We start from the raw sequence: 57671 nt of genomic DNA, 5'->3' as shown, positions 1-57671 counted from the left end.
TCGGCGGCGTGATCGCCGGCACGATTTCGCCCTCTGCCCAACGCCTCGGCTCGCCGGGCAGTCACCAAGCCGGTACGCAGCCTCTCTATGGGATGCTCGGCGGCCGGCCACCGGAGCAACGTCAAGCGGAGGCCCGCCGCGCCCACTACCAGGACCCAGACCCGTGGAAAGTGGCCGAGGGTGGTCCGCCGGTCATCGTGCCGCCGCCTCAGGTCCATCACTTTGATCCCGGACCGGCCATGGGGCTAGACCGATGAGTTCAACGCATCTGCGCGTCGCGGCTGCCGCCTGCATCAGCGCGATCGCGGCACCCGGTTTCTTGCATGCGGATCAGATCCGTGACGACCAATGGCATCTACGCTTTCTCAACGCTGCAGAAGCACATAGGTACAGCCGGGGAAACGGGGTGGTCGTCGCGGTCATCGACACTGGCGTCGATCCGCACCCTGATCTAAAGGACAATCTGCTACCTGGCACCGACGCGGTGTCGGGTTCCGGCGACGGCCGCCTGGACATGGATTCTCACGGCACCGGAATGGCCGGCCTCATCGCAGCTCATGGGAGCGGACCAGAGGCCGGTGCGCTCGGGATCGCCCCAGAAGCAAAAATCCTTCCGGTGCGCAACCAAGGATCGTCCGGGCAAGATAATAGCGACACCCTAGCGGCAGGCATCGAATGGGCCGTGAACCATGGAGCAACCATCATCAATGTGTCTTCTGGTGGTAGCCCTTCGCCACGGTTGCGGAGTGCGGTAGCAGCCGCCGTAGCGGCAGATGTGGTGATCGTGGCGGCCGCCGGCAATCGGCCAACTGATCTCGTGGTGACATTCCCGGCGGCACTTGACGGGACGCTTGCTGTTGGGGCTACCGACGGGAACGGTAATCACGCCGACGTCTCGGTGACCAGCAGGCAGATCGCGATCTCCGCACCCGGCGTGGACATCTACAGCACAAGCTACAAGGGTCAGTACAGCAAGGGCACCGGCACCTCCAACGCGACCGCTATTGTGGCCGGCGCTGTGGCACTCGTAAGGAGCAAGTATCCCGATCTTTCGGCACAAGAAGTCATACATCGTCTCACCGCCACCGCGACCGACAAGGGTCCGCCCGGCCGGGACGAGCAGTACGGCTACGGCGTACTCAACTTGGTCGCCGCGCTGACCGCGGACGTACCGCCACTCGGCGCGCCAGCAACCCCAGTCACTACGCCACCGGAACCCGAGCCCGATCGGGGCAACGGTGTCGCCGCCCTCGTCGCGCTGTCCGCATTCGTGGTCGCCGCCATCGTCGTCACCATCCTGCTCGTTCGCTCCCGACGCCGTTCCCACAACGCGCCCGGGACCGTGGAACAGTAGATCCCTTTCACCAGAACAGCATCTCGGCGACCGGAACCATGCACGGCACCGCGTAGATGATCTTCGCATAGAAGATATGCGCACTTGCGCGACCATCTTGGTGGATCTTGGTAGTTTAGCGTCGTTGGGGCAACGCTAAACTACCAAGATCTATGCGTATGCCTATTGGTGAGCCCTCTACAAGAGGGCAAAAGCGGCATATATCGTCCTCGTTGACAAACTCGTGGTACGCGACACCGCATCGCCATGCCCCCTCCGGCATATTTGCGATAGTCGAGCCGTCGCTGGAGCAACACCCATTCACCAAGATCTACGCGTTGGTCGATTGGCGCCCTCCCAGAAGGAGTAAAGAGGGCATATCGCCCTGCTCGACAAGCATATGGCACACGACGGCCGCGTCCGCTCGGCATGTCTGCGGCCTTAACCACCCCACACCACATCGATCATGGAAAGTCCGTCGATCAGGGGCAAACGGTCGTGGATGGGAGATCAAAGCACGACCGTATGCCCTTGATCGACGCGGAAGCCCTTGATCGACGGAGGAGCGCGGAGAAGAGCGGCGGAGAGGGGCACACACGGCGGTGCGGTGATGAGGAGCGGAGCGCGGTCGTGAGTCGGTCGCCCCGTAGCCGTCAGGAGGGGAACTCACGGCGGGCACCCCACCCAACGAACGCGCCGGCCGTGGCCTGCACCCTGCTGTCGTCCACCGAGCGCCCCGGGCCGCCCGCGCAGGCCCTGCGCCCAGTCGCGTCGATCAAGGGAAAGCCCGTCGATCAAGGGCAAACGGCCGTGGATCGGAGATCAAAGCACGACCGTTCGCCCTTGATCGACGAGAAGAGCGCGCCGCGGCCAGCGCGACGCGAGAAAAAGAGCGCCGCGAAGAGAGCACGACGCGGACAGCAAGACGCGCGACGCGAAGAGCGCGACGCGGAGGGCGGGACGCGGAGGGCGGGACGCACGTGGACGGGGAAGAGGGGGACGAACAGGAGGGAGGGCAAGGGGAAGTAACGTCGACGCGTGACTAGGTTCGTCCTTGCCTCGGCCAGTCCGGCCCGGCGCAAACTCCTCCAGGCCGCCGGCATCGAGCCGGACGTACTGGTCAGCGGCGTTGACGAGACCGCCGTCGAGGCGGACAGCGCCGAGGAGCTGTCTCTGACGCTCGCCCGGCTCAAGGCGGAGGCTGTCGCCCATAGATTTCCACCCGGCACGCTCGTGCTCGGCTGCGATTCGGTGCTGGCCTTCGAGGGCGAGATCTTCGGCAAGCCGGCCGACGCGGACGAGGCCGTCAAGCGGTGGAGCAGGATGCGGGGGCAGCGGGGCGTACTGCACACCGGCCACTACCTGATCAAAACCGGCGCGGGAGCCACCGGGCGTACGGCCGAAACCACCGTCCACTTCGCCGACGTCAGCGACGAGGAGATCGCCGCGTACGTCGCGACGGGTGAGCCGCTCAACGTCGCCGGGGCGTTCACGATCGACGGGATCGGCGGAGTGTTCGTGGAGCGGATCGAGGGCGACCACGGCACGGTGATCGGGCTTTCGCTGCCGTTGCTACGTAAGCTGCTGGCCGAGTTGGGCCACCCCATCACCGAGTTCTGGAGCGCATCATGACGATCAAGACGCTGCCGCTGACCGCCGAGCTGCACTCGTACGTGGTCGCGCACGGGACGCCGCCCGACCCGATCGTCGAGGATCTGATCGAGGAGACCCAGCGTTCCCTGCCCGGCAACGCCCAGATGCAGGTGGCTCCCGAGCAGGGTGCCTTCCTCACGCTGTTGGCCAAGCTCGTCGAAACACGAAACGCCGTCGAGGTCGGCACGTTCACCGGGCTGTCCTCGCTGTCCATCGCGAGGGGGATGCCCAGCGACGGCAAGCTCGTCTGCTTCGACATCTCCGACGAGTGGACGAGCGTGGCCCGGCGCTACTGGGCTCGGGCCGGCGTGGACGACCGCATCGAGCTGCGCATCGGCCCGGCCGCGGAGCGCCTCCGCGAGCTGCCCGACGAGCCGCACCTCGACCTGGCGTTCATCGACGCGGACAAGACCGGCTACCTGACGTACTGGGCGGAGATCGTGCCGCGGATGCGGCCCGGTGGGCTGATCGTGGTCGACAACGTGCTGCGGGACGGGCGGGTGCTGGCACCGCAGGAGGCGGGCGACGTGGCGATCGCCGAGTTCAACGACTTCGTGGTGAACGACGACCGGGTCGACGTCGTCATGCTGCCGATAGCGGACGGCCTGACTCTTGCGAGGAAAATATAAGAGCCAGCACCGCTGCTGCCACGATGAAGCCTGGCAGCAGCAGGAAGGCCAGGTGCGGACCGACGCCGTCGGCGACCCAGCCGAGCAGCACCGGCGAGATGCCGAAGGCGATCGCGATGGAGTACGCGGTGTACGCCGACGCGCGGTCCGCTTGGCCGCCCGCGGCGAGGATCGCCATCGACACCACGAGCGGGTAGTGCATGGCGTTGCCGACGCCGAGCACAACAAGGCCGGCCGCGGCGATCCAGGGCACCGAGGACGACCAGAAGATCGCGAACCCGGCGAGGCTGACGCCGAGCGCGACGAGCAGGAGCGTCACGGGCGCTACCCGGCGGGCGACCTGCGAGCCGACCAGGCGTCCGGCGAACATCCCGCCGACGACCGCCGCGACCGTCGCCGACGCGGCGGCCGGGGACATGCCCACGTTGCTGCGCAGCACGTCGGCGGCCCACAGCGACAGGCACACCTCGATCGAGCCGGTCGCCGCGAGCATGGTCCACGCGATCCAGTAGGGCCTCGGCAATGGCAGCCGCTGCGACGCGACGGCGCCGGCGGAGCGAACCAAAGGCGGCCGCACGCGGAAGCCAACCACCATCACGAGTCCAATCAGGACGATCACCGCGGCGATCCCTGGGCGCCATCCCAAGCCGGCACCCACCGCGGCGCCGATCACGATGGGGGCAACCACGCCCGTCCCGGCGGCCACCGCGTTGGCCTCGCTGATGGCGGCGGTCGCCGCGGGGCCGTGGTGGTCGGCGAGGGCCGCGTTGACGCCGGACACCAGCATCGTGCCGAAGATGGACGCGCCCACCACGGCCGCGAGCGTCGCCGGCAGCGGACGGAACGCGCACAGCGCCACCACCGTGACGGCGACCCCGGCCAGCGCGCCCCACAGGACGCGGGCGCGGCCGTACCGCCGGACCAGCCACGGAAACGCGGGAGCGCCGATGAGCGCGCCCACCGCGAGACTCGTGCTGTGCAGGCTGGCGACCGCGGCGCTGGTGCCCTGCTCGTCGCGCAGCAGGGGCACGACTGGCCCGAACCCGTACAGGAAGAAGCCCCACACACTGAGCTGCGCATAGATGAGTAGCGTTGTACGGTCATGGGACAGACGGGGCACGCTCCTTACGCTAAGGCGTCCGGACCGTACCCCGTCTCTGTGAACTAGCGCACACCCCGCGCGAACGAGCGGGCCGACCACATGAGCGCGGCGACGGTGAGCCCGCCGATGATCAGGAGCGCCTGCCAGACGCTGCTGTTGCCCGGGTCGCCGGCGAAGAGCGCCCGGCTGGCGTCGACCGCCCACGCGAACGGGTTGAAGTTCGCCACCGTCGCGACCCAGCCGGACAGCGGCAGCAGGATGCCGGACAGCAGCAGGAGCGGCTGCGCCACGCCGTTCATCAGCGGTGCCAGCGCGTCCTCGGTCTTCAGCTTGAGCGCGAGCGCGTTGGACACCGCGGACATCATCACGCCGATCAGCCCGAGCAGCAGGTACGCCAGCAGCACGTCGCCCAGCCGCACCGTCAACCCGAACGGGATCGCCAGCACGGTGATGAGCACCGCCTGGAAGAGCAGCGTCGCCACGTCGCGCAGGGCCCGGCCGAGCATCAGCGCGAGCCGGCTGATCGGCGTGACCCGGCTCCGCTCGATCACGCCGGCGCGCAGCTCGGCGATGAGGCCGAACCCGGTGAACATCGCCCCGAACATCGCCAGCATCACCAGCAGGCCCGGCACGAAGATGCGGTACGCGTCGGCGGCGCTGTCGACCTGCAGCGCGTCCTTGAGCAGCGGGCCGAAGAGCAGCAGGAAGTACAGCGGTTGCAGGACCCCGATGATCAACCACACCGGGTTGCGCAGCACGAGCAGCATCTGGCGCTGGAAGATCAGCCAGGTGTCACGAAGGAACTTCATCGGTCAGCTCTCCCGAAGAGATCGGCCGGTCTTCTCCAGGAAGACGTCGTCAAGGCTGGGGCGGTGCAGCTCGATCGTGCCGAGCGCGAGACCGGCCGCGTCGAGCCGGCGCAGGATGTGCGGGATGGCGATGGCGCCCTCGTCGACGTAGAGCCGCAGGCCGCCGTCGACCGTCTCGAGCTTGTTCACGTACGGCTCGGCGTCGAGCACCTGCGCCGCTTCCGGGGTCGAGCCGTTGAGGCCCACGGTGACCACGTCACCGGAGATCTCCCGCTTGAGCTCGGCCGGCGTGCCCTCGGCCACGATCTCGCCGTTGTCCATGATGGCCAGCCGGTCACACAGGGCGTCGGCCTCTTCGAGGTAGTGCGTGGTGACGAAGACCGTCACGCCCTCGGCGCGCAGCCGCCGGATCTCGTCCCACATGTGGGCGCGGCTCTGCGGGTCGAGCCCGGTCGTCGGCTCGTCGAGGAAGAGGACCTTCGGGTCGTGGATGATGCCCAGCGCGATGTCGACCCGGCGCCGCTGGCCACCCGAGTACGTCTTGCACTTGCGATCGGCGTACTCGATCAGCTGGAACGCCTCAAGCGCGCGCGTCGCGCGGCGGTTGGCCTCCGCCTTGCCGATGCCATACATCCGCGCGTGGAGCACGAGCTCCTCGCGGGCGCTGACCTCGTCCCACGTGGTGCCGCCCTGGGCGACGTAGCCGATGCGCCGGCGCACCTCGCCCGGGTCCTTGCGCAGATCGGCTCCGGCGATCGTGGCCTCGCCGCCGTCCGGCTCGATGAGGGTGGCCAGCATGCGCAGCGTGGTCGTCTTGCCCGCGCCGTTGGGCCCAAGGAACCCGAAGATCTCGCCCTCGGCCACGAACAGGTCAACGCCGCGCACCGCGTCAACGGTCCCCTGTCGGGACCGGAACGATTTCCGCAGGTCCTTTGTCTCGATCATGTTCGCTCCCCGTCGGACATGGTTCAATGCCACGTCACGCTAACGCGATATAACGTCTCTAGTCAAGGTTGATTATTGCTCGACCTGCTTGCGCCACCGCTGCCAGCCGGGGTGCTTCGGCATCGTCTCGGACACGTATGACACTCCTGACTCGATCAGCCCGGCCACCCAGTCGCACCAGGCGATCTCGCCCTCGTTCCGGGCCACCATCAGCTCGAACATCCAGGTCACGTGCGGCGGCTTCTCCCGCAGCCAGCCCTTCTCCGCGGCCACCTCCACCCCGTCGTTCGCGACCCGCAACTGGGCCGCGCGGTTGCGCAGCGCGGCCGCCGCCTCCTCGCGCGGCAGCGCCGGCAGAAAGGCCAGCGCCGCGAAGAACGGGTCGTTTCCCGGCTTGATCTCCCACCAGTAGCCCCGCAGCAGGTCGTTGAACTCCTCCTGCCCGGCCGGCGTGATCTCGTACGTCGTCCGCGCCGGCCGGCTGCCCACCTGCTCGGTCGTGACCTCGCGGAGCAGCCCGTCGTCGGTCAGCTTGCGCAGGGCATGGTAGATGGATCCGGGCTGGATGTTCGCCCATTTATCGGCGCTCCAGCTCAGCAGCTCACGCCGGACGTCGTAGCCGTGCACGGGCTGCATCCAGCTGACCAGCCCGAGAATCATCATGCGGTTCGTCGACACGCCATCAAGCGTAATAGACAAATTTGACTAACCGACAAGTAACATCGCGGCGACAGGGCCGCTATACACTCCCGGCATGCGCAAGGTCCTCATCGCCAACCGTGGCGAGATCGCCGTACGTGTCATCCGCGCGTGCCGCGACGCCGGCCTGGCCAGCGTCGCCGTCTACGCCGACTCGGATCGCAACGCGCTGCACGCCACACTGGCCGACGAGGCGTACGCCCTCGGTGGCGACACCGCCCCGGAGACGTACCTGCGCATCGACAAGCTTATCGACGTGGCCCGCAAGGCGGGGGCCGACGCGGTGCACCCCGGCTACGGCTTCCTGGCGGAAAACGCGGACTTCGCGCAAGCCGTACTCGATGAGGGTCTGACCTGGATCGGGCCGACCCCGCAGGCGATCCGTGACCTGGGCGACAAGGTGACCGCGCGGCACATCGCGCAGCGGGCCGGCGCCCCTCTCGTACCCGGAACGCCGGACCCCGTCGCCGGCCCGGACGAGGTCGTGGCGTTCGCCACGGCGCACGGCCTGCCCGTCGCGATCAAGGCCGCGTTCGGCGGCGGCGGCCGCGGCCTGAAGGTGGCCCGCACGCTGGACGAGATCCCCGCGCTCTTCGAGTCGGCGACGCGCGAGGCGGTGGCCGCGTTCGGCCGGGGTGAGTGCTTCGTCGAGCGCTACCTGGACCAGCCCCGGCACGTCGAGGCGCAGGTGCTGGCCGACCAGCACGGCAACGTGATCGTGGTCGGCACGCGCGACTGCTCGCTGCAGCGCCGGCACCAGAAGCTGGTCGAGGAGGCGCCCGCCCCCTTCCTGACCGACGATCAGCGCAAGCAGATCCACGAGTCCGCCAAGGCGATCTGCCGCGAGGCCGGCTACCACGGCGCGGGCACCGTCGAATACCTGGTCGGGCGGGACGGCACCATCTCGTTCCTGGAGGTCAACACGCGGCTCCAGGTCGAGCACCCGGTCACCGAGGAGACGGCCGGGATCGACCTCGTGCGGGAGCAGTTCCGCGTCGCGGCGGGCGAAAAGCTGCGCCTGCTCGCCGACCCGACGTCGCGCGGGCACTCCATCGAGTTCCGGATCAACGGCGAGGACCCCGGCCGCAACTTCCTGCCCGCCCCCGGCACGGTCACCCGGCTGCGCCTGCCCGAAGGCCCCGGCGTCCGCGTCGACACCGGTGTCGAGAGCGGCAGCGTGATCGGCGGCAACTTCGACTCGCTGCTCGCCAAGGTCATCATCACCGGCGAGACCCGTACCGAAGCCCTCGAACGCGCCCGGCGCGCCCTCGACGAGATGGTCGTCGACGGCATGGCCACCGCGCTGCCGTTCCACCGGCTGATCGTGCGCGACCCCGCCTTCACCGCCGAACCCTTCACCATCCACACCCGCTGGATCGAGACCGAGTGGTCCAACACGGTCGCCCCCTTCGCCGGCGGCCCCGTCGCGGGCGAGGCCGAAGACCGAGAGACCGTCGTGGTCGAGGTCGGCGGCAAAAGGCTCGAGGTCAGCCTCCCCGCCGGCTCCTTCGGGGGTACGCCGGCAGTGGCCCCCGCCAAGGGCGGCGCTCCGCGCCGGGGACGTGGCCGGACCGCTGCCGCGGCTGCCGGTGGCGACGCGCTCACCTCACCCATGCAGGGCACCATCGTCAAGATCGCGGTGGCCGAGGGCGACGAGGTGGCCGAGGGCGACACCGTCGTGGTCCTGGAGGCCATGAAGATGGAGCAGCCCTTGACCGCGCACAAGGGCGGCGTGGTGACCGGCCTCACGGCTGCGGTCGGTGATGTGGTAACCGCCGGCGCGACCATATGCGAGCTCAAATAAGCTGCTCAGAGTGCGGTTTCTCAACGGCGCGGTCCCCGCGCACGACCTGACGTACAGCGATGTCTTCATGGCACCGGTCCGGTCGGAGGTCGGGTCCCGGCTCGACGTCGACCTGACCACCGGCGACGGCACCGGCACGACGATCCCGATCGTCGTGGCGAACATGACGGCCGTGGCCGGGCGCCGGATGGCCGAGACGGTGGCCCGGCGGGGCGCGATCGCGGTCATCCCGCAGGACATCCCGATCGACGTGGTGGCCGACGTCGTCTCCTGGGTGAAGCAACGCCACCTCGTACACGACACCGCGATCACGCTCGGCCCGACCGACACCGTCGGCGACGCCATCCACCTGCTGCCCAAGCGCTCGCATGGCGCGGTCGTCGTCGTGGACGCGGATGGGCGCCCGGTCGGCGTGGTCACCGAGGCCGACTGCGAGGGGGTGGACCGGTTCGCCCAGGTGCGGCACGTCATGTCGACCGAGCTGCTGACCGTACGGGCCGAGGCGGACCCGCGGGAGGGCTTCGACCGGCTGTCCGGCGGGCGGCGCCGCTTCGCGCCGGTGGTCGACATCGAGGGGCGCCTGGTCGGCGTACTCACGAAGCAGGGCGCCCTGCGCGCCACGCTGTACCGCCCGGCGCTCGACGGCAAGGGACGGCTGCGGGTGTCGGCCGCGATCGGCATCAACGGCGACGTGGCGGGCAAGGCGGCCGCCCTGTTGGAGGCGGGCGCCGACACGCTCGTCGTGGACACCGCGCACGGCCACCAGGAGCGCATGCTTTCCGTGCTCCGGGCCGTACGCGCGCTCGACCCGGGGTGCCGATCGCGGCCGGCAACGTGGTGACCGCCGAGGGCACCCGGGAGCTGATCGAGGCGGGCGCCGACATCGTGAAGGTGGGCGTCGGTCCCGGTGCGATGTGCACCACGCGGATGATGACGGGCGTCGGGCGGCCGCAGTTCTCCGCCGTGCTGGACTGCGCCGCGGCCGCCCGCGAGCTGGGCAAGCACGTGTGGGCCGACGGCGGCGTACGGCACCCGCGCGACGTGGCGCTGGCCCTCGCGGCGGGCGCGTCCAACGTGATGATCGGCTCCTGGTTCGCCGGCACGTACGAGTCCCCCGGCGACCTCTACACCGATGTGGACGGCCGGCGCTACAAGGAGAACTTCGGGATGGCCTCGGCCCGCGCCGTGAGCGCCCGTACGGCCGAGGACACGCCGTTCGACCGGGCCCGCAAGGCGGTCTTCGAGGAGGGCATCTCCACCGCCCGGATGTACCTGGATCCGGCCCGCCCCGGCGTCGAGGACGTGATCGACGAGATCGTGGCGGGCGTACGGAGCGCCTGCACGTACGCCGGCGCCTCGACGCTGGCCGAACTGCACGAGCGCGCGGTCGTGGGCGTACAGAGCGCCGCCGGCTACACCGAAGGCATGCCCCTACCCACCAGCTGGTAGCCGCAAGGAAGGGCACCTTGTTAACGCTTTTTGCATAGCAAGGGACCCCTCCTAACACGTGGGGTCAGTTGAAGAGGCGGCGGATTACCAGGCGGGCGGCTTCGCCGGCGTCGTCGCCGACGACGGGGGGCAGCGCGCCGGCGAGCCAGAGCGTGGCGAAGCCGTGGACGATCGACCACGCGGACAGGCCGGCGAGGCGCGCGTCGTGGCCGGCCGGCGGCTCGGGCAGCGCGGCCACCCCGTGGCTCAGCGCGGCGCCGGCTCGCTCCTGCGCGGCAGCCAGCTCCGGGTCGTCCTCGTTGTACAGGCTGGGCTGAAACATCACCTCGAAGTGCGCCCGGTGCTCCACCGCGAACCGCACGTACGCCACGCCGGCTTCGAGCAGGCTCCCGGTGCGTTCCCGCGCCTGGTTCAGCGCGTCGGCGAGCAGGTCGAAGCCCTCGACTGCGAGCGCGGTCAGCAGCCCGGCCTTGTCGCCGAAGTGATGGGCCGGGGCCGCGTGCGAGACGCCCGCGCGCCGGGCCAGCTCGCGCAGGCTGAGCGCGGCCGGCCCGGACTCGCTGATCGCGTCGACCGCGGCCGCCAGCAGCGTGCGGCGCAGGTCGCCATGGTGGTACGGGCGCCTCTCTGTCATGTCCCTCACTCTAACTTGCCATTGACAAGATGCCACCCCGGGGAGCTATCTTGTCAGCGACAAGTTACGCACCCGAGACGGAGGCCCCTCTCATGGCACCGCTGATCGCCCTCATCGCCGGCTTCGTCGTCGCCCGCGTGGCCGGTCTCACCGGGGTCGACGCCGTCGACGGCTGGCAGCCCGCCTTGCGCGTCGGGCTCGCCCTGATGTTCGTGCTCACGGGGCTGGCGCACTTCGCCGGGAAGCGCCGCGCCGACCTCGTCGCCATGGTCCCGCCGAGACTGCCCCGGCCGGACCTGCTGGTCGCCGTGACCGGCGTGCTCGAACTGGCCGGCGCGGTCGGGCTGCTCATCCCGGTCACCGCGCCGTGGGCCGCCGCCGGGCTGGCGCTGTTGATGCTGGCGATGTTTCCGGCGAACGTCTCCGCGGCCCGCCGCAAGCTCACCCTCGGCGGCAAGGCGGTGACCCCGCTCGGCCCGCGTACGGCCCTGCAGGTCGTGTTCGTCGGCGCGGCGGTGGCAATTCTGTTTGGCACCTAAATATCAGGGGGCTAACATGTCCTCGTGGAATCGAAGCTGGCGATGCTGCACGAGGCACCGCTGGGGCGTCTGATCGCTGTCGCTGGACAGCTGACGTCCCAGCGGTGGAACCGTGTGCTGGCCGAGAAGTTCGGACTCACCCAGGCCGGCATGGCGGTGCTCCTCACGCTCCGGCATCGCGGCGGGTCGAGCCACGGTGAGTTGGCCGAGCTGTGCTACGTACGTCCGGCCACGCTCACCGGCATCGTGGACACGCTGGAAAAGGCCGGACTGGTCGAGCGCAAGCGCGACGCCGCCGACCGGCGGGCCGTACGGCTCGCGCTGACCCTGGACGGCGGCGTCCTGGCTCAGTCGCTGCTCAGCATCTTGCGCAACCCGCGCCCGCTGACCTCGGTCGACGCCGACCCGGCCAAGGCGGCCGTCATCCGCGAGTTCCTGCTGGAGCTGATCGGCACGCTGGCCGCCGAAGCCGGCACACCACATCCCATCGTCATGTCCAACGGGGAGGACAGCCCATGACACCCGCGGTAGAAGTCCGCGACCTGGTCAAGCGATACCCGAAACGCGACGTCAACGCCGTGGACGGGCTGACGTTCACGGTCGAGCCGGGCGAGATCTTCGGCCTGCTCGGGCCGAACGGCGCCGGCAAGTCGACCACGATCGGCGTGCTGACGACCCGCGTCAAGGCGACCTCCGGCGCGGCGAGCGTCGCCGGGATCGACGTCATCCGCGACCCGGTCGGGGGAAAGCGCCACTTCGCCGTCGTACCCCAGCAGAGCAACCTGGACCGGTCACTCACGCCGCGGCAGAATCTGGCCTTTCACGCGGCGTACCACGGTGTGCCGCGCGCGGAGCGCAACGCCAAGGCGGCGGCCATGCTGGAGGAGTTCGGCCTGCTTGAGCAGGCCGACGTCAAGGTCGACTGGTACTCGGGCGGGATGGCCCAGCGGCTGATGATCGCGCGAGCCATGATGCACGAGCCGAAGGTGCTCTTCCTCGACGAGCCGACGACCGGCCTCGACCCGCAGTCGCGGCTGTTCATGTGGGAGCGGGTGCGCGACCTGCGATCGCGGGGCGTCACGGTGGTGCTGACCACGCACGACATGGACGAGGCCGCCGAGATGGCCGACCGGGTGGGCATCGTCGACCACGGCCGGCTGCTCGCGCTGGACACGCCGGCCGAGCTGACCCGCCGGCTGGCGGGGCAGGCGGTGCTCGACCTGTCGGTCACGCCGGCGGACGGAGACGACACCGACAAGCTGATCGTCGCGCTGGGCGACGTCGCCGGCGTCGAGCGCGGCGAATCAGTGGCGCCGGGACCGGGCGGCTCGATCCGGCTCTACCTGACCGTCGAGCCGGCGGCCGTCCTCGGGCCGGCCATCACCGTACTGAGTGGACGGTCGGCCATCGTGACGAATGTCCACATGGGAACGGCGAGCCTGGAAGACGTCTTCATCGACCTCACCGGAAGGGGACTGCGATGACGGTTCTCGACGCACAGCCGACCCCGGGCCGGGCCTTCCGCGCCATCCTGTGGCGGGACGTCTTCGTCACCGGCAAGGAGTTCTGGGTCTTCCTGGCCCAGGTGGCGCTCCAGCCGCTGTTCATGCTGTTCGTCTTCGCCAAGGTGCTCAACGCCGGCGGGTACGTCAGCGACGACTACGCCCACCTGCTGCTGCCCGGCATCGTGGCGCTGACCGCGTTCCTCACCGCGCTGCAGACGGTCTCGTTCCCCTTGATCATGGAGTTCAGCTTCACCAAGGAGATCGAGGACCGGCTGCTCGCGCCGCTGCCGACGTACCTGGTGGCGGTGGAGAAGCTGCTGCTCGCCGTGCTGCGGGCGCTCGCCGCGGCGGTGGTGATGTTTCCGGTCGGCGCGCTCGTGCTCGGTTCGGCGCCGTGGCACTCCGACGGAGTGTGGCTGCTGGTGGTCAGCCTCATCCTGGGCAGCTGGGTCGGGGCCGGCATCGGGCTGGCCCTCGGCACGATGGTCCCGCCATCGAAGATCAGCGTCATCTTCGCGGTCATCCTGACTCCGCTGATGTTCACCGGCGCGACCCAGTACCCGTGGCAGTCGCTGGACTCGATGCGGTGGTTCCAGGTGGTCACCGCGCTGAACCCGCTGACGTACCTGTCCGAGGCGGTACGCGCCGCCGTGGTGCCCGACGTGCCGCACATGCCGCCGTGGCTGTGCATCGTCGTACTGCTCGGCTCCGGCGCGCTCTTCACGGCGATCGGGATCCGCGGCTTCATGCGCCGCGCCATCAACTGATCTTGCAAGGAAGGGCCCCTTGTTATGCAAAAAGCGATAACAAGGGGCCCTTCCTTGCACTAAGGCCGCGCGTCCGACACGAGCAACTCCAGCGCCTCCGGCGCTGGCATCGCATCCAGCGCCCGCCCATCCCGCAGCCGCAGCGACACCCGGCCGTCGGCCGCCTCGCGCGCCCCGATGACGGCGGCGTACGGCACCCGGCGGTGGGCCGCGTCGCGTACCCGGGATCCCAGGGAGCCCTCGGCGGCGACCTGCGCGCGGAGCCCCGCCTCGACGGCGGCCCGGAAGAACCCGTCCACGGCGACGTCGCCGACCGGCAGGATCTCCAGCTGCACCGGGGCGTACCACATCGGAAAGGCGCCCTCGTGCACCTCGATGAGGTACGCGAAGAGGCGTTCCATGCTGCCCACGATGCTGCGGTGCACGATGACCGGCCGGCGGCGCATACCACCGCTATCCACATAGGACAGATCGAACCGCTCGGGTTGGTGGAAGTCGAGTTGCACGGTGGAGAGGGTCATTTCGCGGCCGGCCGCGTCGACCACCTGTACGTCGATCTTCGGCCCGTAGAAGGCCGCCTCGTCCGCAGCCTCCACATAGGAAACTCCTTGCGCGCGGAGCACATCGCGCAGCACCGCCTCGGCGCGGTCCCACATCGGCGGGTTGTCGACGTACTTGCCACCGGTGCCGCGCAGTGACAGGCGGAAGCCAGCCGGCCGTACGCCCAGCGCCGCGTGCGCCCGCCGGATCATCTCCAGGATCGCGGCGATCTCCTCACCAGCCTGGTCGAGGGCGCAGAAGTTGTGCGCGTCGTTGAGCCAGATGGACCGCACCCGGCTCAGCCCGCCGAGTACGCCCGAACGCTCGGCGCGGTACATGCCGCCGAGCTCCGCGATCCGAAGTGGAAGGTCGCGATAGGACCGTCCCCGGGATCGGAAAACCAAGGCGTGGTACGGACAGAGCGCGGGCCGCAGCGCGAACTCGTCGTCCGCCGACACCCGCATGATCGGAAACATGTCGTCGGCGAAGTGCGGCAGATGGCCGGACAGCTCGAAGAGCTGGCGTTTGGCCAGCGGCGGCGAGTACACGTGCTGATACCCGGCCCGCCGCTCCAGCTCGCGGACGTACTCCTCGACGGCGTGCCGGGCGGCCGCCCCGGCCGGCAGCCAGATCGGCAGACCGGCACCGGCGAGCGGGTCGGAGTGGAAGAGGTCGAGCTCGCGGCCGAGCTTGCGATGGTCAATCATCGTCGTCTCCTTTTGAGGGGCAACCCACCCGGAGACACACGAAGGCCCCGGGCGGAGTCGCCCGGGGCCTGTCGGATCAGCGCATCACGAAGGCATGCCGGGACTTCCCGGCGTCGTAGTGACAAGCGCGCTTCGCATAACGACAGAGGATAGCCGCTACCGCAGCCGCGTCACAGTGACTTCTACGCCCTGCCCACTGTTCTTCGGGCCGGAGTACACGCCCTTGAGCGGCGGCACGTCGCCGTACTCGCGGCCGCGCCCGACCACGACGTGCCGCTCCCCCACCGGGATGCCGTTGGTGGGGTCGAAGGCCGTCCACCGGCCGACCCACCACTCCACCCAGGCGTGGCTCTGCCCGACGACGGCCTCGCCGATCCCGGCGGCCGGCGACGGATGCAGGTAACCCGAGACGTACCGGGCGGGCGTGCCCATCGCCCGCAGCAGGCCGACCGTGAGGTGGCTGATGTCCTGGCAGACGCCCTTGCGCTGCCGCCACGCCTGTACGGCGTCCGTCTGCACCCCGGTCGCACCGGCCTGGTACTCGACCTCCTCGCGGACCAGCGTGCAGGTGGCCAGCGCGGCGGCGTGCGGGGTCGGGTGCTCGCCGCGCAGCCGCTCGGACAGCTCGGTCAGCTCCTCGTCCAGGGCGGTACGCGGGGTCGGCAGCAGCAGCTCGTGCCAGCGGTCGATGTTCTCCGGCACCGCCAGCGCGGCCCAGTCCGCGCCGCCGTCCGCGCCGAGCAGGTCGCCGGGCGGCAGGGTCTCCACCGTCGCGGTCGCGGTGACCTGCAGCGCCTCGTGCGTGGCTTGCACGTCGAACGCGGTGACGATCGTGCCCCAGTAGTCCTCGTACCGGTAGGTGCGCGCCGGCGGCCACACCTCCACCCGCGCGTCGAGCACGGCCTGCCGGGCCTCGTTGCGCGGCGACATCCGGGCCTCGTTGTACGACGCGCCAACCTTGCCCGCGTACGTGAACCCGGTCTTGTGCTGCAACCGCAGCCGCCAACTGGAAGGACTCACGTCAGGCCACCGCCTCGGAGAGCCACAGCACCGCTGACGTCTGGCGGAAGTACCGGCGGGACACCGCGTCGTTCACCTGCGAGCAGGTGCGCTCCAGCCCGGCGAGCACGGTACCCAGGTCGGCCATCAGCTCGTCGGCGCCGCGAAACTCCAGGTTGGTGCGGGACCGGCCGACGATCCGCTGCGCGTCGGTGGCGACGCCCGCGCGGCTGGGGTCGGGCTCCAGCTCGGCCAGGCACGACTCCGCGGTCGACAGCGCCGCGAAGACCGAGCGCGGGAAGAGCCGGTCCAGCAGCAGGAACTCGGCCGCGTGCCGGTCGTCCAGCGACCCCCGGTACGTCCGCAGGTACGTCTCCCAGGCGCCGCACGAGCGCAGCAGGGTCAGCCAGGACGGGATGCTGCCGCCGGCGCGTACGTGGGTGGACAGCAGCCGGGCGGTCATGTCGACCCGCTCGACGCTGCGCCCGAGCACCAGGAAGAGCCAGCCCTCGTCGCGGCTCATCGTGGCGTCGGTCAGCCCGGCGAGCACCGAGCAGCGTTCCCGTACCCACCGGAAGAACGCGTGCACGCCCTGCTGCTCGACCCGCCGCCGGGCGTCGGGCAGGCCGTGCCAGGTCGCGTTGAGCGTCTCCCACATCTCCGACGAGACGGTCTCGCGGGCGCCGCGGGCGTTTTCCCGGGCGGCCGCCAGCGCGCCCACCACCGAGCTGGGGTTGTGCTCGTCCAGGCCGAGCAGCCCCACCACCCGGGCCGCGGACACCGGTTGCTCGATCGGGGACACGCCCATCACGCCGAGCAGCGACCGGCACGCGGTCTCCTCGTCGACCCAGGGGTCCGCGAGCATCCGGTGCAGGTGTACGTCGAGGATGCGCGCGGTGTCCTCGGCGCGCTCGACGTACCGCCCGATCCAGTAGAGGGACTCCGCGATCCGGCTCAGCATGGGGGCGCTCCAGACGAACGGGCCGACTGCTGCTGTTGTTGCTGCTGCACCGCCACCGGGCCACCCGCCGGGCCCGGATCGGGGCTGTGCGGGCTCGGCACGACCACGATGGGCGGATCCACCGCCGAGGGTTCGTCCGCCAGCGTGGCCGACTCGGTCAGCACCCAGGTGTCCTTGGAGCCGCCACCCTGGCTGGAGTTGACGACCAGCGCCCCCTCCGGCAGCGCCACCCGGGTCAGCCCGCCCGGCAGCACCCACACCTTCTCGCCGTCGTTCACCGCGAACGGGCGCAGGTCGACGTGCCGGGCGCGCAGCCGGTTGCCCACCAGCGTCGGCACCATCGACAGCGCCACCTCGCGCTGCGCGATCCACCCGCGCGGGTCGACCTCGATCCGCTCGCGTACGGCCGCCAACTGCTCGTCGGTGGCCTGGGAGCCGATGACGATGCCGGCGCCGCCCGAGCCGTCGACCGGCTTGAGCACCAGCTCGTCCAGGCGGTCGAGCACGTGGGCCAGCACGTCCGGGTCCTCGTCGAGGCGGTAGGTCTCCACGTTGGGCAGGATCGGCTCCTCGTTCAGGTAGTACCGGATCAGGTCTGGCACGTACGTGTAGAGCAGCTTGTCGTCGGCGACCCCGTTGCCGACCGCGTTCGCGATGGTGACCCGGCCGGCGCGGGCGGCGTTGATCAGCCCTGCGCAGCCGAGCACCGAGTCGGCCCGGAAGTGCACCGGGTCGAGGAACTCGTCGTCGACCCGCCGGTAGATGACGTCGACCCGCTGCTCGCCCGCGGTGGTCCGCATCGCCACCTCGTTGCCCACGCAGACCAGGTCGCGCCCCTCCACCAGCTCGACGCCCATCTCACGGGCCAGCAGGGCGTGCTCGAAATAGGCGGAGTTGTGTACGCCGGGGGTAAGGACCACCACCGTGGGCTCGCTGATCCCGACCGGCGCCGCGGCGCGCAGCGCCCGCAACAGCTGCCCGGGGTACGACTCGACCGGCTGGATCCGGGTGGCGGCGAACACCTCGGGCAGCACGTGCGCCATGGCCCGCCGGTTTTCCATCACGTAGCTGACCCCGGAGGGGACCCGGACGTTGTCTTCGAGCACCCGAAACGTGCCCTGCTCGTCGCGGATCAGGTCGACGCCCGCCACGTGGATCCGTACCCCGTTGTGGGGATTGATCCCGGCGGCCTCGCGGTGAAAGTGCGCGCTGGTGACGACGATGCGCCGGGGTACGACGCCGTCGGCGAGCACCTGGCCGGCCCCGTACACGTCGTCGAGGAACGCCTCCAGGGCCTTGACCCGCTGCCCTACGCCGGCCTCGACCACCCGCCACTCGTCGGCGGCGATGATGCGCGGCACGATGTCGAGCGGAAAGGGCCGCTCGACACCCTTGAGCGCGAACGTGATGCCCTGGTCGAGGAACGCCCGCGCCAGCACCTCCGCGCGGATGCCCAGCTCAGCACTGGACAGAGGCTGAAGGGTGGCATGCAACGCCTCGTACGTGGGGCGGGGCATGCTCGGCTCGCCGAACATCTCGTCCCATCCCGGGCCGAGGCGGTAATCCTCGAACAAGTCCGCCATGGCCTGACGCTACGCCGATCTCGTTGCGCGCCGGTAACGCGATCTACATGGTGGACCGGCGGCACGGGACCTGCCGCCGGTCCACGAGCGCGGCGCACGCCGAGAACGGGGGACCCGGCGGCGATCCTGCGCTCACCAGCAACGGTACGCCTGCCGGCGAAGGCGCCGCGAAAGACGAGCTGAGAGATCGCTGAGAGGAAATAGCGCCCTCGCCCACGGTGTCGGAAACTATCCTGACGCGGGGAATGGGGGTTTCCAGTGACCGACCTGCTCGCAAGCGTCGCGTCGCCCCTCACCGCGTACCTCGTGCTGATGTCCCTGCTTGCCATGGACGCCTTCGTGCCGGTCGTCCCCACCCAAGCCGTCATGATCACCGGTGGCGCGCTGACCGTGTACGGGGACCTCAGCCTCCCGGTGACGATCATGGTGGGGGCGCTCGGCGTGTTCACCGGCGACCTGGTCTGCTACCTGCTCGGACGATCCACCCGGCCGCGCCCTGAGCTGCCCCACCCGGCGCGGGGGCGGGCCCGCCAGGCGGCTGCCCGGTTCACCCGCGGGCTGCGACGGCCCGGTCCGATGGTGATCCTGATGTGCCGGTTTGTCCCCGGTGGACGGATGGCCGCCTGCTTCCAGGCCGGGCGGGTGCGCTACCCGGCCCGCCTCTTCCTGTCGTACGAGGCCGCAGCGGCATTGGGCTGGGCCTCGTACGGCGGATTGGTCGGCCACCTCGGCGGGGCGGCCCTGACCGAGTCGGCCTGGCGGCTGGTGGCCGTGGCCGCGCTCGCCGCCGTGATCTTCGCCGCAGCCGGCTGGGCACTCGCCCTAAAAGGGCCGACCATCCCTATTCCAGAGAGTGCAGCATCAGCTGGCGAGCCGCCTCGGTGATCGAGCCGGACAGTGATGGGTAGATCGTGATGGTGTGGGCCAGTTGGTCCACGGTGAGGTGGTTTTCCACGGCCATCGTGATCGGCAGGATCAGCTCGCTGGCCTTCGGCGACACCACGACGCCGCCGATCACCGTGCCGGTCGCGGGCCGGCAGAAGAGCTTGACGAAGCCGTCGTGCAGGTCGTCCATCTTGGCCCGGGCGTTTCCGTTCAGCGGCAGCATCACGGCACGGGCCGGGACCTTGCCGGAGTCCACCTCGTTCTGCGAGACGCCGACGGTGGCCAGCTCCGGGTCGGTGAAGACGTTGGCGGAGATGGTGCGCAGCCGCAGCGGCTGGACCGCCTCGCCGAGCGCATGCCACATGGCGATCCGGCCCTGCATGGCGGCGACGCTGGCCAGCGGGAGGATGCCGGTGCAGTCGCCAGCGGCGTAGATGCCCGGCACGTTGGTACGCGAGACCCGGTCGACGGTGAGGTAGCCGCCCTTGGCCACCTCGACGCCGTACTGCGGGAGGCCCAGGTCGGCGGTGTTGGGCACCGAGCCGACGGCCATGAGGGCGTGCGAGCCGACGACCGTGCGCCCGTCGGCCAGCTCGACCCGTACGCCGTCGCCGTCCCGGCGCACCGCCGACGCCCGGGAGTTGCCGAGGATCGCCATCCCCCGGGAGCGGAACACCTCCTCGATGGCGGCGGCCGCGTCGGCGTCCTCGTGCGGCATGACCCGGTCGCGGCTGGAGACCAGTGTGACTTTGATCCCCATGGCCAGGTAGGCGCTGGCGAACTCGGCGCCGGTGACGCCGGACCCGATCACGATCAGGTGGTCGGGCAGCTCCGGCAGGTCGTACACCTGGCGCCAGGTCAGGATCCGCTCGCCGTCCGGGACCGCGTCGGGCAGCACCCGGGGCGTGGCGCCGGTGGCGATCAGCACGGTGGAGGCGTCGATCGAATACGGTGAGTCACTGCCATGGGTGGTCACCCGCACCTGGTGCGTGTGACCGAGCGTGTCGTCGCCGAGACGCGCCCGACCGTGGACGAAGTTCACACCCGCCTTGATCAGCTTGGCCTGGATGTCGCCGGACTGGGCGAGAGCGAGCCGTTTGACCCGTTCGTGCACGGCTGCCGCGTCGACCGTCACCGCCTCCAGGCCGTCCGAGTCGACGCCGAACTCCTCCGTGTCCCGGTATCCGGTCACCACGGCTGAGCTGGCAATAAAGGTCTTCGATGGGACGCAGTCGGACAGCACACAGGCACCACCGGCACCATCCGCCTCGACCACGGTGACTTCGGCGTCGAGCTGGGCGGCGACGAGTGCCGCCTCGTACCCCGCCGGGCCTCCGCCGATGATCACGATGCGACTCATTTTGCCCCCAGAAGGATCCGACACGCTCCGTCGTATTCTCCCCTACCGGTCCGCCGGGCTATCGTCATCGCCGTGCGTCATTACGCCGCGTATGGCTCTAACCTCGACCCCGCTCGGATGCGTGCTTACTGTCCGCATTCGCCGATGGTGGGCACCGGCTGGCTGGAAGGCTGGCGGCTCACCTTTGCCGGCGAGGGGGTGATCGGTTGGGAAGGCGCCGTCACGACGATAGTCGAGTCACCAGGTGACCGGGTCTTCGTCGCGCTGTACGACGTGCACCCCTGGGACGCGGCGCAGCTCGACGAGGTCGAGGGCGTCGTCGCGGAGACGTACCGGAAGCTGACGGTCCGGGTGGTCACCCTGGACGGCGAGCTCACCGCCTGGGTGTACGTCTTCGACGGCTACGAGGGCGGCATGCCGACCGCCTGGTACCTGTCGGAGATCTCCAACGCCGCGGAGAAGGCCGGCGCGCCGGACGACTACGTGGCCGCGCTCCGGGCCCGCCCGACGCGCACCGCGTCTCCCTGAGCGATCACCAGCTCGTACATGTCCGCCTCGTACGCCGGGCTCATCCCCACGGACGTGTAGAGGCTCGCGGCCCGGGTCGGGTTGGTCAGGTCGACGCCCAGCCCGGCGCGGTCGCGGCCCTTCGCGGCGTACACGGCGAACGCCTTGGCCAGCAGCGCCGCCCCGACCCCGTGGCGGCGGTGCGCGCGCAGCACGCCGAGGTACTTCACCCAGCCCTCGTTCTGCTCGATCGCCTGGTCGGCGGATTGCAGGATGCCGGCCGGCTCGCCGTCGACGGACGCCACGAACCACTCGTCCCACGCCACGCTCGGCAGCGCGGCGATCTTGTCGCGCCACTGCTCGTACGTCAGTGGTGCATAGTCCGGTATATCCCGAAATGCGGCGTCGAGGATCCGGTGGAACTCGCGCATGTCGGCGTCGTCGTCCGCCCGGACCAGCCGGATCATCACCCCCGGCGGCAGCGGCTCGGCGGGCGGCAGGTCGGCCAGCGAACGCTTCATCCGGGCGTACCGCTTGACGAACTCGAAGCCGGCGGCGCGCAACGTGCCGATGTAGCTCTCCTCGGACGGCAGCGCCCCGGCGCGGACGGTGACCGACGGGTGGCCGGCCTCGGCGGCCCGCTCCGCCACCCGGGCCAGCAGCAGGTCCAGCAGCGGGCGCTGCGCGGCGCCGCCGTCGGCCGGATGCGTGTACACCTCGACGAACTCCCGGTCACCACCGTTGGGGTTGTCCAGGTACGCCCAGCCCACCACGGTCCCGTCGGGAGCGAGCGCCAGCCAGGAGTCGCGCGCCGGGTCGAAGGACGGGGCGGTCAGCGCCTCCCGCACGTCGTCAGCGCCGAAGTCGGGCTGGTCGCTCACCACGGCGAGGATCGCCGGGACGTCGTCGAGGGTGGGCCGGCGAAAGTCCATAGGCAGCATTCAACTCGCCGCTTGCTGCCCGCGCTCCCCATTTACCGCGGCCGGCAACGTCTGGGCCAGATTAAGCGCGCTGTCCAGGAGCCCGACCAGCTCGACCCGCTCGTTGGACTCCAGCACCGCGAACGCGCTCGCGGTGATCCGGTCGGTCACCGCCTCCGCCCACATGCGACGGCGGACCAGCGGCCCGATCGGCGGGTACGGCGGCTGCCAGCCGAACGCGACCGCGCCGGCCTCCCCGTCCGGGCCCGCGATGATCGCCTCCAGCGGGGTGAGCCCGCTCGCGCGCACCGCCAGCAGGTGCCCGCCGCCGCGGAACTCCCGCAGCAGGTGCAGCAGCACCGCCGCGCGGGCCGCAGGCGCGTCGTCCGGCACCGGCATCGCCCGCCACGCCGCGAAGAGCGGCATCGCGGCCGGGTCGGCGGACACCACGATCCGCTGCACCAGCTCCACCAGGCGGTCGATGCGCGGAAAGTCCGACATATGCTCCACGCCCCAGCGGCAGCACTCGGCCAGCCGCTTGGCGGCCACCTCGGTCGGCGGCACCACCCGGCGGGCCGCCTCCCACCCGTCCACGACCGCCTCCGGCGCGATGAAGCCCAGCGCCGCCGCGACCGTGTCGGTGCGCACGTCACCCAGGGCGCCGCCCCGGCCCGCGACGTAGAAGGCCCAGCCGGACAGGCCCATCAGGCGGGCCCGGCGCAGCGTACGCGGATCTTCGCTGAACGCCCCGCCCAGCTCCAGCACGCCCGCTTTCGCGGCGGCGGCTGCCTGTTCCGGGGTCACGCTGTGCCTCCCTGGTGAGCTCGCACAGCGGCGCCCGAAGGCGCCGCCTTTCCTACGGCGGCGGTGTCCGCGAGCGGTGACGCACCGCGTCGCCGCAGAAAAGACGCCGCCGCGCCACCGTGCGAGCTCACCCGCCAGATTGTGCCTTCCCGATGCCGTCCGGGTCGAGCGCCTCCAGCGCGGCTTCCACCTCGCCGGCGCGCCGCCGGGCGGCCGCGGCGGCGCGTTCCGCGGCCTTGCGCGCCAGCTTGCGCCGGCCGGCCTCCTCGTCCGCGGCCGCCCGGCGCCGCTCGATCTCGGCCAGCTCCGCCTCGATCTGGGCAAGAGCCTCGGCGCCGCGCCGCTCGGCCGCCACGGCCTTGGCCAGCTCCGCCTCCGCCGCCTTCTCCGCGGTACGCGCGGCCGCCAGCTCCTTCCGCAGCGGCGCCCGCCGATCCTCCTTTGGGGGCGCGGGGGCCGTCGGCTCGGGCGCGGTCACGAGGCGCAGTTGCGGCCGCGGGACCTCGCCAAAGCCTTGGTACGCAGTGGCGCGTACCAGCCGGCCGGAGCGCACCTGGGCGGCGACCTCCTCATCGGACAGTGCCGCGGTCAGGGTCGCCTCGACCTCGTTCAGTGGCAGCTTGGCCCGGGACAGCCCGGGATCGGCCTCGATCGCGAGCCGGCGCGCCTCCGCGACCAGCCCGTTGACGGCCTGCCGGCGCTGGGCGGACAGCTCCCGCAGCTGTGGCCCCCGCAGGTCGCGCTGGGCGGCCCGCAGCGCCCGGGACAGCTCGACCAGCTCGCCCATCAGGTCGGTGCGGTGGATCGCGAGCAGGTTGACGAGCCAGGCGGCCACGGTGGGCTTGCGCAGCTTGCCGATCTCGCGGGCGGCGTCGAGGTCACCGGCCACCCGGGCCGCCTCGACCGCCTCGTCCCGGGCGGTGACGAACCCGTCCGGCGGCGCGGTGTAGAGCCGCTCGACGACGTCGGCGCGCATCAGCTGATCGTAGTCCCGGGCTCCAGCCACCTGTACTCAGTGCCGGAAAGCCTGGTCAGGTGGGTGTTGACGATGGTCAGACCGGCCTCGTTGAGGATCCCGTCGTGCAGCGCGAACGCCCGGCGCGGCTTGACCGCGCGGGCGAACTCGATCGACTCGGACAGCTTCAGCCAGGGCGCGGAGACGGGTATGAAGAGGGTGCCCACCTCAGCGTCGTCGGGTACCTCGAAGGAGTCGCCCGGATGGTAGATCTCGTGCTCCACGAGGTAGCCGAGGTTGGCCACCCGGGGGATGTCCGGGTGGTTGATCGCATGCAACCCGCCGTACGCCCGTACCGCGAATCCGGCCGCCTCGAACGACCGCCCCGGCTCCACTGTGGTCACCGCAGCCTGGATCTGGTCCAGTTTGGACGCCACGTCGGCGTGTGCGTAGATCTTGAGTCCGGGCCGCTTCCGGTACGCCTCGGTGACGGCGTCCACGTCGAGGTGGTCGAAGTGCTCATGGGTGACCAGCACGGCGTCGACCCCGTCGAGGGCGGCCCGACTGCTGAACACGCCGGGGTCGATGACCAGGACCGCACCCTCGCGCTCGATCCGTACGCAGGAGTGGCCGTACTTCGTCAACCGCATCGTGACCTCCTCGTCCTCGAACCGTGACTCCTCCTGCGCAGTCTGCCGGAACCAGTGTGTGGGCGCGTCCCGTCGGAGGAAACATGCGAACGAAGTGGTGGGGCAATACGACAGTGGCTTTGGCGGCAGCCCTCGTGCTGGCCGGTTGCGGTAGTGGTGATGACAGCGGCGACAGCTCGACCGCCGGCGTGGCGCAGCGGGAGGGCGCGGGCGCGGCTCCGGAAGCCCCGGCGCAGGGCGAAGCCGCCAAGCCGGGCGCCGACGCGGACGCGGGCGCACCGGTCAAGTTCCGCCTGGACGAGCGGGCGATCATCTACACCGGCTCGATCACGGTACGCGTCGACGACGTGTCCCGCGCCGCGTCGGCGGCCACCTCGATCGTCACCGGGGTGGGCGGTTTCATCGGCGGGGACAAGCGGGCCAGCAACGACTCGTACGCCGAGGCATCCCTGACCCTGCGCGTGCCGGCGGACAAGTTCTCCTCGGTGGTCGACCGGCTGGCCGGGCTGGGCAAGCAGGAACAGCGCGACATCAACACCGAGGACGTCACCGAAGAGGCGCTCGACCTGGACGCCCGGATTGCCAGCCAGCGCGCCCGGGTGGAGAGCGGCCGGCGGCTGCTCGCCCAGGCCAAGACCCTCAACGACCTGATCCTGCTCGAAGGCGAGCTGGCCAAGCGGGAGGCGGACCTCGCGTCGCTGGAGGCGAAGAAGCGCCGGATGGACGACCTGACGGCGCTGTCCACGATCACGGTCACCCTGCTCGGCCCGGGTGCCCAAGTGCCTTCGCCCGAGGAGGACGAGACCGGCTTCCTCGTCGGCCTCAAGGGCGGCTGGACCGCCCTGGTAGCCAGCCTAGGCGTCCTGCTGACGGTCCTGGGCGCCCTCCTGCCCTGGCTGGCGGTGCTGGCCGTGCCCGTGGTCGCGGTGCTGTGGCTCCGCCGCCGCGTCCGCCGCCCGGTACCAACCCCACCCACCCCCTAAAGCGTGATCAAGGCGTCCTTCAAGTCGCTGTAACGACTTGAAGGACGCCTTGATCACGGGAGCTGGGAGCGGGAGCTGGGAGCGGGAGCTGGGAGCGGGAGCTAGAGGAGCGGGGCGCTCAGGGCGGCTAGGACCGTGTGGACCATGACGCGCACGCCGTAACCGATGCAGCGTTCGTCCACGTCGAAGCCGGACTGGTGGATGTCGAGCTTGACGTCCGACCCGGGGATGCCGGTGCCGAGCCGGATCATCGCGCCGGGCACCTGGTCCAGGTAGAAGGCGAAGTCCTCGCCGCCCATGCTGATCTCGGCCTCGACCACCCGGTCGGGGCCGAGCGCGGCACCCGCCGCACCCGCGATGATCGCCGAGGCCATCCGGTCGTTGATCACCGGCGGGACGCCGCGGGTGTAGACCACCTCGGCCTTGGCGCCGGTGCCGGCGACCACGTCCTGGACGAGCTGCGTGATCAGCTCGGGGCCTCACGCCAGGCGTCGCGGTTGAGCACCCGCACGGTGCCCTTGACGCTGCCCTCGCCCGGGATCGCGTTGTACGCCTCACCCGCGTGCACCCGGCCCCACACCATGGAGACGCCGGCCCGCGGGTCGACCCGCCGGTCGAGCAGCGACGGCACGTCGACGATCACGCGGCCGAGCGCGTGCACCAGGTCGGCGGTCAGGTGCGGACGGGCGGTGTGGCCGCCGCGGCCGGTCAGCCGTACCTCGACCGTGTCCGCTGCCGCGGTGAACGGCCCGGAGCGCACACCCACGAGTCCGGTGGGCAGTTGCGGCGCGCAGTGCAGCGCGTAGATGCCGGCGACGTCCTTGAGGCCGCCCGCGGCGATCACTTCGGGGGCACCGGACGGGATGCACTCTTCGGCCGGCTGGAAAAGCAACCGCACGCGGCCGGGCAGTTCGTCGCGCTCGGCGAGTTGGGCCAGCGCCAAACCAACACCGAGAAGCACCGTCGTGTGCACGTCGTGACCGCACGCGTGCGCCGCGTTATCCACAGTGGACCGGTAGGAAACGTCCTTTGTGTCCATCAGCGGCAGCGCGTCGAGATCCGCGCGAAGCGCGATCACCCGGTCGCCGTGTCCGATATCACAGATCACCCCGTTCCCCTTTGGGAGGAAACGCGGCGAAAGTCCAGCAACGGCAAGCTCTCGAGCCACCAGGGCCGCGGTTTCGAACTCCTGGTTCGAGAGCTCCGGATGCGCGTGAATGTGACGGCGTACGGCTACCAGTTCGGCCCCCGGGAGGCGAGCCAACGGTCCAACTGACCTGGCAGGGGGTCTGCACCGGGTGGCGTCTCAGGCCAAGACGACGCCAGCGAACTGCCACTCTGGGGCAGCGTCAACGCACTCGTCACGTCGGATTCTCGATCACTGTGAATGGGATAGGACTCGGACAGCCTAGACCCCGAACGGTGACGCTGCGCAACATCGTTCTGGTAGCGATTGGATCGCGCAGCGTTACGAATGCCCTGGTAGGAGCGTTCGGCGAGCTGAGGGACACGATTAGCGTCGTCATCCAACGCTGCCATGTGTCCCACACCTCCTACAACGCGTGACGGTCGCATCGGTCACGTTCGACGCCAGACAAACCAGATCATCTACTCAAAGCCGCTCAGCAGACATCCGCCTGTAGGCCGATCCGCGGTTTGCGCCGGCGGACGGCCAACGTGGCACGACGAAGATCCGACGCCACGCACAGGCCGTCCGTTCCACGGAGTACCCGTGAATACGGCTCGCATTCCTTTTGGGGTTCAACGAGCTCTGTGTTCAACAAGAGTGCAGGTCAGAAGCGATCCGTAGGCCGGTACACGCCCCAGACCTCGCGCAGTGCCCCGCAGACCTCTCCAACGGTGCCACGCGCACGCAACGCTTCCTTCATGGGGTACAGCACATTCTCCGTACCCGCGGCGGCCGTACGCAGGTCAGACAGCGCGCGTTCCACCGCCGCCGAGTCCCGTGCCTGCCGGAGATCCGACAGCCGGGCCGCCTGCGCCGCCTCGATCGCCGGGTCCACCCGCAGCGGCTCGTACGGCTCTTCCTCCGCGAGGGTGAAGCGATTGACACCCACCACCACCCGCTCGCCCGAGTCGATCTCCTGGGCCACCCGGTACGCCGACGTCTCGATCTCGCGCTTCTGGAACCCCGCCTCGATCGCCTCCACCGACGAGCCGTACGCGAAGACCCGATCCATCAAAGCCACCGTCTCGGCCTCGATCGTGTCGGTCATCGACTCCACCACGTAGGACCCCGCAAATGGATCCACAGTGGACGTGAGGTCGGTCTCGTACGCCAGCACCTGCTGCGTACGCAGCGCGAGCCGGGCCGCCTTGGCCGTCGGCAGCGCGATCGCCTCGTCGAAGCTGTTGGTGTGCAGCGACTGGGTCCCGCCGAGCACCGCGCCCAGTCCCTGTACGGCCACCCGGACGAGGTTGACCTCCGGCTGCTGCGCGGTCAGCTGTACGCCCGCGGTCTGGGTGTGGAACCGCAGCATCCACGACTTCGGGTCCTGCGCGCCGAACTCCACACGCATCAGCCGGGCCCAGATCCGCCGGGCGGCGCGGAACTTCGCCACCTCCTCCAGCAGCGTGGTCCGGGCCACGAAGAAGAACGACAGCCGGGGTGCGAAGTCATCGACCGCGAGGCCGGCGGCGAGCGCGGCCCGGACGTACTCGACGCCGTTGGCCAACGTGAACGCGATCTCCTGCACGGGTGTCGCGCCCGCCTCGGCCATGTGGTAGCCGGAGATGGAGATCGTGTTCCACTTCGGGATCTCCTTGCGGCAGTACGCGAACGTGTCCGCGACCAACCGCAGCGACGGCTTCGGCGGGTAGATGTACGTCCCGCGGGCGATGTACTCCTTCAGGATGTCGTTCTGGATCGTGCCGTTCAGGGCGGCGCCGGGCACCCTCGACTCCTCGGCCACGAGCTGGTAGAGCAGCAGCAACACCGAGCCCGGCGCGTTGATCGTCATGGACGTCGAGACCCGGTCGAGCGGGATGCCGTCGAAGAGCAGCCGCATGTCGTCGATCGAGTCGATCGCCACACCGACCTTGCCCACCTCGCCGTGGACCATCGGGTCGTCCGAGTCGTACCCCATCTGGGTGGGCAGGTCGAACGCGACCGACAGGCCCGTCGTGCCGGCGGCGAGCAGCTGGTGGTAGCGGGCGTTGGACTCCGCCGCGGTGCCGAAGCCGGCGTACTGGCGCATGGTCCACGGCCGCGCGGTGTACATCGTCCGGTACACGCCCCGGGTGTACGGGTACTCACCCGGCTCACCCAGCTTCGACGCGAGGTCCCCGGGCAGGTCGCCGGCGTCGTACACGGGCTTGATGGGAAAACCCGACTCGCTCATCACCGGATCGTAAGCACAGAGGGGTCACCCGACCACAGCCAGTGAACTGGAGCCCATGACTTTTCTCTGGGCGAACTACCCCGCAAGATAGGGGGTTGGATTCCCGGCCCCCTATCCCCCTCGGTGGCATTTCCAGTGACTCAGATTCCGACGTGGAGTGGCGGACAGGTCAACCCCACTAACGGACGCGCGGCACCAGGCACCACGATCGGCGGGCGGTACGCCCTGCGAGCAGCGGTAGGCCACGGCGGCATGGGCACCGTGTGGCGTGCCGCGGACACCCTGCTCCGGCGCGACGTGGCGGTCAAGGAGGTCATCCTGCCGCCCGGCCTGGCGCCCAGCGATCGTGACTCCATGTACGAGCGGACGCTGCGCGAGGCCCGCGCCGCCGCGGCCCTGCAGCACCCGTCTGTGGTCCAGGTCTACGACGTCGTGCACGAGGGCGGCCGGCCGTGGATCGTGATGGAGCTGCTCGACGCCCGCAGCCTGGCCGACATGATCATCGAGGATGGCCCGGTCGCCCAGCGGGCGGTCGCCAAGATCGGGATCGCCCTGCTCGGCGCGTTGGAGGTCGCCCACGCGGTCGGCGTGCTGCACCGCGACGTCAAGCCGGCCAACGTGCTGATCTGCACCGACGGCCGGTGCGTGCTCACCGACTTCGGCGTGGCCCGGATGCCCACCGACGTACAGCTCACCACGCCGGGCATGGTGCTCGGCTCGCCGCACTTCATCTCCCCCGAACGGGCGATGGGCCAGGACTTCGGGCCGCCCAGCGACCTCTTCTCGCTCGGTGTGACGCTTTACACAGCGGTGGAGGGGCGGCCGCCGTTCGACAAGGGCGACCCGATCGAGACCATGCACGCGGTGGTCGAAGACCCGCCGGCGCCGCCGACCCGGGCCGGCGCCCTCACCCAGGTGCTCTTCGGTCTGCTGGAGAAGGACCCGTCCCGGCGGTACGACGTCAACCTGTCCCGGAGCATGCTGCGCGAGCTGCTCGCCGGCCCGCTGGCCAGCAAGGCGCCCGCGCACATGATGACCGACCCGTACGCCGTGGTGCCCAGCCAGCGCGCGAGCTGGCAGCCGCCTCCGCCGGTCCCGGCACCGCAGCCCAGCGGCCAGATCGGCGGGCGGGCCATGCTCTCGCCCGACGAGTCCCTCACCGACCGGCTGCGCGAGCTGCAGAAGACGAACTCCGCCGACACCACCCAGCCGACCGGCAGGTCCCGGGCGTTCGACGAGCCCACCAGCGCCCAGCCGGCCCCGCCCTGGCAGCTGCAACCACCACAGCAGCAGCCGGGGTGGCCGCCCGCGCCCGGCCAGCAGCCCGCCGGGCGCGCCACGGCCGCCCTGGAGCTGGCCCGCCGCACCGGGACCAGCCTGCTGACCGCCGTCCGGGGCTGGCCCCGCAACGTCCAGATCGCCGCGGCGGCCGGTGCCACGGCGGTGCTGCTGATCGGCAGCATCATGCTGCTCAGCGGCGGTGACGACGTCGACAACGCGCCGGCGCAGGCGGGCACGTCGAGCACCGCGCCGGCCGCAGCCGCGTTCGACACGCAGACGCACTCCGCGCGCGGCGTCTCGGTCAACGTGCCGGCCGGCTGGAAGAAGGGCACCGGCGGCCTCTTCATCGACTACACCGACCCGGAGGACAGCGGCCGCCGGGTGCGCATCCTGATCGAAAACTCCAAGGCCGAGCCGAGCAGGTACATGGAGAACGCCGGCGCTCGCCTGAAGAGCAACGCGGGCAAGAACTGCGCCCGCCCGTACACGCAGATCGGGCTCAACGAGGTCGACGTGGCCGGCAAGCCGGCCAGTGAGCTGGAGTACACCTGCGGCTCGGGCGACAGCATGCGGCACGGCGTGTGGCGGGCCATCGTGCTGGAGGGCAAGGCGTACTCGTTCTACCTGACCACGCCGGAGAGCCGGTTCGCGGAGAGCAAGCAGATCTTCGACGAGATGGTCCGGACATTCCAGGTGACCGCCGCGTAACTATCTCGACCCTCGGTCGCGCGGTGGTATCGGACACGTGCTATCAAAGCGGCTATGAACGAGCTTCGGGAGCGCGCGCAGGCATGGATCGACGACGACCCCGATCCGGCGAGCCGCGCCGAGTTGCGCGCGGTCCTCGACCGGCTCCCGGAGACCGCCGCTGACCTGGCCGACCGGTTCGCGGGCCCGCTGACCTTCGGCACCGCCGGGCTGCGGGGTCCGCTGCGCGCGGGCCCCAACGGCATGAACCTCGCCGTCGTCACCCAGGCAGCGGCCGGGCTGGTCACCTGGCTCGCGGCCCGCGACACACCCGGTCCGCTCGTCATCGGGTACGACGCGCGGCGCGGCTCGAAGGCGTTCGCCGAGCAGACCGCGCGGGTCGCCACCGGGGCCGGCCGGGCCGCGCTGGTGCTGCCCCGGCCGCTGCCCACGCCGGTGCTGGCGTACGCCGTACGGGTCCTGGGGGCGGTCGCCGGTGTGATGGTCACCGCCAGCCACAACCCGCCCCAGGACAACGGGTACAAGGTCTACCTGGGCGACGGCGCGCAGATCGTCCCGCCCGTGGACGCCGAGATCGAGGCGGCCATCCGAACGGTCGGCCCGCTGTCCGGCGTACCGCTGGGCGAGCCGGGCGAGGTGCTCGACGAGGACCTGGTGACCTCCTACGTGGACAGTGCGGCCGCCGTACTCGACCCGGACGGGCCGCGCGAGCTGGGCGTGGCGTACACGCCGCTGCACGGGGTCGGCGCGGCGGTGCTGACCGCCGCGTTCCGGCGGGCCGGCTTCGCCACGCCGGCCGTGGTGCCGGAGCAGGCCGAGCCCGACCCGGCGTTCCCCACCGTGGCGTTTCCCAACCCGGAGGAGCCGGGCGCCATCGACCGGGTCATCGCGCTCGCCGACGTCAACGGCGCCGACATCGCCATCGCCAACGACCCGGACGCCGACCGGTGCGCCGTGGCGATCCCCGACCCCGTACGCGGCTGGCGGATGCTGCGCGGCGACGAGGTGGGCGTGCTGATCGCCGACCACCTCATGCGGCAGGGCCGGCGCGGCCGGTACGCGACCACGATCGTGTCGTCGTCACTGCTCAAGGCGATGTGTGCGGCCCGGGGCATGCCGTACGCCCAGACGCTGACCGGGTTCAAGTGGATCGTGCGGGCCGGCGACGGGCTGGTCTTCGGCTACGAGGAGGCGCTCGGCTACTGCGTCGCCCCGGACCACGTACGGGACAAGGACGGCATCACGGCGGCGCTGACCGTGGCCGAGCTGGCCGCCGGCCTGCGGGCCGAGCTGCGGACCCTCGCCGACCGCCTGGACGACATCGCCGCCGAGTTCGGCGTGTACGTCACGGACCAGCTCTCCGTGCGGGTGGACGCCGCCCACGAGATCGGCGACATCATGACGCGCCTGCGGGGCAAGACGCCCGACGCGCTCCTGGACGAGCCGGTCACCTCGGTCGAAGACCTGCTCCCCGACGCGGACGTGGTCATCCTGCGCACCGACACCGCCCGCGTGGTGGTCCGCCCATCGGGCACCGAGCCGAAGCTCAAGGCGTACCTGGAAGTGGTGGAACCGGTCGTGGACGACGACATCCCCGCGGCGCGCGAGCGGGCCGCGGCCTCCGTCCGCGCCCTACGCACCGAGACGGCGGCCGCCCTAGGAATCTGGTAGAGCTGCAAGGAAGGGCCCCTTGTTATGCAAAAAGCGATAACAAGGGGCCCTTCCTTGCAGCTCAGATCCAGCGGGGGGCGGCGCCCAACGCCTGGTTGATGGCCTTGGCGAGGGCGGCGATCACGAGGGCGACGCTCGGCCGGATGGTCGACTCCTCCAGGCTGATCGAGCCGGTGAAGCCGGCGCCGCCGCCGATCTTCTCCAGCTGCTGGTGTGCTCCCTTGATCTCCCCGTCGGACAGGCCCAGGGTGGGCTCCATCCGGACGGCCGCCACCAGCGTGGCGAGCGCCGCGGTGCGCTCGTCCGGCTGGTCGTCGCCGCTGAGGGCCTTGCCGAGCCGGGCCCGCACCTCGGCCTCCACGCTGGCGTCGACCGTCGGGTAGCGGTGCAGATGGATGAAGCCCATCGCGGTCTCGTCGACGTCGCGCACCACACCGCGGGCGCACAGGTCGGCGAGCACCCGGTCGCGCAGCCCGTGCCGCAGCCGCTGCACCCACGACGCGGGCGTGTGCGGCGTGTCGGAGGCGATCCGCGCCAGTACGTCATCGGCGATCGGCCCACCGGTCGGCGACGAGTCGGTGACCATGATCGTCCCGTCGGAGTACGCGATCCGGCCGGCCAGCGCCAGCTCCACCAGCACCGCAGCGGCCATACCCAGGTCGAGGCCGATCCGGGAGCCGATCGCTTTGCCCGTCTCGTCGTCGTACGCGAGCAGGAGCAGTTCTTCGGCCAGTGCAACGGAGCTCATGGCCCCGAACGCTAGCCGGTCGGCGCCCGTATTGCATTAATCTCCCACGGGTGCAGGCCATACTCGCCACCCTGGGCTACGTGCTGTCGGCCGACCGGCGCCGGCTGCTGATGATCCACCGGGACGCGCGGCCGGACGACGTGCACTTCGGGTACCACAACGGGCTGGGCGGCAAGCTCGAGCCGGACGAGGACGTGGCGGCCGGCATGCGCCGGGAGATCCGCGAGGAGGCCGGCATCGAGTGCAAGGAGCTGGAGCTGGCCGGCACGATCTCCTGGCCCGGCTTCGGCCGCCAGGGCGAAAACTGGTTCGCCTTCCTCTTCCGGGTGCCGGAGTGGACCGGCGAGCCGCTCGCCAACAACCCCGAGGGCACGCTGGTCTGGCGGGACGTCGCCGACGTACTCGCCGGGCGGGTGCCCATGTGGGAGAGCGACCGGCACTTCCTGCCGCTGGTCTTCGCCGAGCGCCCCCAGGTCTTCCACGGCGTCATGCCGTTCGCGAACGGCCGCGCCCTGAGCTGGTCCTACACCTCTCTGTGATCAAGGCGTCCTTCAAGTCGTTATAACGACTTGAAGGACGCCTTGATCACAGAGATGGGGAAGCGTTAGAAGCGGGGCATGCCGCCGAACTGGCGGTCGCCGGCGTCGCCCAGGCCCGGGACGATGAACGCCTTGTCGTTGAGCCCCTCGTCGATCGAGGCGGTGACCAGGCGCAGCGGGAGGCCGGAGCGGTCCAGGCGGTCGATGCCGGCCGGCGCGGCCAGGACGCACAGCACGACGATGTCGGTGCACCCCCGGTCGGCCAGCAGCCGGCAGCAGTGCTCCAGCGAGCCGCCGGTGGCGAGCATCGGGTCGAGCACGAAGACCGGCCGGTCGGCGAGGTCGGCGGGCAGCGACTCCATGTAGGCGCGCGGCTCGAAGGTGTGCTCGTCGCGGGCCAGCCCGACGAAGCCCATCGACGACTCCGGCAGCAGCGCCAGGGCCGAGTCGGCCATCCCCAGGCCGGCGCGCAGCACGGGTACGAGCAGCGGCGGGTTGGCCAGCCGGGTGCCCTCGGTCGGGGCCACCGGCGTCTCGACCGTGAAGCGTTCGATCTCCAGGGAGCGGGCTGCCTCGTACACGAGCATGGTGGTGAGCTCGTGGAGTGCGGCGCGGAACGCCGCCGAATCGGTGCGGGCATCGCGCATCGCGGTAAGCCGCGACTGGGCGAGAGGATGATCAACGACGAGTACGTCCACGGCGGTCAACCTACCTGCCCGGTGTCTAGACTCGCGGGTATGACGGCGACAGTGCAGTCGGCGCTCGCCGACATCGGGCGCTCAGATGCGGGCTTACGTGCTTTTCTGCACGGATTGCCCGGTGTCGACCAGGTGGGCGCCGAGCAGCGGGCCGCCATGCTCGCCACCCGGTCGATCAAGACGACCGCCAAGGCGTGGGCGATCGACCTGGCCATCCGCATGGTCGACCTGACCACGCTCGAAGGCGCGGACACCCCCGGCAAGGTGCGCGCGCTCTGCGCCAAGGCCCGCCGCCCGGACCCGGCCGACCCGTCCTGCCCTGCCGCCGCGGCGGTGTGCGTCTACCCGGCGATGGTGCCGGTGGCTTTTGAGGTGTTGCGCGGCTCCGGCGTCCACCTGGCCAGCGTCGCGACCGCGTTCCCGTCCGGGCAGGCGCCGCTGGAGGTCAAGCTCGCCGACACCAGGGCCGCCGTCGCGGCCGGCGCCGACGAGATCGACATGGTGATCAACCGGGGCGCCTTCCTCTCCGGGCGCTATCGGGAGGTGTACGACGAGATCGTCGCCGTCAAGGAGGCGTCCGGCACCGCCCACCTCAAGGTGATCCTGGAGACCGGCGAGCTGGTCACCTACGACAACGTGCGGCGTGCCTCATGGCTGGCGATGCTGGCCGGCGGCGACTTCATCAAGACGTCCACCGGCAAGGTGCCGGTCGCGGCGACGCTGCCGGTGACGCTCGTGATGCTGGAGGCCGTGCGCGACTTCCGGGCCGCGACCGGCCGCCAGGTGGGCGTGAAGCCGGCGGGCGGGATCCGCACCACCAAGGACGCCATCAAGTACCTCGTCGTGGTCAACGAGACCGCCGGCGCGGACTGGCTCGACCCGGACTGGTTCCGCTTCGGCGCTTCCACGCTCCTCAACGACCTGCTGATGCAGCGGACCAAACTCACCACCGGGCGCTACTCCGGTCCGGACTACTTCACAGTGGACTGACCATGTTCGAATACGCTCCCGCACCCGAGTCACGCTCCATTGTGGACATCAAGCCGGCGTACGGTTTGTTCGTCAACGGGGAGTGGGTCGACGGCGAGGTGCGCAACAAGACCGTCAACCCGGCCACCGAAGAGGTGCTCGCCGAGGTCACCTGGGCCACAGAGTCCGAAGTGGACACTGCGGTGCGGGCCGCCCGCGCGGCGTACGAGAACGTCTGGTCCCGGATGCCCGGACGCGAGCGGGCGAAGTATCTCTTCCGGATCGCCCGCATCATCCAGGAGCGCGCCCGCGAGCTGGCCGTACTGGAATCGCTCGACAACGGCAAGCCGATCCGCGAGTCGCGCGACGTGGACGTGCCGCTGGTAGCGGCGCACTTCTTCTACTACGCCGGCTGGGCCGACAAGCTCGGGTACGCCGGCTTCGGCCCCGACCCGCGCCCCATCGGCGTCGCGGGCCAGGTCATCCCGTGGAACTTCCCGCTGCTGATGCTGGCCTGGAAGATCGCGCCGGCGCTGGCGTGCGGCAACACGGTCGTGCTCAAGCCGGCCGAGACCACGCCGCTGACCGCGCTCGTCTTCGCCGAGATCTGCCAGGAGGCCGACCTGCCGCCCGGCGTGGTCAACATCGTCACCGGCGCCGGTGAGACCGGGCACGCTCTCGTCTCCCACCCGGACGTCAACAAGGTGGCGTTCACCGGGTCGACCGAGGTGGGGCGGGCCATCGCCAAGTCCGTAGCCGGCACCCGCAAGAAGGTCACGCTGGAGTTGGGCGGCAAGGCGGCCAACATCGTCTTCGACGACGCGCCGATCGACCAGGCCGTCGAGGGCATCGTCAACGGCATCTTCTTCAACCAGGGCCATGTGTGCTGCGCCGGCTCCCGCCTGCTGGTCCAGGAGTCCGTGTACGACGAGGTGCTGGCCGGGCTGAAGCGGCGGATGGCCCTCCTGCGGGTGGGCGACCCCCTGGACAAGAACACGGACATCGGTGCCATCAACTCGGCGGCGCAACTGGAGCGCATCCGTACGCTGTCCGACATCGGCGCCGAGGAGGGCGCCGCCCGGTGGTCGCCGCCGTGCGAGCTGCCCGACCGGGGATTCTGGTTCGCGCCGACCATCTTCACCGGCGTGACCCAGGCGCACCGGATCGCCCGGGAAGAGATCTTCGGGCCGGTGCTGTCGGTGCTGACGTTCCGCACCCCGGCCGAGGCGGTCGAAAAGGCCAACAACACGCCGTACGGGCTGTCGGCGGGCGTGTGGACGGACAAGGGCTCGCGCATCCTGTGGACGGCCGACCGGCTGCGCGCCGGCGTGGTGTGGGCCAACACGTTCAACAAGTTCGACCCGGCGTCGCCGTTCGGCGGGTACAAGGAGTCCGGCTACGGTCGCGAGGGCGGTCGGCACGGGTTGGAGGCTTACCTCGATGTCTAGGCTCGCCGTCAGGAAGACCTACAAGCTCTTCATCGGCGGGAAGTTCCCGCGCAGCGAGTCGGGGCGGTCGTATCTGGTGCAGGACTCCAACGTGGCGCTCGCGTCCCGCAAGGACGTACGGGACGCGGTGGTCGCCGCCCGCGCGGCCGTGAAGGGCTGGTCGGGCACGACCGCGTACAACCGGGGGCAGATCCTCTACCGGGTGGCCGAGATGTTGGAGGGCCGGCGCGACCAGTTCGTCGGGCTCGGCGAGGCGCCGGCCGACGTGGACGCCGCGATCGACCGCTGGGTCTGGTACGCCGGCTGGTCCGACAAGATCGCCCAGGTGTACGGCAACGCCAACCCGGTCGCCGGCCCGTACTTCAACCTCTCTTCCCCCGAGCCGACCGGCGTGGTCGGCATGGTCGCCCCGCCGGAGTCCGCGCTGCTCGGCCTGGTCGGCGTGGTGGCCCCGGCGATCGTCACCGGCAACACGGTGGTGGTGCTCGCCGCCGAAGGACGCCCGCTGCCCGCGGTAACGCTCGCCGAGGTGCTGGCCACCTCGGACCTGCCCGGCGGGGTGGTCAACGTGCTGACCGGCAAGGTGGCCGAGACCGCCCCGTGGCTGGCCGCGCACATGGACGTCAACGCGCTCGACCTGACCGGCGTGGCCGACCGGGAGTTGGCCAGGTCGCTGGAGGAGGCCGCGGCCGACAACCTCAAGCGCGTCGTACGCCCGCCGGCGACCCCGGTGGACTGGACCGCCGACCCGGGCATCGCCCGCATGACAAGCTTCCTGGAGACCAAAACCGTCTGGCACCCCAAGGGCGTATAGGTGGCCTTTACAATCGCCGACCTCGAAGAGCTTCCGCGGGGCACACGCGCCGAGGTGCATGACGGTAATTTGTACGTCATTTTTCCGGCTCGCTTGTGGCATCAATACGTTGAGCAAAAGCTCTGCAATCTTCTGGAGCAGGCCGGCCGATTTGCATTTACGCAAGTCGGCGTACTCAATACGGCCAAGGACACCCGTGTTGCCGAGGTCGGCGTGTTCTACGACCAACCGACCGACCCGAACGCGGCCTGGCACGACCCCGCCGCCCTGGCACTGGTGGCGGAGGTATGGTCGCCGTCGTCCGACAAGAAAGATCGCAACCCGAGTTGGTACGCCGAGCGCGGAATTCCGGAGTACTGGCTCGCCGAGCCGATCGAGGGCGACCCGTGGGGTGCCCTCGTCACGATGTATGAGTTGGCCAACACATTGGCCGGCAGCACGGAATACGTCGAAAGGCGCCGCGCCACCCTTGCGGAATTGCAACTCAACGGCCTGAGCTAATTCGCCGACCAAGGATTTCGTCGTCGATCAAGGGCGAACGGTCGTGCTTTGATCTCCAATCCACGACCATTTGCCCTTGATCGACGAGGCTCGCGGCCCTTGATCGACGGGCTGGCGGGCGGGGGCGTGGCGGGTAGGATCGATGGCGTGATGCGGTTGGGGGAGCTTGAGCGTGCCGTTATGGATGTGCTGTGGGATCGTGGCACGCCGCTGACAGTGCGCGAGGTCGCCGAGACGCTCCAGGACCGCGAGTTGGCGTACACGACCGTGATGACCGTGCTGGACCGGCTCGCCGGCAAGGGGATGGTGGAGCGGGACCGGGCCGGTCGAGCCTGGAGCTACCGGCCGGCGGCCAGCCGCGAGGCATACATCGCGCAGCTCATGCTCGACGCCCTGGACCTGTCCAGCAGCCGTGACGCGGCGCTGGTGCGCTTCGCCCGCTCGGTGAGCGGCACGGAGGCCGAGGTGCTGCGGGCCGCCCTGGCCGAGGAAGCAGCGGACGGGAAAGACTGACCGCCATGGTGTACGCCGCGCATTTCGCCGGAGCCGTGCTGGCGTGCTACCTCACCGCCCAGGTGCTCACCCGGTCCACGTGGACCTACCGCAGCCCTCGGGTCGCGATCGTGTGCTGGCAAGCGGTCGGGCTCGCGCTCGGGCTCGCCGCGATCGGCCTGCCGCTGGCCCTGGGCCTGGGGCCGTACGGCACCGGGGTCGGCACCGCGCTCCTCCGGCTCGTCTCCGGTGAGCTGCCGCCCGGGTTCGGCCCGGCGCACGTGGCGTTCGTCGCGGGCGGGTTCGGCGTCGGGGCGGTGCTGATCGGCACCACCGTCACCTGCGGGCTGCGCGCCATCCGCGCACAACGACGGCACCGGGACCTGCTCAACCTGGTGGCCCGCGACGACCCGGCCGCACCGGGTGCGCTGGTCCTCGACCACCCGAGCGCCGCGGCGTACTGCCTGCCGGGCGTCCGGCCCACCGTCGTGGTGAGCGCGGGCACGCTCAGCCTGCTCGACCGGCCGCAGCTCGCCGCCGTGCTCAGCCACGAGCGGGCCCACGCCGACGAGCGGCACGACCTGGTGCTGCTGCCGTTCACCGCGCTGTGCCGGGCGTTGCCGTGGGCCGCCTGGGTCCGCGCCGCCCGCGCCACGGTCGCGCTGCTGGTCGAGATGCGGGCCGACGACAAGGCCCGCCGGCAGCACCTGGACGGCCCGCTCGCCGCAGCACTGCTGCGCTTCGCGTCGGCCCCGTCGCGAGTCACGCCCGCGGGCGCGCTCGGCGTCGCCGACACCGAGCTCGACGCCCGCGTACAACGCCTGCTCACCGCCGGCCGGCCGGCCCGGGTGCGCGGCACGCTCGCCCTGGTGGTCGCGGCGACGCTGGTCGCGCTGACCGTCTCGCTGTTCCTCGCCTGACCCACCCCCGCGCCGTCGGTCAGCGTTCTGGCCGGACACCCGCGTGGCGCGCTGGCGTGAGTAGGGCGCCCCGGTTGGGAAGCAGCCCAAGCCGGCACTCCGCGCCGGCCCTGGAGCCCCACCGATCAAGGACTCTCTCGTCGATCAAGGGCGAATAGCCGTGGTTTGATCTCCGATCCACGACCATTCGCCCTTGATCGACGAGAGAGTCCTTGATCGACGCGCAGAGCCCTTGATCGACGCGCAGAGCCCTTGATCGACGCGCAGAGCGGGCACGGCGCGCACTACACGGTGTCGTAGATATATGTATGGTCGCTACATGTAGGGTGGCCACATGGACCCGTTGCTGCTCGCGCGCTTGCAGTTCGCTACGACGACGTCGATCCATTTCCTGTTCGTGCTGGTCACGCTCGGTCTGGTCACCCTGCTTGTGTACTTGCAGACGGCGCGGTTCGTCACGAAGAAGCCGGTCTACGAGCGGCTCACCCGCTTCTGGGGCACCCTGTACCTGATCAACTACGCGCTCGGGATCGTGACGGGCATCGTGATGGAGTTCCAGTTCGGGCTGAACTGGAGTGGGCTGTCCCGCTACGTCGGCAACGTCTTCGGCGCCCCGCTGGCCACCGAGACGCTGGTCGCGTTCTTCCTGGAGTCGACGTTCCTGGGCATGTGGATCTTCGGTTGGCACCGGCTGCGGCGCGGCATCCACCTCGCCCTGCTGTACGGCGTGGCCATCACCGCGTACACCTCGGCCTTCTGGGTCATGGTGGCCAACTCCTGGCTGCAGCATCCGGTCGGGTACGAGGAGAAGGACGGCGTCGCCCACCTCACCGACTTCGGGGCGCTGCTGAGCAACCAGTCGTTCCCGATCGCGCTCCTGCACGTGATCTTCGCGGCCATCACGACCGGCGGCTTCCTGATGGCCGGCATCAGCGCCTGGCAGCTCATCCGCCGAAACCCGGACTACGAGGTATTTCGCAAGTCGCTGCGGATCGGGGTGGTGACCGCCGCGATCGGCACGACCATGGTCACCGGCTTCGGGTACGCCCAGTTCGGCTACCTCAGCGAGATCCAGCCCACCAAGCTCGGCGCCGAGGCGGACAAGCTGGCCGCCGCGGCCGACTTCGCGGCGCGCTTCGGCGGGAGCCCAGGCGACTACCTGCCGCCCGAGTGGGTCGGCGCGCCGCTCGGCTTCATGATCCTGATCGCCAACACGCTGGCGCTCGTGATCTTCCTGCTTCCGCTCCTCTGGCGGGATTGGATCATCCGGCTCAAGTTTCCGCTGTACCTGCTCCTATTCGCGGTGCCGCTGCCGTTCCTGGCGGCTCTCTTCGGGTGGTTCTTCCGCGAGCTCGGCCGTCAGCCGTGGGTCGCGTACGGGCTGCTCAAGACCGGAGACGCGGTAACCCCGGCGAGCGGCGGCGTGCTGCTCACCTCGTTCCTCGGCTTCTCGGTGCTGCTGATCGCGCTGGCCGTCGCGGACTGGCTGCTCCTGGCCCGCTTCGCCAGCCGCGGCTCGGCCGACCCCGCACTCGGCCGCCGGCCCGACGAGCCCGTACTCCCCATCGACGGCCGGCCCGAGCCGGCCCTGGCCTGAGGAGGCGACCGTGGCAACCGTCTGGTACGCCCTGCTCGGGCTCTTCTTCGCCGCCTACCTGGTGCTGGGCGGCTACGACTACGGCTCCGGCGTCCTGCTCGCCCGCGCCCGGACCCCCGAGGCGCGGCGCGGCCTGCTCACCGCGGTCGGCCCGTTCTTCCTCGGTAACGAGGTCTGGCTGGTCGCCGCGATGGGGATCCTCTTCGGCGCGTTCCCGATGTTGGAGGGCGAACTGCTGTCCGGCCTCTACCCGGCCGTGGCGCTCGCGCTGGCCGGGGTGATCCTCGTCACCGCCGCGGTGCAGCTACGGAGCCGGGAAATCAGGCTGCGCGGCGGCTGGGATCGGCTGGTCATCGGCGGCAGCGCCCTCGCCGCGCTCGGCTGGGGCGCCGTGCTCGGTGGCCTCCTGCAAGGGGTGCCGCTGCACGCGGACGGCCATGTCGCGGGCGTCGGCCACGCGGTGACGCCCTTCACGGCCGCCACCGCGGTCACGCTGCTGGCGCTGGTCGCCGTGCACGGCGCCGCCTTCCTCGCGCTGCGCCTGCCTGAGGGCGGGTTCGCCCACCCGGGCCGCCAGCTGGTGCCGTGGGCACTCGCCGCCGTCGCCGGGACCGCCGTCGTGGGCCTTCTCTCTTCCCGGGTACGCGCCGCGGTAGAGCAGCCGGCTGCCGTCGTACCCCTGCTGGGTGTGCTGGCGGCGGCGCTGCTGGTCGCCGCCGGCGCATGGCGGCGGGGCAGGCCGGGCGCCGCCTTTGTCGCCACGTCGGTGGCGCTGGTCGTGCCGGTGGCGCTGGTCGGATCGGCGACCTGGCCCTACACGCTGGTGTCGACCGTCGACCCGGCGGCCAGCCTGACGGTCGCCGACGCGGCGGCCAGCGGTCCCACCCTGCGGCTGCTCGGCTGGCTCGCCGTACCGCTCGTCCCGGCCCTATTAGGCTTCCAGGTGATGTGCTGGTGGATTTTCCGCGGACGGATCGACCAGCGGGCGCCGGTGTACTGGTGAGTCGGCGCCCCTTCGATCCCCGCCTGCTGCGCCGGGTCCCCGCGACCCGGCGCCAGTTCGCAGCACTCGGTCTGCTCGGGGTTGCCGCCGCGGTGGTGGTGATCGCCCAGGCCACGGCGCTGGCGGCGGTGCTCGCCGCGGCGGCGGGCGGGCGGCTGGACCAGGCGGCGCTGGCCGGTTTCGTGGCCGCGGTGGCGGCGCGGGCGGGTGTCGTGTGGGGCCAGGGCGTCGTGGCGGCCCGCGCGGCGGCGACCGTCAAGGCCGCCCTGCGCGGCGAACTGCTCGGCGCGGTGGGCCGGCGCGGACCGGCGTGGGTGGCGGGCCAGCGGGCCGGCGAGATCGCCACGCTCGCGGGACGCGGGCTGGACGCGCTGGACGCCTACTTCACCGGATACCTGCCGCAGCTCGTGCTCGGCGTGACCGTGCCCGTGGCGGTGCTGGCGCGGCTGGTGTTCGCCGACTGGAGCTCGGCCGTGATCGTGGCGGTGACGCTGCCGCTCATCCCGATCTTCGGGGCGCTGCTGGGCTGGCAGGCGCAGGCGGCCACGCAGCGCCAGTGGCGGCGGCTGTCGATGCTGGGTGGCCACTTCCTCGACATGGTGGCCGGGCTGCCGACGCTGCGTGCGTTCGGGCGGGCCCAGGCGCAGGTCGAGGTCGTCCGCAAGATGGCCGACGGGCACCGCGGCGCGACCATGCGGACGCTGCGGATCGCGTTCCTGTCCGGTCTGGTGCTGGAGCTGATCGCCACGCTGTCGGTGGCGCTGGTCGCGGTCCCGATCGGCCTGCGCCTGCTGGACGGCGGCCTGACCCTGCAGACGGCCCTCCTGGTGCTCCTGCTGGCCCCGGAGGCGTACCTCCCGCTGCGCGCGGCCGGCGCCCGCTTCCACGCCAGCCAAGAGGGCCTCACCGCGCTCGAGTCATCCTTCGAGCTGTTAGCAGGGGACCCTTCCTATGCGAAAAGCGCTAACAAGGTGCCCTTCCTTGCATCCCTGAGCTTTGCGGGGGTGAGTGTGAGCTATGAGCGCGGCGACGCGCTCAGGGACCTGTCGCTCACCGTCAACGCGGGCGAACGCGTCGCGCTGGTAGGCCCCAGCGGGGCCGGAAAGAGCACGGTACTAGCCCTACTGCTGGGCTTCGTGGTCCCAAACACCGGGCACGTGCGAGTGAACGGCGTAGACCTGGCCACGCTCGACCTGGACGAGTGGCGCCGCAAGATCGCGTGGGTGCCCCAGCGGCCGCACCTGTTCGCGGCGTCGCTCGCCGACAACATCCGCCTCGGCGCTCCCGACGCGTCGGACGAGGCGCTGCGCCTCGCCGTCAAGGCCGCCGCGCTGGACGAGGTGGTCGACGCGCTGCCCGACGGGCTCGACACCGTGCTCGGCGAGCGCGGCCACGGGCTGTCCAGCGGCCAGCGGCAGCGGGTGGCGCTGGCCCGGGCGTTCCTGCGGGACGCGCCGATCCTGCTGCTCGACGAGCCGACCGCGCGCCTCGACGGTGCGTCCGAGGCCGCCGTGCTGGAGGCCACCCGGCGGCTGATGGCCGGTCGTACCGCCATCGTCGTGGCCCACCGCCCCGCGCTGCTCGCCGAGGCCGACCGCGTCATCCGGGTCACGGCAGGCGCCGCCGTGGAGGTGCCCGCATGAGCCCCGAACGGACCGTGCTGCGGCTGGCCCGGCCCTACCTCGGCCGGCTGGTCGCCGCGGGCGTGCTCGCCGCCGGCACCGAGCTGGCCGGGCTGGCTCTGATGGCCACCGCGACCTGGCTGCTCATCACCGCCGCCGGCCAGCCGCCGCTGAGCGCGCTCACCGTCGCCATCGTTTCCGTGCGCGCGCTGGCCATCGGGCGGGGCGTGCTGCGCTACACGGAACGGCTCGCCGGCCACGACGCGGTGCTGCGGATCCTCACCGACGTACGGGCGCGGGTGTTCGAGACGCTCTCCACCCGCCGTGAACCGGTCCGCACCGGCGACTCGCTCAGCCGGCTGGTGTCCGATGTGGACGCCGTACAGGACCTGCTGCTGCGGGTGCTGGTCCCGGGCGCGGCGGCCGCCGCCGTGGGCGTACTGGCCGTGGGCGGCGCGGCGCTCATCTCCCCCGCCGCGGCGGTGGCTCTCGCCGCCGGGCTGCTCGTCGCCGGGGGCGCCCTGCCCGCCGCGGCCACCGCGCTCACCCGCCGTACGGCCGACCGGGTGGCCCCGCTCCGCGGCGCGCTCGCGGGCGACGCCATCGACCTGACCCACGGCGCCGCCGACCTCGCCGCGTACGGGGCGACCGCGGCGGCCCTCGACGCCGCGAACCGCCGGGCCGGCGAGCTGTCCCGGCTGGAGCGCCGGCTCGCGACGTCCGGCTGGGCGGTCGACGCGGCCGGCGTACTCGTGGGTGGCGCGACCGCGGCGGCCGTGGCCGTCACCGCGCTGCGCGCCGATGTCGACGGGGTGCTCGTGGGCGTCCTCGCCGTCGGCGCGCTCGCCGCGGTCGAAGCCTGCCTGGCGCTGGTCACGTCGGCGCGGCAGTGGAGCGAGCTGCGCGCCGGGCTGTCCCGGGTCGCCGCGCTGCTCACCCCCGCACCCGCCGCGGCGACCGACCCGGTCGACCTCGCCAGCATCACCGTGCGCTACCGGCCGGACGGGCCGCCCGCGCTCGACCGGGTACGCGTCGACCTCCCACCGGGACGCCGGATCGCGGTCGTCGGCCCGAGCGGGGCAGGAAAGAGCAGCCTCCTGCACGCGCTGACCGAGTGGGGCGGCTCGCCCGCGCAGGTGGGCGGGCTGCTCGCCGAGGCGTACGTCTTCCACGCCTCCGTACGCGAAAACCTGCTGCTGGGCCGGACCGACGCCACCGACGACGACCTCGCCGCCGCGTGCGCGACGGCCGGGCTCCTCGACTGGGTAGGCGAGCAGCCGGACGGCTGGGACACGGTGGTGGGCGAGGACGGCGGGCAGCTCTCCGGCGGCCAGCGGCAGCGGCTGGCCCTGGCTAGGGCGTTGCTGCTGGACCCGGCCGTGCTGGTCCTGGACGAGCCCACCGAGGGCCTGGACCCGGCCGCCGCCGACGAGGTGCTGGCCGCCACTCTCGGGGCCGCCCGAGGGTCCGTGGTGCTGGTCACCCACCGGCTGCGCGGGCTCGCCGGCCTGGACGAGGTCCTCGTGCTCGACGCGGGCCGGGTGGTGCAGCGCGGCACCCACGCCGAGTTGGCGGCCGTGCCGGGGTGGTACCGCGACCAGTGGCTCGCGCAGGAGGCCGCCGAGCGCGGTTACGTCAGCCTCGGCACGCCCTAAGGGAAGCTCCCGGATGCGGGCGAGTCGTACGTCGTGGCAGGCTCGTCTTCATGCGCGCCGATGCTGCCCTGATCGACGACTATCTGCGCACGCTGTCTGACCAGCTCCGCGGGCCGCGCAGGCAGAAGGCCGACCTGATCGCCGAGGCGCGCGGCAGCCTGGAGGACGCCGCGACGGCGTACCAGGACAGCGGTCTGGACGCGCGGTCCGCGCAGACGCTGGCGGTGGCCGAGTTCGGCGGCGTCGGCGAGCTGGCGCCGGCCTACCAGGCCGAGCTGACGGCCAGTCAGGGGCGTCGACTGGCCTTGGTGGTGGCCCTGGTGCCGGTGGGCATGCTGACCGCCGACTGGATGTGGTGGCAGCCGCCGGACGTGCCGGCCGAGGCTCCGCCATCCGCGTTCCTCCTCATGGTGCAGGCGATCGACTGGGTGTCCTATGTGGTTGGTGCGCTCGCGCTCGTGGCGCTGGTCGCGCTGCCTTCGCGGCGCGACCCCCGGCGCATCGTGCGGGCGCTCGCGGCGGGCACGCTGGTGATTTGCGGGCTGATCGGGTCCGTGGGGACGTTCGCCGCGATCACGTCCGTCCTGGAAGACCCGCGGGCGCTCACCTGGCCGCCGATGATCGCGGCCTGGATCATGCTCGACGCCGTCTTCGGCACGCTCACCTGGCTGGCGGTGCGCTGCGTCGTCTCGACCCGGGCAGCGGCCGCATGCTGATCGACGAGTACGTCCGCAGCCTCGACCGCGCGCTGACCGGTCCGGGCCGGCTCAAGGACGACCTGCTCCGGGAGGCGCGGCACGGCCTGGTCGACGCGGCTTCGGCGTACCAGGAAGAGGGCTTGGCGGCCGCGGAGGCGCAACGGCGGGCGGTGGCCGACTTCGGCGGCGTCCGTGAGCTGGCGCCGGCGTACCAGGCGGAGCTGGCCGCCGGCGCGGCCCGCCGGCTGGCGCTGCGGATGATGCTGGTGCCGGCACTCTTCACGGCGCTGGCCGACTTCATGTGGCGGGGCGGACCCTGGACGGCGTCCGCGTCCATGCCGCCCGGCGGTTACTTGCTCGTCGCGCGGGTCCAGGACTATCTCGGGTACGCCTACGCGGTGCTCGCCGTGGCCGCCTACGCCTGGCTGGCGTGGCGCGTGCGGCGGGGCCGCGCGGTGGGCCGGGGACCGGCGCGTGCGATAGCTGTCGGCACGCTGGCGATGGTCGGCGTGGGAACGGCCGGCGGTTGGCTGATGTACGTCTGGTCGGTGCAGATGTGGCCGGCGGCTCTCACCTGGCCGCCGATGATCGTGGGCGGACTGGTGATCGCGGCGACGTACGGATGGTTGGGCCGGTCGGCGCTCACCTGTCTGGCGGCGGCGCGGGCCCGCCCTTAGGCCGGCTCAGGGCCGAGAAAGCGGCCCACGGTCGAGCTGAACTCGTGCCAGCTCGTACGCTCGCCGGCCAGCGCGCGGTGGCCCGAGCCGGTGAGCCGGTACGTCCGCCGCTCGCGACCGTTGACGGTGCTCCACTCGCTCTCGACGTACCCGGCGCGTTCCAGGCGGCGCAGGGCCGGATAGATGGTGCCGGTGGGAAGGTTGAGCGCGCCACCACTGCGGGCCTTGAGCGCCTCGATGATCGCGTAGCCGTGCAGCGAACCCCTTCCAGCACCGAGAGCAGCAGCGCGTCGAGGTGTCCGTGCAGGGCCTGCGCCTTCATAAGTAGCAAGCCTACCGATGTGCGCGAGGAACTCCAACGGGGTGCGGGCGCTCGCCGCATTCAATGGGCTACTAGGGTGTGCGCAGAGTTCCTGATTCCACACGGAGGTCAGCGTGGCCCGCCAGTCGCCCCAACGGCCAGACGCCGACGAGCCCGACCTCGACGAGGTCGAGGAGATCGAAGAAGCCGATCCGCCGGCCACCTCGTCCGGCGACTCGACGCTGTGGTCGGAGGCGCGCGTCGACCCTGTCGAAATCGCGCTGCCCGCGGGCGTGGGCTACACGCTCCGGGCGTACCGGCTCTCCACGGCGCTGACCCCGACCGAGGTCGGCGACCGCGACGACGACGACCCGTTCGCCGCCCGCGCCAAGCACGCCATCTCGGAAGACGACGAGGACACCGTGGTGATCCTCGACGACGACTTCCCCGACGAGGAAGACGAAGACGAGGTCGACCCGGACGACACCGAGGAGATCGAGCGGCGCGGCAAGCACGCCCGCGAGGACGCCGAGGAGTCCTCCGCGGAAGACTTCGAGGACGAGGACGAGGACGACGAGGAAGAGGCCGAAGAGGTACCGGTCTTCCTCAGCCACCGCGGCCGGCTGCTGCTCTTCAAGAGCGCCGAGTCGCTGGTGACGTTCGTCCGGTCCGGTGCGCCGAACGACCTGGCCCAGGTGGACACCTGGCCAGCAGTGGTCGAGCGGATCCAGCCGTCCGACGTCGCGCCCACCGACGAAGACTCCTATGAGCTTGATCTCGTCGTGGAAAACCTGCGCGGCGGCCACGACAGCTGGGATTTCAACCTGCTCATCGAGGCCGGTGAGGTGGCTCGCGACCTGTCGTACGCCCTGCGCCTCAAGCCGGTCATCACCGCGCTGTCCGCGGGCTCTCCCCTCGACGACCTCGATGAGGCCCTACGGTCCGCCGCAGGTGGCGGACTTGGTGCTTTCCGCGGTCGCCGCCGGTTGAAGAAAATCGGGGCACAACAGGCAAGTCTTGGCTGGCGCACGATTATCGGCAAGATCTCTGCCGCTGTGGACTGGCGCGACTGACCCCTCACCAGGGAGCATCAGTCCTTGGCACACGCTTAAGTCCGGGGAGGAGGACGACGCCGTGGCGCTCGTGCGGGTGTACTGCGGTCTCGCGTCGGCGGATTCGACCGCGCGACAGGCTTCGGCCGAGTCGCGGTTGACCGTCGCCGTGGTCGACGACGCAGGGCGGCTGCTCGACGTCTGCGAGATCAGCGACGACCCAGCGGGGTACGCCCAGCTCGGTGCGCTGCTCGTGGAACGTTCGAGCGGGCCGACCGGGGTCGCGATCGCCGCAGACGGTGACGACCATCTGGTGACGTCGCTCCTCACGGCCGCGGGACGTCCCCTCGCCATCGCCGACGACGACTCCGTCGACGACTACGCTGAGCGATTCGCCGATGACGAGTCGCTGGAAGAGATGGAATCGCCGGCGGCCGAGCGCCGTGCGGTCGGCCTGGCGCGGGCCCTGCAGGCCGGTGCGCTGTCCGCGGTCGTCCTCCCCGTGCCGCGGGACCTCTTGGCGTACAAGCCGGTCCTCGCCGCGCACGCGGCCCTGTGCAACGGCCGCCTCTCCGCCGCCGTCGCCCTCCGCGAGGTGCTCCGCGAGCTCTACCCGGCCGCGCTGCGGGCCTACCCCGACCCGGCCGAGCCGGTGTCCCTGGCCCTGCTCGACGCGCTGCCCGAGCCGGGCATGCTGGCCGGCACGTCCGGCCGCCGGAGCGACTTCGCGCCGGCCGCCGAGGCGGTCATCGCCCAGCTCGCCGCCGACGGCGTGGCCGACCCGGAGACGGTCAGCGACAAGATCACCGCGCTGCGGGTCGCGATCGCGGAGACGCCGCGCCGCAGCGCGCTCACCAAGGCGATCACCCCGGCGATCGCCGAGACCGTGCGGCAGGCCATCGCCGCCGTGCGCGCCTGCGACCTGGGCTGCGAGGCCCTGGTTTCCACGCTCAGCGCCCGGCTGGGCCCCCGCCCGCGGCCAACCGCCGTACGGCTCGTCGGGTCGCTCCGCCCGCTCCCGTCGCCGCGCCTCCCGCGGCCGGCGGACGCGCTCCCGCGATGGGCGCGCACGCGGCTGCTCCGGCAGCCGGCCTGCACGCGGTGCCCCCGCCCGCCGAAGACCCGGCGCCGACCCGGGTCGGGCGCCGGGCACGCCCCGAGCCCGCGGCGGCCAGCGCGGCCCCCGCGATGCCGCAGCCGCTCACCACGCCACCGGTCGCACCCGCGCCGGTGACCCGCCCGCCCGTCGCCCCGCCGCCGGTCAACCGCCCGGCCGCGGCGGCACCACCGCCACCCCCAGCCGTCCGGCTCCGGCCCCGGCGCCCCGGCCGGGCCCATGCCACCGATGCAACCGATGCAACCGATGGCACCCATGCCGCCGATGGCACCCGCCGCGTCCGCCGACACGGCGATCCGCCCGCCGGTGGCCCCGCCGCCGGTCAACCGGCCCATCGCCCCTCCGGTGGCCCCGGCCGCACTCACCGCGCCCACCCCCTGCCGATCCGGTCCTCCGCGCCACCCGCCCGGCCTTCCGTGCCGGCCGGGTACGCCGGGCACCCGGGACAGCTCGCGGACGGCGCGATGGCGCCCATGCCGATGGCCCGCCCTGGCGAGCCCACCACCAACCGCCCCGTGTCGGCTCCTCCTCCCCGCCGCCGGGCATCACCCCGATCGCGCCCACGCCGCCCGTGCCGGCCCAGCGTGGCGTGGCGCCCGCGGACAGCGGCGAGCCGTTCCGGGCGACCCTGACCACGGCCGCCATCAACAGCGCCCGCGCCGAACGCCAGCGGCCCACCCCGATCCCGCCGCGCCCCAACACCCGGGGCGACCAGGCACCCGCCGCCTCCGCCGGTTTCGGCGCGCCGGCGCCGGGTGGCTCGGCCGGCTTCGGCGCACAGGCGCCCGCCGCGTCGACCGGCTTCAGCGCGCAGACGCCCGCCGGCTCGGCCGGCTTCGGCGCGACCGACCTCAACGTGCCGCTGCCTCGCCAGGCCCACGAGCCCCGACGGGGTCCCGAGGCACCGCGCTTCGCCGCCCCGGAGCCGCCGCGCCCGCCGCAGGCTCCGCCCGGCTCCCGCGCCAACTGGCCGCTGGTCAACCCCGGCGACGACGACCGTGCCGCCCTGCCGCCGCGCATGAACGGCGAGCGCCCGTACCCGTCGTACAGCGAGCTGGACCGGCCGGTCTCCCCAGTGCCGGCGACGGCCGGGTCACGCCGCCCTGGCTGGCCGACGACCTGCCCCAGGAGCCGCCGATGCTCCGCCTGGTGGAGCCGCCGCCGATGGCCGACCGGGCGCTGCTCGACGACCGGCCCCCGGTGGGCACGACCGCGCTCGACGCCCCGTCCCTGCGGCTGGTCGACGACCTCAGCGACCGTGGCGCCCGCACCGCCCGCTCGCGGCGCGCGGTCGAGCGCAGCGCCGTACCGGTGGCCGAGGAAGGCGACGGCGACCTGCTGATCTTCGCCCAGACCCGCTCCGCGTGGTTCGTCGGTCACCCCGACGAAGACTCCGAGCTGGACTGGAACTCCTCCGCCGACAACGGCTGGCGCGCCGCCGAGCAGGCCGCCAGGCCCTCTGTGGGCGCCGAGACGAACTCGGGCCTGCCCCGCCGGGTACCCCAGGCCAACCTGGTCCCCGGATCGGCCCTGCCGCCCCGTGAGGAGCGCCCGCTGCGCATCGTCCGCGACGCCCAGAGCATCGCCGCGCACACCACCGGCTACTTCCGCGGCTGGCGCCGTGGGCAGGAGATCGGCGGGTACGCGGTGGGCGGGCGCCCCGGGCGGGAGGCCGCGGGCGGCTGGGACTTCAGCCGCGACAGCGTAGGCGACGACGAGTTCCGCTCCGCCGGCTACCGCTCCTAACCCTCGCCTCCTGCGTCCCCCGCACCCACCGCGCGGCGCCGTGCCGCGCTCCTGTCGACGTGCACCGCCCTCGCCTCCGCGCGGCGCGCGCCGCGCGTCGATCAAGGGCTTGCGCGTCGATCAAGGGCATATGGCCGTGCTTTGATCTCTTTTCCACGGCCGTATGCCCTTGATCGGCGAGAGATCCCTTGATCGACGCACGGCGGCGCGGGGAGGGCGGTGCGAGTCCGCGTCGGCGCATGCGCGGCGGCGCGAGGTCCACGTCGGCGCACGCGCGGCGGCGCCATGCTTCGCCGCGCGCTCGCCCCCTCGGCGCGCGTACCCGCCGCGCGCTCTCCACGTACGTCGATCAAGGACTTGCGCGTCGATCAAGGGCAAACGGTCGTGGAAAAGAGATCAAAGCACGGCCGTATGCCCTTGATCGGCGAGGAAAGCCTTGATCGACGGGCACGCGCGCGGGCCCGGCGGGCGGGGCGCGATTGGGGGTGGGCATGCTGGTACGCCCGCCCAGCGATGTGCCCCGGGCGGGCGCGAAAGACCCCGGTCAGGCCGGCGCTACCGCCCGGGAGCGGCGCATGCTCAGCACGTACTCGACCAGCGAGATGAGCACGTGCTTGGTCGACTCGCGGTTGCGGGCGTCGCAGCTCACGACTGGGATCTCGTGAGAGATGGCCAGCGCGTCGCGCACGTCCTGGGGGTCGTGATACTGCATGCCGTCGAAGCAGTTGATGGCCACCAGGTACGGCAGCCGCCGGTGCTCGAAGAAGTCGATCGCGGCGAAGCAGTCGGCGAGTCGCCGGGTGTCCACGAGTACGACCGCGCCGATCGCGCCCCGTACGAGTTCGTCCCACATGAACCAGAAACGCGTCTGGCCCGGCGTGCCGAACAGGTAGAGGATCAGGTCGCGGTCGATCGAGATCCGGCCGAAGTCCATGGCCACCGTGGTGGTTGTCTTCCCCGGCACCTGCCGGGTGTCGTCAACGCCCACACCGGCCGACATCATGATCGCCTCGGTGGTCAGCGGCGTGATCTCCGAGACCGAGCCGACCAGCGTCGTCTTTCCGACGCCGAACCCACCGGCGATGACGATCTTCGCCGACGTCACTCGCCCGGTCAGTGGGCGTTGCGACATGTCAGAGCCTGCGAAGTCCACTCAGCACCCTCTCCAGCAGTTCAGTGCCCACCGCGTCGTTGGCGTCGTCCAGGGAGGTCGGCTCGTACACCGCGAGCAGGCCGTCGGCGGCCATGTCGGCGATGAGGACCCGGGCCACCCCGAGCGGCAACTGCATCCGCGCGGCGATCTCCGCGAGCGATTGCAGCCGGCCGTCACACAGCGCGGCGATGTATTGATGCTCCCGGCCCGTACCGCCCTTGTGCGCACCCGCGGACCGTCCTCGCACGGTGGTCTCTACGAGCGCTTCGAGCGCGATCTCCAGCCTGGGACGGGTCCGACCTCGGGTGACGGCGTACGGTCTGACCAGCGCACCGGTTGGCTCATCGCGTTCGGCCATCATTCGCCGTTCACCCCCTTCTGTCGACCCGTTTGAAACTCAACCAACAGAATCCATGACACCCACGGCCCGAAGTCGGACCGTATGTGCGCTCAACCCAGCATGCCCGCAGCCGCGCGCGGCGCCGGCGTCAGCGCGTCGCCGACCCGGTCGACCAACAGTGCCATCTCGTACCCGACCTGACCGACGTCGCAACTGCGCGCCGCCAGGACCGCGAACGAAGAACCGTCCGAGATGGACATCAGGAACAGGAAGCCGTTGTCCATCTCGACCACTGTCTGGAGCACCGCGCCGCCCTCGAAGCACCGCGCCGCGCCCTGCGTCAGGCTGACGAGACCCGAGGCGATGGCCGCGAGCTGGTCCGCCCGGTCGCGCGGCAGGTCTCGCGACGATGCCAGCAGCAGGCCGTCCGCGGACACCGCGATCGCGTGGGCGACCCCGGGCACACGGTCGGCGAAGTTAGCGAGTAGCCAGCCGAGATCCTGCGTTGTTGTCATCCCTCATGCTCCTTCTGGCCGCTTCCGGCCGCGGGGCCCCGGCCTGCGGGGTCTCCCCCGAGCCAGCCGGTTGGTCGTCCTTGGGGTGCGTGCGACCGCGCTGCACCCCTCGGTGGTACGCGGACAGGAGGCCGCGAACCGCTTCCGGGGTACGACGTTGCACCGCGGCGGCGCCCTTGTCCACCCCACCGGGCACGAGCTGCGCCATCGGCACTCGCTTGGGTAGCCCGGCTTGGGTGGTCTCGGCGGGCGGCTTCGCGGTCGCGGCCGCACTGGCCGCGCGCCAGCCGTCGTCCGCGGCGGTCTGCCAGCCGCCCGTTTCGGTACGGCGCGCCGCACCGTTGCCGTTGCCGGCCGGTGCGGGGGTGGCCGGTGCGGGGGTGGCCGGCGCCGGCCCCGCGGCGCGAGGAGCACCCGCGGTGACCGGCGTACCGGTCGCGGTGGCGCTCGCCGCCGGGGCGGGGCTAGCCGGTCGCACCGCGTCGACGGTGACGAACTCGCCTGCGGTCGTTGGCTTCTTCGTCTCGTCCGACACCGTCCGCCGCGTGCGGAACCACGCCGACTCCAGCTCGCGGAAGATCGGCAGTTCCATGGTCTCGTCCGCGAAGCGGGCCTTGGACGCGGCTGCGGCGGCTGCTGCGGCAGCGGCAGCGGCCGTGGTGGGCCCGGAGGCGGTGGCGGGCGCCGGGGCGCCAGCGGCCGGCTTGGCGGACGACGGCATGGCCGTGGGCGGCGCGGTGGCGGGCGGTGTCGCCCCGGCCTCCGGCCGGTTGAGCTTCGGCAGCTCCGCCGTCATGTCGAGCGCGGCGGCCAGCTTTTCCGGCACCGGCGGCGGCGCGGTGTCCCGATCCGGCACGGTGACTGGCGGCCACGCGGGCGGCGCGGACGCGGCCGGCACGACCGGCGGCACAGCCGTCGGGGGCCGGGTCGTCGGCGCGGACGGGGCCGGCGGAGTCGACACCACCGGGGCGCCGACGGGACCGGCGGCGCGGACACCGGCGGGAACGCACCGGTACGCGCCTGCGACTCCGGGTTGGTCGGGATCTGCCGCGGGATGTTCGGTGCCGGCCCGCTGCCGGTGACCTCGCCGTCGACCGTCCAGTGGTCCGAGCCACGCCGCTGCGGCAGCGGGTCGCTGGACTGGCCGTTCGTGGGCGTACGCGGGCTGAACATGTCGCCCGCGCCATTGGGGCCAGGGCCGGGGCCGGTGCCGTTGGCGGCGGTCGCCCCGGTCAGGTCGGACCAGGCCGGCATGCCGCGCGGCGGCGCCGAGGACGGTCCCACCATGCGACCGCCGTTGAGCGGGGTCGGGTCGAACGGGCGGCCGGCCGGCTGAGGCCCGGTCGGGCCGCTTTCCAGAGCCAACGGCGCACCGAACGTCGGGCGCTGGGCCGGCACCTGGATCGGCGGCTCGGCCGGTACGGACGGCGTCTGGAACTGCAGCGAACCGGGCTGCTGACCACGGCCGGACAGGGCCCGCGGCACGAGCACCGAGGTGGGCAGCGTGACGTCGGCCACCGTGCCACGCTCGCTCGCCGGCCGCAGCTCGACCTTGACGCCGTGCCGGGCGGCCAGCCGCGCGACCACGACGAGGCCCATCATCCGGGAGACGGCGACGTCGACCATGGGCGGCGTGGCGAGCCGCTCGTTGAGGTCGTGCATCTGCTCAGGCGTGATGCCGATGCCCCGGTCCTCGACGTACAGCACCGCGCGGTCGCCCACGCGGCGGGCCTCGACGATGACGTGCGAGTCCGGCGGCGAGAAGGCGGTGGCGTTGTCGAAGAGCTCGGCGACGAGGTGGACGAGGTCGTTGACCGCGTTCGAGGTGACCTCGATGTCGCGGTCGACCACGCCGAACTCGATGCGCGTGTAGTGCTCGACCTCGGACTGCGCGGCCCGCAGCACGTCGATGAGCGCCGCCGGCTCGCGCTGTACGCGGGTGGAGTCGGCACCGGCGAGCACCAGCAGGTTTTCGTCGTTGCGGCGCATTCGGGTGGCCAGGTGGTCGAGCTGGAAGAGCTCGGCCAGCCGGTCCGGGTCTTCCTCGCCGCGCTCCAGCCGGTCGAGGTGGCCGATGAGCCGGTCGACCAGGATCTGCGAACGGCGGGCCAGGTTGACGAACATCGTCGCGACGGAGGCGCGCAGCGCGGCCTGCTCGGCGGCGGTACGGACGGCCTCCAGGTGGACCGCGTTGAACGCCTCGGTCACCTGACCGAACTCATCCTTGGTGCGGACCGGCAGCGGCTCGGCGATCTGGTTGGCCACCTGTACCGGCGAGAGCTGGCTGGACAGCGCCGGGTCACGCAGTCGGGCCACCGCCTGCGGCAGGCCGTACTGGGCGACGGAGAGCGCGCCGTGCCGCAGCTCACGCAGCGACCGCGCCATCGACCGGGCGACCGCCCAGGCGAAGAGGATCGCGAGCAGGAGGACGCCGAGCAGGACGCCGGCCTCGACCAGCAGCTGCTCGTACTCGTTGTCGCGCAGCGTCGTGGCCCGGCTGACGACCTCGCCGTCGACCGACGTCTCCACGGTGCGGACGAGGTTGGCCTTGGCCAGCAGCGCCGCGTCCCAGCTGTCCGAATTGAACGGGGCGTCGCTCATGCTGAGGCTGTTTTTGCTGCTCAGGTAGCCCGCGTAGTTTTCCGCCTTGCGCAGGTCGGGCCCGGCGACCGTCTGGTCGAAGAACTCCTCGTCGGTCCGGGTGGCAACCGATTCGAACGCCTGTTGCGCCTGCTCCTGGCCCTTCTGCGCCTCGATGTACTCGTTGCGCAGGGTGGCGGTGAACTCGCCCTGGCTCAGCATGTTGTGACCGACGATGCGCTCCTGCGACATGAACTCCTTGAACCGCGCCAGCGCGGCCGCGGCACGCATCTGGTCGCCGAGAGTCGTGTCGCCGGCGAGCTGCGCGGCCGAGTCACGGATCGAGAGCAGCGAGGTCAGCAGCTCGGTGTACGTGCCGCTCGCCTGGCTGAAGGCGAGCTTGCCGTTGGTCACCTGGCTACGGGTCGCCGGCAGGTCGCTGAGGCCGGTGTCGACGGCGGCCAGCGTCTCGCGGAAGTTCTCCGGCAGGTCGCCGGCGTTGAGCGCGTTGCGCTCCTGCTGGTACGGCCGCTTGGTCTCGTCGACCACCGGCTGCACCTTGTTGTAGGCGTCCAGATACTTGGTCTTCGCCTGGCTGCTGCGCGCCCCAGCAGCATCGCCGCGGCGGCCCGCTCGTTCTGCAGGTTGTGGACCAACTCGCCGGACGCCTCGGAGAGCTGCGCGAGCGTGCGCGCGCGGTCCGCGTCGTTGGCGGTGCCGAGGTGCTCGATGAGCCCGTTGGTGCCGACCCCTATCGTCGCCAGCGTCGGCACGATCATGATGAGGCCGAGCTTCGACCAGATCGGTAGATCGCGAAGCCGGCCCAGAGGCCGACGGAGACGCGACATGACAGAGTCCGCCGTCTTCGGCCGCTTGCTCACGTCACCCGCCCTCCGTACCGGCGCCCCACCATCAAACTGGGCACCGCTCATCGACCGACCCGGTCGGGTCGAACCCCGAGATTCCATCACGACCCGTGTCAAAGAGAAAGGCCAGGTTCGCCCTAACCACTCCGGCAAAAGGGCGTAAGTTGCGTTTGATAGCAATGCGTTCTTGGTCAGTTACCAACCGTGCACACACATAAATTCCAAACCGCGCAAATCGGACCCCATTGGCGGGCCTCACCAAGAATGTCGACGCTGCAACCGTGCCGACCATTGCCCGACCAGTCAACCGCGGCAAGGCCGAAGTGCCCCTTTACGCGATGTATGCATACCGCCGAGTAACCACTCGGCTGGACAACCTGACCGAAAGGTCCGTTACAACAACTTGGCGTACGCCGGCTTGATGACCTCGTTGATGATCGCGAGCCGCTCGTCGAAGGGGATGAACGCGCTCTTCATCGCGTTGATGGTGAACCACTGCAGTTCCGCCCAGCCGTACCCGAACGCTTCCACCAGCAGGGCCATCTCGCGCGACATGGAGGTGCCGCTCATCAGCCGGTTGTCCGTGTTGACCGTGACCCGGAACCGCAGGTCGCGGAGCAACCCGATCGGGTGCTCGGCGATCGACGGCGCGGCGCCGGTCTGGACGTTGGAGGACGGGCACAGCTCCAGCGGGATCCGCTTGTCCCGCACGTACGCCGCCAGCCGCCCCAGGGAGTCGCCGGTGATGTCGTCGACGATCCGTACGCCGTGCCCGAGCCGGTCGGCGCCGCACCACTGGATCGCCTGCCAGATCGACGGCAGCCCGAACGCCTCGCCCGCGTGGATGGTGAAGTGGAAGTTCTCCCGCTGCAGGTA

47 protein-coding genes and 7 pseudogenes (1 of these 54 running past the window's edge) are annotated in these 57671 nt (G+C 71.3%); 30 read left to right on the top strand and 24 right to left on the bottom strand.

The features are described 5' to 3' along the window. Window positions 1–253 precede the first annotated feature (253 nt). The 3 genes from mycP to Prum_RS23305 all read left to right on the top strand — a co-directional run bounded on the left by mycP (window position 254) and on the right by Prum_RS23305 (window position 3615). On the top strand, window positions 254–1354 hold the full coding sequence (mycP, locus tag Prum_RS23315) for a type VII secretion-associated serine protease mycosin (RefSeq protein ID WP_173078431.1): 1101 nt from the start codon (window positions 254–256) through the stop codon (window positions 1352–1354). Between the two features lie 1017 nt (window positions 1355–2371). Beyond that, window positions 2372–2965, top strand: a complete 594-nt coding sequence (locus Prum_RS23310) for a Maf family protein (RefSeq protein WP_173078430.1) — start codon at window positions 2372–2374, stop codon at window positions 2963–2965. Then, complete coding sequence (locus tag Prum_RS23305) at window positions 2962–3615, top strand: O-methyltransferase (RefSeq protein ID WP_173078429.1); 654 nt, start codon at window positions 2962–2964, stop codon at window positions 3613–3615. Before Prum_RS23310 ends, Prum_RS23305 begins: the two co-directional genes overlap by 4 nt. Here the strand turns inward: Prum_RS23305 and Prum_RS23300 are convergent. The 4 genes from Prum_RS23300 to Prum_RS23285 all read right to left on the bottom strand — a co-directional run bounded on the left by Prum_RS23300 (window position 3569) and on the right by Prum_RS23285 (window position 7149). Continuing rightward, on the bottom strand, window positions 3569–4735 hold the full coding sequence (locus Prum_RS23300) for an MFS transporter (protein WP_173078428.1): 1167 nt from the start codon (window positions 4733–4735) through the stop codon (window positions 3569–3571). The two genes, Prum_RS23305 and Prum_RS23300, sit on opposite strands and share 47 nt — an antisense overlap. Window positions 4736–4779: 44 nt before the next feature. Beyond that, complete coding sequence (locus Prum_RS23295) at window positions 4780–5526, bottom strand: ABC transporter permease (RefSeq protein WP_173078427.1); 747 nt, start codon at window positions 5524–5526, stop codon at window positions 4780–4782. Window positions 5527–5529: 3 nt separating this feature from the next. Next, window positions 5530–6471, bottom strand: coding sequence for an ATP-binding cassette domain-containing protein (locus tag Prum_RS23290; protein WP_173078426.1), 942 nt, complete (start codon window positions 6469–6471; stop codon window positions 5530–5532). Window positions 6472–6543: 72 nt separating this feature from the next. Next, window positions 6544–7149: a PadR family transcriptional regulator gene (locus Prum_RS23285; RefSeq protein ID WP_308785371.1), complete on the bottom strand. Its 606-nt coding sequence runs from the start codon at window positions 7147–7149 to the stop codon at window positions 6544–6546. A gap of 76 nt (window positions 7150–7225) precedes the next feature. On the opposite strand from Prum_RS23285, the gene Prum_RS23280 reads away from it, so the two are divergent. Together Prum_RS23280 and Prum_RS23275 are read left to right on the top strand one after the other, a co-directional pair. Then, a complete protein-coding gene (locus Prum_RS23280; RefSeq protein WP_173078425.1) occupies window positions 7226–8974 on the top strand; it encodes an acetyl/propionyl/methylcrotonyl-CoA carboxylase subunit alpha in 1749 nt (582 codons plus the stop codon). Between the two features lie 10 nt (window positions 8975–8984). Then, window positions 8985–10423 (top strand): annotated as a pseudogene (locus tag Prum_RS23275) (GuaB1 family IMP dehydrogenase-related protein). Between the two features lie 64 nt (window positions 10424–10487). Here Prum_RS23275 and Prum_RS23270 read toward each other — a convergent pair. Then, a complete protein-coding gene (locus tag Prum_RS23270) occupies window positions 10488–11057 on the bottom strand; it encodes a TetR/AcrR family transcriptional regulator (protein WP_173078424.1) in 570 nt (189 codons plus the stop codon). Window positions 11058–11149: 92 nt separating this feature from the next. Here Prum_RS23270 and Prum_RS23265 point away from each other — a divergent pair, with 92 nt between their 5' ends. Genes Prum_RS23265 through Prum_RS23250 form a run of 4 tightly spaced genes read left to right on the top strand, consistent with a single transcriptional unit; the run spans window position 11150 to window position 13868 of the window. Beyond that, window positions 11150–11596, top strand: coding sequence for a DoxX family protein (locus Prum_RS23265; protein WP_173078423.1), 447 nt, complete (start codon window positions 11150–11152; stop codon window positions 11594–11596). A 24-nt stretch (window positions 11597–11620) separates the two neighbouring features. Next, window positions 11621–12115, top strand: coding sequence for a MarR family winged helix-turn-helix transcriptional regulator (locus Prum_RS23260; RefSeq protein WP_246278042.1), 495 nt, complete (start codon window positions 11621–11623; stop codon window positions 12113–12115). Next, complete coding sequence (locus tag Prum_RS23255; protein ID WP_173078422.1) at window positions 12112–13080, top strand: ABC transporter ATP-binding protein; 969 nt, start codon at window positions 12112–12114, stop codon at window positions 13078–13080. Before Prum_RS23260 ends, Prum_RS23255 begins: the two co-directional genes overlap by 4 nt. Further along, window positions 13077–13868 carry an ABC transporter permease gene (locus Prum_RS23250; protein WP_173078421.1) on the top strand — a complete coding sequence of 264 codons (792 nt, stop codon included), beginning with the start codon at window positions 13077–13079 and terminating at the stop codon, window positions 13866–13868. The genes Prum_RS23255 and Prum_RS23250 overlap by 4 nt, the downstream gene beginning before the upstream one ends. Window positions 13869–13927: 59 nt before the next feature. Here the strand turns inward: Prum_RS23250 and thrS are convergent, their stop codons facing one another. From thrS to Prum_RS23230, 4 genes are all read right to left on the bottom strand, one after another. After that, a complete protein-coding gene (gene thrS / locus Prum_RS23245; RefSeq protein ID WP_173078420.1) occupies window positions 13928–15115 on the bottom strand; it encodes a threonine--tRNA ligase in 1188 nt (395 codons plus the stop codon). A gap of 156 nt (window positions 15116–15271) precedes the next feature. Further along, window positions 15272–16135 carry a transglutaminase family protein gene (locus tag Prum_RS23240; RefSeq protein WP_246278041.1) on the bottom strand — a complete coding sequence of 288 codons (864 nt, stop codon included), beginning with the start codon at window positions 16133–16135 and terminating at the stop codon, window positions 15272–15274. Between the two features lies 1 nt (window position 16136). Further along, window positions 16137–17075 (bottom strand): alpha-E domain-containing protein, encoded by a 939-nt coding sequence (locus Prum_RS23235; protein ID WP_173078419.1) that lies wholly within the window; start codon window positions 17073–17075, stop codon window positions 16137–16139. Then, complete coding sequence (locus Prum_RS23230) at window positions 17069–18658, bottom strand: circularly permuted type 2 ATP-grasp protein (protein WP_173078418.1); 1590 nt, start codon at window positions 18656–18658, stop codon at window positions 17069–17071. Before Prum_RS23230 ends, Prum_RS23235 begins: the two co-directional genes overlap by 7 nt. A gap of 258 nt (window positions 18659–18916) precedes the next feature. Here Prum_RS23230 and Prum_RS23225 point away from each other — a divergent pair, with 258 nt between their 5' ends. Then, complete coding sequence (locus tag Prum_RS23225; protein WP_173078417.1) at window positions 18917–19543, top strand: DedA family protein; 627 nt, start codon at window positions 18917–18919, stop codon at window positions 19541–19543. Here the strand turns inward: Prum_RS23225 and Prum_RS23220 are convergent. After that, a complete protein-coding gene (locus tag Prum_RS23220; protein ID WP_173078416.1) occupies window positions 19500–20903 on the bottom strand; it encodes an NAD(P)H-quinone dehydrogenase in 1404 nt (467 codons plus the stop codon). The genes Prum_RS23225 and Prum_RS23220 overlap by 44 nt on opposite strands. Window positions 20904–20975: 72 nt before the next feature. On the opposite strand from Prum_RS23220, the gene Prum_RS23215 reads away from it, so the two are divergent. Continuing rightward, window positions 20976–21431 carry a gamma-glutamylcyclotransferase gene (locus tag Prum_RS23215; RefSeq protein ID WP_173078415.1) on the top strand — a complete coding sequence of 152 codons (456 nt, stop codon included), beginning with the start codon at window positions 20976–20978 and terminating at the stop codon, window positions 21429–21431. Here the strand turns inward: Prum_RS23215 and Prum_RS23210 are convergent. From Prum_RS23210 to Prum_RS23195, 4 genes are all read right to left on the bottom strand, one after another. Next, window positions 21383–22342, bottom strand: a complete 960-nt coding sequence (locus Prum_RS23210; protein WP_246278040.1) for a GNAT family N-acetyltransferase — start codon at window positions 22340–22342, stop codon at window positions 21383–21385. The genes Prum_RS23215 and Prum_RS23210 overlap by 49 nt on opposite strands. A gap of 9 nt (window positions 22343–22351) precedes the next feature. Beyond that, window positions 22352–23134, bottom strand: coding sequence for an SCO6745 family protein (locus tag Prum_RS23205; protein ID WP_173078413.1), 783 nt, complete (start codon window positions 23132–23134; stop codon window positions 22352–22354). Between the two features lie 127 nt (window positions 23135–23261). Further along, window positions 23262–24110, bottom strand: coding sequence for a hypothetical protein (locus Prum_RS23200; RefSeq protein WP_173078412.1), 849 nt, complete (start codon window positions 24108–24110; stop codon window positions 23262–23264). Beyond that, on the bottom strand, window positions 24110–24739 hold the full coding sequence (locus Prum_RS23195; protein ID WP_173078411.1) for an MBL fold metallo-hydrolase: 630 nt from the start codon (window positions 24737–24739) through the stop codon (window positions 24110–24112). The genes Prum_RS23200 and Prum_RS23195 overlap by 1 nt, the downstream gene beginning before the upstream one ends. Before the next feature lie 83 nt (window positions 24740–24822). Between Prum_RS23195 and Prum_RS23190 the strand changes: the two genes are divergently transcribed. After that, window positions 24823–25722 carry a DUF4349 domain-containing protein gene (locus Prum_RS23190; protein WP_173078410.1) on the top strand — a complete coding sequence of 300 codons (900 nt, stop codon included), beginning with the start codon at window positions 24823–24825 and terminating at the stop codon, window positions 25720–25722. 101 nt (window positions 25723–25823) lie between these two features. Here Prum_RS23190 and Prum_RS23185 read toward each other — a convergent pair. Both Prum_RS23185 and Prum_RS23180 read right to left on the bottom strand, forming a co-directional pair. Then, a pseudogene (locus Prum_RS23185) lies at window positions 25824–27087 on the bottom strand (amidohydrolase). Between the two features lie 428 nt (window positions 27088–27515). Continuing rightward, complete coding sequence (locus tag Prum_RS23180) at window positions 27516–29084, bottom strand: acyl-CoA mutase large subunit family protein (protein ID WP_173078409.1); 1569 nt, start codon at window positions 29082–29084, stop codon at window positions 27516–27518. 135 nt (window positions 29085–29219) lie between these two features. On the opposite strand from Prum_RS23180, the gene Prum_RS23175 reads away from it, so the two are divergent. Together Prum_RS23175 and Prum_RS23170 are read left to right on the top strand one after the other, a co-directional pair. Then, entirely contained in the window at window positions 29220–31073 is a 1854-nt protein-coding gene (locus Prum_RS23175; RefSeq protein ID WP_173078408.1) for a serine/threonine-protein kinase, read from the top strand. 54 nt (window positions 31074–31127) lie between these two features. Further along, window positions 31128–32744: a phospho-sugar mutase gene (locus Prum_RS23170; protein WP_173078407.1), complete on the top strand. Its 1617-nt coding sequence runs from the start codon at window positions 31128–31130 to the stop codon at window positions 32742–32744. 61 nt (window positions 32745–32805) lie between these two features. On the opposite strand, the gene Prum_RS23165 is transcribed toward Prum_RS23170, so the two are convergent. Continuing rightward, a complete protein-coding gene (locus Prum_RS23165; protein WP_173078406.1) occupies window positions 32806–33492 on the bottom strand; it encodes a GOLPH3/VPS74 family protein in 687 nt (228 codons plus the stop codon). 50 nt (window positions 33493–33542) lie between these two features. On the opposite strand from Prum_RS23165, the gene Prum_RS23160 reads away from it, so the two are divergent. Further along, a complete protein-coding gene (locus Prum_RS23160; protein ID WP_173078405.1) occupies window positions 33543–34031 on the top strand; it encodes an NUDIX hydrolase in 489 nt (162 codons plus the stop codon). A gap of 65 nt (window positions 34032–34096) precedes the next feature. Here the strand turns inward: Prum_RS23160 and upp are convergent, their stop codons facing one another. Next, window positions 34097–34729, bottom strand: coding sequence for a uracil phosphoribosyltransferase (gene upp, locus Prum_RS23155; protein ID WP_173078404.1), 633 nt, complete (start codon window positions 34727–34729; stop codon window positions 34097–34099). A 39-nt stretch (window positions 34730–34768) separates the two neighbouring features. On the opposite strand from upp, the gene deoC reads away from it, so the two are divergent. The 12 genes and pseudogenes from deoC (at window position 34769) to Prum_RS23095 (ending at window position 47125) form a co-directional block, all read left to right on the top strand. Next, complete coding sequence (deoC, locus tag Prum_RS23150) at window positions 34769–35719, top strand: deoxyribose-phosphate aldolase (protein ID WP_173078403.1); 951 nt, start codon at window positions 34769–34771, stop codon at window positions 35717–35719. A 2-nt stretch (window positions 35720–35721) separates the two neighbouring features. Further along, on the top strand, window positions 35722–37146 hold the full coding sequence (locus Prum_RS23145; RefSeq protein WP_173078402.1) for an aldehyde dehydrogenase family protein: 1425 nt from the start codon (window positions 35722–35724) through the stop codon (window positions 37144–37146). Beyond that, a complete protein-coding gene (locus Prum_RS23140) occupies window positions 37139–37960 on the top strand; it encodes an aldehyde dehydrogenase family protein (protein WP_173078401.1) in 822 nt (273 codons plus the stop codon). Before Prum_RS23145 ends, Prum_RS23140 begins: the two co-directional genes overlap by 8 nt. Further along, the gene (locus Prum_RS23135; RefSeq protein WP_173078400.1) at window positions 37961–38461 is read left to right on the top strand and encodes a Uma2 family endonuclease; all 501 of its coding nucleotides are present in this window, start codon (window positions 37961–37963) and stop codon (window positions 38459–38461) included. A 147-nt stretch (window positions 38462–38608) separates the two neighbouring features. Beyond that, window positions 38609–38947, top strand: a pseudogene (locus Prum_RS23130) (BlaI/MecI/CopY family transcriptional regulator); the annotation flags it as partial. A 32-nt stretch (window positions 38948–38979) separates the two neighbouring features. Further along, window positions 38980–39873: a M56 family metallopeptidase gene (locus Prum_RS23125; RefSeq protein ID WP_173078399.1), complete on the top strand. Its 894-nt coding sequence runs from the start codon at window positions 38980–38982 to the stop codon at window positions 39871–39873. A gap of 334 nt (window positions 39874–40207) precedes the next feature. Further along, entirely contained in the window at window positions 40208–41470 is a 1263-nt protein-coding gene (locus Prum_RS23120; protein WP_173078398.1) for a cytochrome ubiquinol oxidase subunit I, read from the top strand. A 10-nt stretch (window positions 41471–41480) separates the two neighbouring features. Next, window positions 41481–42473, top strand: a complete 993-nt coding sequence (locus Prum_RS23115) for a cytochrome d ubiquinol oxidase subunit II (RefSeq protein WP_173078397.1) — start codon at window positions 41481–41483, stop codon at window positions 42471–42473. Then, the gene (cydD, locus tag Prum_RS23110; protein WP_173078396.1) at window positions 42470–44116 is read left to right on the top strand and encodes a thiol reductant ABC exporter subunit CydD; all 1647 of its coding nucleotides are present in this window, start codon (window positions 42470–42472) and stop codon (window positions 44114–44116) included. Before Prum_RS23115 ends, cydD begins: the two co-directional genes overlap by 4 nt. Next, window positions 44113–45750: a thiol reductant ABC exporter subunit CydC gene (gene cydC / locus Prum_RS23105; protein ID WP_173078395.1), complete on the top strand. Its 1638-nt coding sequence runs from the start codon at window positions 44113–44115 to the stop codon at window positions 45748–45750. The genes cydD and cydC overlap by 4 nt, the downstream gene beginning before the upstream one ends. 50 nt (window positions 45751–45800) lie before the next feature. After that, on the top strand, window positions 45801–46466 hold the full coding sequence (locus Prum_RS23100; RefSeq protein ID WP_173078394.1) for a permease prefix domain 1-containing protein: 666 nt from the start codon (window positions 45801–45803) through the stop codon (window positions 46464–46466). Then, a complete protein-coding gene (locus Prum_RS23095; protein WP_173078393.1) occupies window positions 46460–47125 on the top strand; it encodes a permease prefix domain 1-containing protein in 666 nt (221 codons plus the stop codon). The genes Prum_RS23100 and Prum_RS23095 overlap by 7 nt, the downstream gene beginning before the upstream one ends. Here the strand turns inward: Prum_RS23095 and Prum_RS23090 are convergent. Next, window positions 47122–47447 (bottom strand): annotated as a pseudogene (locus tag Prum_RS23090) (PadR family transcriptional regulator). The gene Prum_RS23095 and the pseudogene Prum_RS23090 overlap by 4 nt on opposite strands. Window positions 47448–47560: 113 nt before the next feature. Between Prum_RS23090 and Prum_RS23085 the strand changes: the two are divergent. From Prum_RS23085 to Prum_RS55795, 3 genes and pseudogenes are all read left to right on the top strand, one after another. Continuing rightward, window positions 47561–48499 carry a SatS C-terminal domain-containing protein gene (locus Prum_RS23085; protein WP_173078392.1) on the top strand — a complete coding sequence of 313 codons (939 nt, stop codon included), beginning with the start codon at window positions 47561–47563 and terminating at the stop codon, window positions 48497–48499. A 16-nt stretch (window positions 48500–48515) separates the two neighbouring features. Then, window positions 48516–49780, top strand: a pseudogene (locus Prum_RS55145) (transposase); the annotation flags it as partial. 620 nt (window positions 49781–50400) lie between these two features. After that, window positions 50401–51341: pseudogene (locus tag Prum_RS55795) on the top strand (transposase); the annotation flags it as partial. Window positions 51342–51885: 544 nt separating this feature from the next. Here Prum_RS55795 and Prum_RS23070 read toward each other — a convergent pair. From Prum_RS23070 to Prum_RS23050, 5 genes and pseudogenes are all read right to left on the bottom strand, one after another. Beyond that, entirely contained in the window at window positions 51886–52473 is a 588-nt protein-coding gene (locus Prum_RS23070) for a GTP-binding protein (protein WP_173078390.1), read from the bottom strand. 1 nt (window position 52474) lies between these two features. Beyond that, on the bottom strand, window positions 52475–52852 hold the full coding sequence (locus tag Prum_RS23065) for a DUF742 domain-containing protein (protein ID WP_173078389.1): 378 nt from the start codon (window positions 52850–52852) through the stop codon (window positions 52475–52477). A 92-nt stretch (window positions 52853–52944) separates the two neighbouring features. Further along, the gene (locus tag Prum_RS23060) at window positions 52945–53349 is read right to left on the bottom strand and encodes a roadblock/LC7 domain-containing protein (RefSeq protein ID WP_173078388.1); all 405 of its coding nucleotides are present in this window, start codon (window positions 53347–53349) and stop codon (window positions 52945–52947) included. Further along, window positions 53346–56810 (bottom strand): annotated as a pseudogene (locus tag Prum_RS23055) (sensor histidine kinase). Before Prum_RS23055 ends, Prum_RS23060 begins: the two are co-directional and overlap by 4 nt. A gap of 378 nt (window positions 56811–57188) precedes the next feature. Then, window positions 57189–57671, bottom strand: partial view of an adenosine deaminase gene (locus Prum_RS23050; RefSeq protein WP_173078387.1) — the 3' end only. It continues 582 nt past the right edge of the window; 483 of the gene's 1065 nt are visible here — the last part of the coding sequence; the start codon falls outside the window, past its right edge — the gene reads right to left on this strand; it ends in the stop codon at window positions 57189–57191.

Origin of the sequence: Phytohabitans rumicis (assembly GCF_011764445.1) — a bacterium.
Taxonomy (GTDB): Bacteria; Actinomycetota; Actinomycetes; order Mycobacteriales; family Micromonosporaceae; genus Phytohabitans; species Phytohabitans rumicis.
This window is presented reverse-complemented; position numbering and strand designations above follow the sequence as displayed.

What these genes read in the sequence shown, in the direction of transcription:
- Prum_RS23265 (WP_173078423.1), top strand. Translation starts at nt 11,150, where the DNA reads ATGGCACCGCTGATCGCCCTCATCGCCGGCTTCGTCGTCGCCCGCGTG.
- thrS (WP_173078420.1), bottom strand. Translation starts at nt 15,115, where the DNA reads ATGATTGACCATCGCAAGCTCGGCCGCGAGCTCGACCTCTTCCACTCC.
- Prum_RS23065 (WP_173078389.1), bottom strand. Translation starts at nt 52,852, where the DNA reads ATGGCCGAACGCGATGAGCCAACCGGTGCGCTGGTCAGACCGTACGCC.
- Prum_RS23095 (WP_173078393.1), top strand. Translation starts at nt 46,460, where the DNA reads ATGCTGATCGACGAGTACGTCCGCAGCCTCGACCGCGCGCTGACCGGT.
- Prum_RS23230 (WP_173078418.1), bottom strand. Translation starts at nt 18,658, where the DNA reads ATGGCGGACTTGTTCGAGGATTACCGCCTCGGCCCGGGATGGGACGAG.
- Prum_RS23165 (WP_173078406.1), bottom strand. Translation starts at nt 33,492, where the DNA reads ATGAGCTCCGTTGCACTGGCCGAAGAACTGCTCCTGCTCGCGTACGAC.
- Prum_RS23195 (WP_173078411.1), bottom strand. Translation starts at nt 24,739, where the DNA reads ATGCGGTTGACGAAGTACGGCCACTCCTGCGTACGGATCGAGCGCGAG.
- Prum_RS23270 (WP_173078424.1), bottom strand. Translation starts at nt 11,057, where the DNA reads ATGACAGAGAGGCGCCCGTACCACCATGGCGACCTGCGCCGCACGCTG.
- Prum_RS23220 (WP_173078416.1), bottom strand. Translation starts at nt 20,903, where the DNA reads ATGAGTCGCATCGTGATCATCGGCGGAGGCCCGGCGGGGTACGAGGCG.
- Prum_RS23180 (WP_173078409.1), bottom strand. Translation starts at nt 29,084, where the DNA reads ATGAGCGAGTCGGGTTTTCCCATCAAGCCCGTGTACGACGCCGGCGAC.
- Prum_RS23070 (WP_173078390.1), bottom strand. Translation starts at nt 52,473, where the DNA reads ATGTCGCAACGCCCACTGACCGGGCGAGTGACGTCGGCGAAGATCGTC.
- Prum_RS23305 (WP_173078429.1), top strand. Translation starts at nt 2,962, where the DNA reads ATGACGATCAAGACGCTGCCGCTGACCGCCGAGCTGCACTCGTACGTG.
- Prum_RS23200 (WP_173078412.1), bottom strand. Translation starts at nt 24,110, where the DNA reads ATGCGCGCCGACGTCGTCGAGCGGCTCTACACCGCGCCGCCGGACGGG.
- Prum_RS23235 (WP_173078419.1), bottom strand. Translation starts at nt 17,075, where the DNA reads ATGCTGAGCCGGATCGCGGAGTCCCTCTACTGGATCGGGCGGTACGTC.
- Prum_RS23145 (WP_173078402.1), top strand. Translation starts at nt 35,722, where the DNA reads ATGTTCGAATACGCTCCCGCACCCGAGTCACGCTCCATTGTGGACATC.
- mycP (WP_173078431.1), top strand. Translation starts at nt 254, where the DNA reads ATGAGTTCAACGCATCTGCGCGTCGCGGCTGCCGCCTGCATCAGCGCG.
- Prum_RS23100 (WP_173078394.1), top strand. Translation starts at nt 45,801, where the DNA reads ATGCGCGCCGATGCTGCCCTGATCGACGACTATCTGCGCACGCTGTCT.
- deoC (WP_173078403.1), top strand. Translation starts at nt 34,769, where the DNA reads ATGACGGCGACAGTGCAGTCGGCGCTCGCCGACATCGGGCGCTCAGAT.
- Prum_RS23295 (WP_173078427.1), bottom strand. Translation starts at nt 5,526, where the DNA reads ATGAAGTTCCTTCGTGACACCTGGCTGATCTTCCAGCGCCAGATGCTG.
- Prum_RS23210 (WP_246278040.1), bottom strand. Translation starts at nt 22,342, where the DNA reads ATGGACTTTCGCCGGCCCACCCTCGACGACGTCCCGGCGATCCTCGCC.
- cydC (WP_173078395.1), top strand. Translation starts at nt 44,113, where the DNA reads ATGAGCCCCGAACGGACCGTGCTGCGGCTGGCCCGGCCCTACCTCGGC.
- Prum_RS23125 (WP_173078399.1), top strand. Translation starts at nt 38,980, where the DNA reads ATGGTGTACGCCGCGCATTTCGCCGGAGCCGTGCTGGCGTGCTACCTC.
- Prum_RS23120 (WP_173078398.1), top strand. Translation starts at nt 40,208, where the DNA reads ATGGACCCGTTGCTGCTCGCGCGCTTGCAGTTCGCTACGACGACGTCG.
- Prum_RS23250 (WP_173078421.1), top strand. Translation starts at nt 13,077, where the DNA reads ATGACGGTTCTCGACGCACAGCCGACCCCGGGCCGGGCCTTCCGCGCC.
- Prum_RS23190 (WP_173078410.1), top strand. Translation starts at nt 24,823, where the DNA reads ATGCGAACGAAGTGGTGGGGCAATACGACAGTGGCTTTGGCGGCAGCC.
- Prum_RS23290 (WP_173078426.1), bottom strand. Translation starts at nt 6,471, where the DNA reads ATGATCGAGACAAAGGACCTGCGGAAATCGTTCCGGTCCCGACAGGGG.
- Prum_RS23060 (WP_173078388.1), bottom strand. Translation starts at nt 53,349, where the DNA reads ATGACAACAACGCAGGATCTCGGCTGGCTACTCGCTAACTTCGCCGAC.
- Prum_RS23170 (WP_173078407.1), top strand. Translation starts at nt 31,128, where the DNA reads ATGAACGAGCTTCGGGAGCGCGCGCAGGCATGGATCGACGACGACCCC.
- Prum_RS23255 (WP_173078422.1), top strand. Translation starts at nt 12,112, where the DNA reads ATGACACCCGCGGTAGAAGTCCGCGACCTGGTCAAGCGATACCCGAAA.
- Prum_RS23140 (WP_173078401.1), top strand. Translation starts at nt 37,139, where the DNA reads ATGTCTAGGCTCGCCGTCAGGAAGACCTACAAGCTCTTCATCGGCGGG.
- Prum_RS23280 (WP_173078425.1), top strand. Translation starts at nt 7,226, where the DNA reads ATGCGCAAGGTCCTCATCGCCAACCGTGGCGAGATCGCCGTACGTGTC.